At 71.0% G+C, this 55,898-nt stretch carries 53 protein-coding genes and 1 pseudogene (1 of these 54 running past the window's edge); 23 read left to right on the top strand and 31 right to left on the bottom strand.

All coding sequences use genetic code 11. The annotated features are described in order from the left end of the window. The 3 genes in view from AB0M27_RS04005 to AB0M27_RS03995 are tightly spaced (at most 2 nt apart) and all read right to left on the bottom strand, a layout consistent with a single transcriptional unit that may run on beyond the window. A protein-coding gene (locus tag AB0M27_RS04005; RefSeq protein ID WP_365717651.1) for an enoyl-CoA hydratase/isomerase family protein crosses the window boundary here: on the bottom strand, positions 1–562 show its 5' portion. Its footprint begins 215 nt before the window's first position; only the first 562 of its 777 coding nucleotides appear in the window; the start codon lies at positions 560–562; the stop codon falls past the left edge of the window. After that, entirely contained in the window at positions 559–969 is a 411-nt protein-coding gene (locus AB0M27_RS04000; RefSeq protein WP_365717649.1) for an OB-fold domain-containing protein, read from the bottom strand. The genes AB0M27_RS04005 and AB0M27_RS04000 overlap by 4 nt, the downstream gene beginning before the upstream one ends. A 2-nt stretch (positions 970–971) precedes the next feature. Beyond that, the gene (locus AB0M27_RS03995; protein ID WP_365717647.1) at positions 972–2,126 is read right to left on the bottom strand and encodes a lipid-transfer protein; all 1,155 of its coding nucleotides are present in this window, start codon (positions 2,124–2,126) and stop codon (positions 972–974) included. Between the two features lie 97 nt (positions 2,127–2,223). Between AB0M27_RS03995 and AB0M27_RS03990 the strand changes: the two genes are divergently transcribed. Then, positions 2,224–3,849 carry a FadD3 family acyl-CoA ligase gene (locus AB0M27_RS03990; protein ID WP_365717645.1) on the top strand — a complete coding sequence of 542 codons (1,626 nt, stop codon included), beginning with the start codon at positions 2,224–2,226 and terminating at the stop codon, positions 3,847–3,849. Positions 3,850–4,597: 748 nt separating this feature from the next. Here AB0M27_RS03990 and AB0M27_RS03985 read toward each other — a convergent pair. The 3 genes from AB0M27_RS03985 to AB0M27_RS03975 are packed head-to-tail and all read right to left on the bottom strand — an operon-like array spanning position 4,598 to position 6,650. Then, complete coding sequence (locus AB0M27_RS03985) at positions 4,598–5,557, bottom strand: hypothetical protein (protein ID WP_365717643.1); 960 nt, start codon at positions 5,555–5,557, stop codon at positions 4,598–4,600. A 57-nt stretch (positions 5,558–5,614) separates the two neighbouring features. Beyond that, the gene (locus AB0M27_RS03980; RefSeq protein ID WP_365717641.1) at positions 5,615–5,818 is read right to left on the bottom strand and encodes a DUF397 domain-containing protein; all 204 of its coding nucleotides are present in this window, start codon (positions 5,816–5,818) and stop codon (positions 5,615–5,617) included. Next, positions 5,799–6,650 (bottom strand): helix-turn-helix transcriptional regulator, encoded by an 852-nt coding sequence (locus tag AB0M27_RS03975; protein ID WP_365717639.1) that lies wholly within the window; start codon positions 6,648–6,650, stop codon positions 5,799–5,801. The genes AB0M27_RS03980 and AB0M27_RS03975 overlap by 20 nt, the downstream gene beginning before the upstream one ends. 120 nt (positions 6,651–6,770) lie before the next feature. On the opposite strand from AB0M27_RS03975, the gene AB0M27_RS03970 reads away from it, so the two are divergent. Continuing rightward, positions 6,771–7,388, top strand: coding sequence for an ATP-binding protein (locus tag AB0M27_RS03970; protein WP_365717637.1), 618 nt, complete (start codon positions 6,771–6,773; stop codon positions 7,386–7,388). A 103-nt stretch (positions 7,389–7,491) separates the two neighbouring features. Here the strand turns inward: AB0M27_RS03970 and AB0M27_RS03965 are convergent, their stop codons facing one another. Beyond that, positions 7,492–7,716 (bottom strand): hypothetical protein, encoded by a 225-nt coding sequence (locus AB0M27_RS03965; protein WP_365717635.1) that lies wholly within the window; start codon positions 7,714–7,716, stop codon positions 7,492–7,494. A 215-nt stretch (positions 7,717–7,931) separates the two neighbouring features. Then, the gene (locus tag AB0M27_RS03960; protein WP_365717633.1) at positions 7,932–10,907 is read right to left on the bottom strand and encodes a BTAD domain-containing putative transcriptional regulator; all 2,976 of its coding nucleotides are present in this window, start codon (positions 10,905–10,907) and stop codon (positions 7,932–7,934) included. A 192-nt stretch (positions 10,908–11,099) separates the two neighbouring features. Here AB0M27_RS03960 and AB0M27_RS03955 point away from each other — a divergent pair, with 192 nt between their 5' ends. The 6 genes from AB0M27_RS03955 to AB0M27_RS03930 all read left to right on the top strand — a co-directional run bounded on the left by AB0M27_RS03955 (position 11,100) and on the right by AB0M27_RS03930 (position 18,434). Beyond that, the gene (locus AB0M27_RS03955; RefSeq protein ID WP_365717631.1) at positions 11,100–12,323 is read left to right on the top strand and encodes an amidohydrolase family protein; all 1,224 of its coding nucleotides are present in this window, start codon (positions 11,100–11,102) and stop codon (positions 12,321–12,323) included. Further along, positions 12,314–13,246 carry an LLM class F420-dependent oxidoreductase gene (locus AB0M27_RS03950; RefSeq protein ID WP_365718174.1) on the top strand — a complete coding sequence of 311 codons (933 nt, stop codon included), beginning with the start codon at positions 12,314–12,316 and terminating at the stop codon, positions 13,244–13,246. The genes AB0M27_RS03955 and AB0M27_RS03950 overlap by 10 nt, the downstream gene beginning before the upstream one ends. A gap of 10 nt (positions 13,247–13,256) precedes the next feature. After that, positions 13,257–14,027, top strand: coding sequence for an SDR family oxidoreductase (locus AB0M27_RS03945; RefSeq protein ID WP_365717629.1), 771 nt, complete (start codon positions 13,257–13,259; stop codon positions 14,025–14,027). A gap of 99 nt (positions 14,028–14,126) precedes the next feature. Next, positions 14,127–15,245, top strand: coding sequence for an LLM class flavin-dependent oxidoreductase (locus tag AB0M27_RS03940; protein WP_365717627.1), 1,119 nt, complete (start codon positions 14,127–14,129; stop codon positions 15,243–15,245). 13 nt (positions 15,246–15,258) lie between these two features. Beyond that, positions 15,259–16,989, top strand: coding sequence for a D-aminoacylase (locus tag AB0M27_RS03935; RefSeq protein ID WP_365717624.1), 1,731 nt, complete (start codon positions 15,259–15,261; stop codon positions 16,987–16,989). Continuing rightward, positions 16,986–18,434, top strand: coding sequence for an aldehyde dehydrogenase family protein (locus AB0M27_RS03930; protein WP_365717622.1), 1,449 nt, complete (start codon positions 16,986–16,988; stop codon positions 18,432–18,434). Before AB0M27_RS03935 ends, AB0M27_RS03930 begins: the two co-directional genes overlap by 4 nt. Before the next feature lie 18 nt (positions 18,435–18,452). Here AB0M27_RS03930 and AB0M27_RS03925 read toward each other — a convergent pair whose 3' ends face one another. The 4 genes from AB0M27_RS03925 to AB0M27_RS03910 all read right to left on the bottom strand — a co-directional run bounded on the left by AB0M27_RS03925 (position 18,453) and on the right by AB0M27_RS03910 (position 19,858). Next, positions 18,453–18,773, bottom strand: coding sequence for a type II toxin-antitoxin system PemK/MazF family toxin (locus AB0M27_RS03925; RefSeq protein WP_365717620.1), 321 nt, complete (start codon positions 18,771–18,773; stop codon positions 18,453–18,455). Beyond that, positions 18,749–19,003, bottom strand: a complete 255-nt coding sequence (locus AB0M27_RS03920) for a hypothetical protein (protein WP_365717618.1) — start codon at positions 19,001–19,003, stop codon at positions 18,749–18,751. Before AB0M27_RS03920 ends, AB0M27_RS03925 begins: the two co-directional genes overlap by 25 nt. After that, the gene (locus tag AB0M27_RS03915) at positions 19,000–19,227 is read right to left on the bottom strand and encodes a hypothetical protein (protein ID WP_365717616.1); all 228 of its coding nucleotides are present in this window, start codon (positions 19,225–19,227) and stop codon (positions 19,000–19,002) included. The genes AB0M27_RS03920 and AB0M27_RS03915 overlap by 4 nt, the downstream gene beginning before the upstream one ends. Before the next feature lie 235 nt (positions 19,228–19,462). Beyond that, positions 19,463–19,858, bottom strand: a complete 396-nt coding sequence (locus AB0M27_RS03910; protein WP_365717614.1) for a nitroreductase/quinone reductase family protein — start codon at positions 19,856–19,858, stop codon at positions 19,463–19,465. A 146-nt stretch (positions 19,859–20,004) separates the two neighbouring features. Here AB0M27_RS03910 and AB0M27_RS03905 point away from each other — a divergent pair, with 146 nt between their 5' ends. From AB0M27_RS03905 to AB0M27_RS03890, 4 genes are read left to right on the top strand one after another with little or no spacing between them, the layout of a single operon-like run. Continuing rightward, complete coding sequence (locus AB0M27_RS03905) at positions 20,005–20,415, top strand: hypothetical protein (protein ID WP_365717612.1); 411 nt, start codon at positions 20,005–20,007, stop codon at positions 20,413–20,415. Positions 20,416–20,429: 14 nt separating this feature from the next. Then, positions 20,430–21,995 carry a peptidoglycan-binding protein gene (locus AB0M27_RS03900; RefSeq protein ID WP_365717610.1) on the top strand — a complete coding sequence of 522 codons (1,566 nt, stop codon included), beginning with the start codon at positions 20,430–20,432 and terminating at the stop codon, positions 21,993–21,995. Continuing rightward, positions 21,949–22,473 (top strand): protease inhibitor I42 family protein, encoded by a 525-nt coding sequence (locus AB0M27_RS03895; protein WP_365717608.1) that lies wholly within the window; start codon positions 21,949–21,951, stop codon positions 22,471–22,473. The genes AB0M27_RS03900 and AB0M27_RS03895 overlap by 47 nt, the downstream gene beginning before the upstream one ends. Positions 22,474–22,501: 28 nt before the next feature. Further along, a complete protein-coding gene (locus tag AB0M27_RS03890) occupies positions 22,502–22,918 on the top strand; it encodes a hypothetical protein (RefSeq protein WP_365717606.1) in 417 nt (138 codons plus the stop codon). Here the strand turns inward: AB0M27_RS03890 and AB0M27_RS03885 are convergent. The 3 genes and pseudogenes from AB0M27_RS03885 to AB0M27_RS03875 all read right to left on the bottom strand — a co-directional run. Further along, positions 22,878–23,123 (bottom strand): annotated as a pseudogene (locus AB0M27_RS03885) (hypothetical protein); the annotation flags it as partial. The gene AB0M27_RS03890 and the pseudogene AB0M27_RS03885 sit on opposite strands and share 41 nt — an antisense overlap. Before the next feature lie 197 nt (positions 23,124–23,320). After that, the gene (locus AB0M27_RS03880; protein WP_365717604.1) at positions 23,321–24,634 is read right to left on the bottom strand and encodes a carotenoid oxygenase family protein; all 1,314 of its coding nucleotides are present in this window, start codon (positions 24,632–24,634) and stop codon (positions 23,321–23,323) included. Further along, entirely contained in the window at positions 24,631–25,200 is a 570-nt protein-coding gene (locus AB0M27_RS03875) for a hypothetical protein (RefSeq protein ID WP_365717602.1), read from the bottom strand. Before AB0M27_RS03875 ends, AB0M27_RS03880 begins: the two co-directional genes overlap by 4 nt. Before the next feature lie 127 nt (positions 25,201–25,327). Here AB0M27_RS03875 and AB0M27_RS03870 point away from each other — a divergent pair, with 127 nt between their 5' ends. After that, positions 25,328–25,864, top strand: a complete 537-nt coding sequence (locus AB0M27_RS03870; RefSeq protein WP_365717600.1) for a PadR family transcriptional regulator — start codon at positions 25,328–25,330, stop codon at positions 25,862–25,864. On the opposite strand, the gene AB0M27_RS03865 is transcribed toward AB0M27_RS03870, so the two are convergent. Beyond that, positions 25,833–27,350 carry a CehA/McbA family metallohydrolase gene (locus AB0M27_RS03865; RefSeq protein ID WP_365717598.1) on the bottom strand — a complete coding sequence of 506 codons (1,518 nt, stop codon included), beginning with the start codon at positions 27,348–27,350 and terminating at the stop codon, positions 25,833–25,835. The genes AB0M27_RS03870 and AB0M27_RS03865 overlap by 32 nt on opposite strands. Before the next feature lie 153 nt (positions 27,351–27,503). Here AB0M27_RS03865 and AB0M27_RS03860 point away from each other — a divergent pair, with 153 nt between their 5' ends. The 3 genes from AB0M27_RS03860 to AB0M27_RS03850 all read left to right on the top strand — a co-directional run bounded on the left by AB0M27_RS03860 (position 27,504) and on the right by AB0M27_RS03850 (position 31,717). Then, on the top strand, positions 27,504–28,349 hold the full coding sequence (locus AB0M27_RS03860) for an LLM class F420-dependent oxidoreductase (protein ID WP_365717596.1): 846 nt from the start codon (positions 27,504–27,506) through the stop codon (positions 28,347–28,349). Positions 28,350–28,508: 159 nt separating this feature from the next. Next, a complete protein-coding gene (locus AB0M27_RS03855; RefSeq protein ID WP_365717594.1) occupies positions 28,509–31,094 on the top strand; it encodes a bifunctional FO biosynthesis protein CofGH in 2,586 nt (861 codons plus the stop codon). A 59-nt stretch (positions 31,095–31,153) separates the two neighbouring features. Beyond that, positions 31,154–31,717 carry a hypothetical protein gene (locus AB0M27_RS03850; RefSeq protein WP_365717591.1) on the top strand — a complete coding sequence of 188 codons (564 nt, stop codon included), beginning with the start codon at positions 31,154–31,156 and terminating at the stop codon, positions 31,715–31,717. Here the strand turns inward: AB0M27_RS03850 and AB0M27_RS03845 are convergent. Both AB0M27_RS03845 and AB0M27_RS03840 read right to left on the bottom strand, forming a co-directional pair. Then, entirely contained in the window at positions 31,710–32,219 is a 510-nt protein-coding gene (locus tag AB0M27_RS03845; protein ID WP_365717589.1) for a DUF2165 domain-containing protein, read from the bottom strand. The two genes, AB0M27_RS03850 and AB0M27_RS03845, sit on opposite strands and share 8 nt — an antisense overlap. Before the next feature lie 178 nt (positions 32,220–32,397). Then, complete coding sequence (locus tag AB0M27_RS03840; RefSeq protein ID WP_365717587.1) at positions 32,398–33,423, bottom strand: alpha/beta hydrolase; 1,026 nt, start codon at positions 33,421–33,423, stop codon at positions 32,398–32,400. A gap of 109 nt (positions 33,424–33,532) precedes the next feature. On the opposite strand from AB0M27_RS03840, the gene AB0M27_RS03835 reads away from it, so the two are divergent. Together AB0M27_RS03835 and AB0M27_RS03830 are read left to right on the top strand one after the other, a co-directional pair. After that, a complete protein-coding gene (locus AB0M27_RS03835) occupies positions 33,533–34,303 on the top strand; it encodes a TetR/AcrR family transcriptional regulator C-terminal domain-containing protein (RefSeq protein ID WP_365717585.1) in 771 nt (256 codons plus the stop codon). A gap of 107 nt (positions 34,304–34,410) precedes the next feature. Continuing rightward, positions 34,411–35,526 (top strand): ADP-ribosylglycohydrolase family protein, encoded by a 1,116-nt coding sequence (locus tag AB0M27_RS03830; RefSeq protein ID WP_365717583.1) that lies wholly within the window; start codon positions 34,411–34,413, stop codon positions 35,524–35,526. A 119-nt stretch (positions 35,527–35,645) separates the two neighbouring features. On the opposite strand, the gene AB0M27_RS03825 is transcribed toward AB0M27_RS03830, so the two are convergent. Together AB0M27_RS03825 and AB0M27_RS03820 are read right to left on the bottom strand one after the other, a co-directional pair. Continuing rightward, positions 35,646–37,211, bottom strand: coding sequence for a sodium:solute symporter family protein (locus AB0M27_RS03825; protein ID WP_365717581.1), 1,566 nt, complete (start codon positions 37,209–37,211; stop codon positions 35,646–35,648). 126 nt (positions 37,212–37,337) lie between these two features. Continuing rightward, positions 37,338–38,126 carry an SDR family oxidoreductase gene (locus AB0M27_RS03820; protein ID WP_365717579.1) on the bottom strand — a complete coding sequence of 263 codons (789 nt, stop codon included), beginning with the start codon at positions 38,124–38,126 and terminating at the stop codon, positions 37,338–37,340. A 74-nt stretch (positions 38,127–38,200) separates the two neighbouring features. On the opposite strand from AB0M27_RS03820, the gene AB0M27_RS03815 reads away from it, so the two are divergent. Then, the gene (locus AB0M27_RS03815; RefSeq protein ID WP_365717577.1) at positions 38,201–39,049 is read left to right on the top strand and encodes a hypothetical protein; all 849 of its coding nucleotides are present in this window, start codon (positions 38,201–38,203) and stop codon (positions 39,047–39,049) included. An 11-nt stretch (positions 39,050–39,060) separates the two neighbouring features. On the opposite strand, the gene AB0M27_RS03810 is transcribed toward AB0M27_RS03815, so the two are convergent. Next, complete coding sequence (locus AB0M27_RS03810; RefSeq protein WP_365717575.1) at positions 39,061–40,974, bottom strand: MFS transporter; 1,914 nt, start codon at positions 40,972–40,974, stop codon at positions 39,061–39,063. A gap of 222 nt (positions 40,975–41,196) precedes the next feature. Continuing rightward, on the bottom strand, positions 41,197–43,647 hold the full coding sequence (locus tag AB0M27_RS03805) for a D-alanyl-D-alanine carboxypeptidase (RefSeq protein WP_365717573.1): 2,451 nt from the start codon (positions 43,645–43,647) through the stop codon (positions 41,197–41,199). Positions 43,648–43,842: 195 nt separating this feature from the next. Here AB0M27_RS03805 and AB0M27_RS03800 point away from each other — a divergent pair, with 195 nt between their 5' ends. The 3 genes from AB0M27_RS03800 (at position 43,843) to AB0M27_RS03790 (ending at position 46,111) form a co-directional block, all read left to right on the top strand. Then, entirely contained in the window at positions 43,843–44,598 is a 756-nt protein-coding gene (locus AB0M27_RS03800; protein ID WP_365717571.1) for a GPP34 family phosphoprotein, read from the top strand. Positions 44,599–44,872: 274 nt separating this feature from the next. Next, positions 44,873–45,730 carry a helix-turn-helix transcriptional regulator gene (locus AB0M27_RS03795; RefSeq protein ID WP_228623226.1) on the top strand — a complete coding sequence of 286 codons (858 nt, stop codon included), beginning with the start codon at positions 44,873–44,875 and terminating at the stop codon, positions 45,728–45,730. Positions 45,731–45,919: 189 nt separating this feature from the next. Continuing rightward, positions 45,920–46,111, top strand: a complete 192-nt coding sequence (locus AB0M27_RS03790) for a DUF397 domain-containing protein (RefSeq protein WP_365717569.1) — start codon at positions 45,920–45,922, stop codon at positions 46,109–46,111. A 124-nt stretch (positions 46,112–46,235) separates the two neighbouring features. Here the strand turns inward: AB0M27_RS03790 and AB0M27_RS03785 are convergent, their stop codons facing one another. The 3 genes from AB0M27_RS03785 to AB0M27_RS03775 all read right to left on the bottom strand — a co-directional run bounded on the left by AB0M27_RS03785 (position 46,236) and on the right by AB0M27_RS03775 (position 48,730). Further along, positions 46,236–47,120, bottom strand: a complete 885-nt coding sequence (locus AB0M27_RS03785; RefSeq protein WP_365717567.1) for a MerR family transcriptional regulator — start codon at positions 47,118–47,120, stop codon at positions 46,236–46,238. Between the two features lie 66 nt (positions 47,121–47,186). Further along, a complete protein-coding gene (locus AB0M27_RS03780; RefSeq protein WP_365717564.1) occupies positions 47,187–47,675 on the bottom strand; it encodes a glutathione peroxidase in 489 nt (162 codons plus the stop codon). Next, positions 47,672–48,730, bottom strand: a complete 1,059-nt coding sequence (locus tag AB0M27_RS03775; protein WP_365718172.1) for a helix-turn-helix domain-containing protein — start codon at positions 48,728–48,730, stop codon at positions 47,672–47,674. The genes AB0M27_RS03780 and AB0M27_RS03775 overlap by 4 nt, the downstream gene beginning before the upstream one ends. Positions 48,731–48,815: 85 nt before the next feature. Between AB0M27_RS03775 and AB0M27_RS03770 the strand changes: the two genes are divergently transcribed. After that, positions 48,816–50,012 (top strand): MFS transporter, encoded by a 1,197-nt coding sequence (locus AB0M27_RS03770; protein ID WP_365717562.1) that lies wholly within the window; start codon positions 48,816–48,818, stop codon positions 50,010–50,012. Here the strand turns inward: AB0M27_RS03770 and AB0M27_RS03765 are convergent. The 6 genes from AB0M27_RS03765 to AB0M27_RS03740 form a co-directional block, all read right to left on the bottom strand. Further along, on the bottom strand, positions 49,951–50,784 hold the full coding sequence (locus AB0M27_RS03765) for a slipin family protein (protein WP_365717559.1): 834 nt from the start codon (positions 50,782–50,784) through the stop codon (positions 49,951–49,953). The two genes, AB0M27_RS03770 and AB0M27_RS03765, sit on opposite strands and share 62 nt — an antisense overlap. A 166-nt stretch (positions 50,785–50,950) precedes the next feature. After that, complete coding sequence (locus AB0M27_RS03760; protein WP_365717557.1) at positions 50,951–51,568, bottom strand: hypothetical protein; 618 nt, start codon at positions 51,566–51,568, stop codon at positions 50,951–50,953. Between the two features lie 170 nt (positions 51,569–51,738). Then, positions 51,739–52,533, bottom strand: a complete 795-nt coding sequence (locus AB0M27_RS03755; RefSeq protein WP_365717555.1) for a hypothetical protein — start codon at positions 52,531–52,533, stop codon at positions 51,739–51,741. Beyond that, positions 52,530–53,138 (bottom strand): RNA polymerase sigma factor, encoded by a 609-nt coding sequence (locus AB0M27_RS03750; RefSeq protein ID WP_365717553.1) that lies wholly within the window; start codon positions 53,136–53,138, stop codon positions 52,530–52,532. Before AB0M27_RS03750 ends, AB0M27_RS03755 begins: the two co-directional genes overlap by 4 nt. A 206-nt stretch (positions 53,139–53,344) precedes the next feature. Further along, positions 53,345–54,199 (bottom strand): hypothetical protein, encoded by an 855-nt coding sequence (locus AB0M27_RS03745; RefSeq protein WP_365717551.1) that lies wholly within the window; start codon positions 54,197–54,199, stop codon positions 53,345–53,347. A 404-nt stretch (positions 54,200–54,603) separates the two neighbouring features. Further along, complete coding sequence (locus AB0M27_RS03740) at positions 54,604–54,984, bottom strand: hypothetical protein (RefSeq protein WP_365717549.1); 381 nt, start codon at positions 54,982–54,984, stop codon at positions 54,604–54,606. Positions 54,985–55,898 lie beyond the last annotated feature (914 nt).

Genomic DNA, 55,898 nt, shown 5'->3' with positions numbered 1-55,898 from the left:
CCCCACCCTCCTCGGTGACTTCGGACACGAGCCCGATCTCACGGGCCCGCCGAGCGGAGATCCGCTCGGCCGTCCCCATGAGCGCCATCCGGGCCACCTCCCCGTACGGCATCCGCGCCGCCATCAGCATCGACTCGTAGGCGCTGACCATGCCGTACGTCGTATGCGGATCGAAGAAGACGGCCGTCGGATCGGCGACGACGAACTCGCACTCGCCCAGCAGATAGAAGGCACCCCCGCAGGCCGTCCCGCGCACGGCGGCGACCACCGGCTTCCACAGGTCATTGGCCTTCGGCCCGGCGGTCAGCAACGGATCGTCCTGCATGTACGGCGACGAGGGCTGCGGCACGACGACGTCCCGGTCGATCCCGGTACAGAACGCCCGCTCCCCGCTCCCGGTGAGCACGACGGCCCGCACGGAGTCGTCGAACCGCAACGCCCTCCAGGTCTCGGTGAGTTCGCGAGCCATGTCCAGGTCGATGGCGTTGAGCCGGTGCGGCCGGTCCAGGGTGACCACGGCGACCCCGCTGTCCTTGTCGGCCTCGACCCGTACGGCGCTCACGCGAGCACCCACTGCGGCAGCCCGCCCTCACCGAAGACGACGTGCACCCGGGCGCCGATCCTCGGCCCTTGCGAACCAAGGGAGTTGAGGGCCGATCCGGCATGGGCGACCAGATTCCCGACCAGCCGGATCCGGGGACAGTCCTCCAACTCCACCACGACGACGTTGTACGGCGCCTGTTCGGCGTAATCGGGGAGGAGGGGCGGGTGCGGCACGACGTACGACCAGATCCGTCCTCGTCCGCTGGTGAGCCGCCACTCGCTCGCGAACGACTGGCAGTGCGGGCAGCAGGGGCGGGGTGGGAAGCGGGGTTCGTGGCAGTCGGCGCAGGCCTGGACGCGCAGTTCGCCACGGGCGGCGTACTCCCAGAAGGGGGCGCCGTCGGTGTCGGTGACGGGGGTCAGCATGATCAGCTCCTGAGCAGGAGAGCGGAGGTGGGCACGCCCTCGCCGGCCGTGACCAGGCAGGTGGCGGCGCCGGGCACCTGGGCGGTACTGGTGCCGCGCAGTTGCTTCACCCCTTCGTTGATGAGGTTGAAGCCGTGGACGTAGGCCTCGGAGAGCCCGCCCCCGCTGGTGTTGAGGGGCAGCCGCCCGCCGATCTCCAGGGCGCCCTGTTCGGTGAAGGCGCCCCCTTCCCCTCGCCCGCAGAAGCCGTAGCCCTCCAGCGAGAGCGGGACGAGCGGGGTGAACGCGTCGTAGATCTGCGCCACGTCGACGTCGTCCGGGGTGAAGTCGGCGTGCTTCCACAGATGCCGGGCGGCGGTCCAGGCGGGCCCGGTGAGGGGGTCGTCGGTCCAGTAGTTGACCATGCCGTGGTGCTGGGCGGGCAGCCCCTGGGCGGTGGAGTGGACGTACACGGGCTTGGTACGACAGTCCCGGGCACGCTCTTCGGACACCAGGACACAGGCCAGGGCCCCGTCCGTCTCCAGGCAGTTGTCGAAGAGACAGAGCGGCTCGCTGATCCATCGCGAGGTCATGTACATCTCGCGGGTCAGCGGCCGTTCGTACATCACGGCGGCCGGATTCTGGTTGGCGCGGTTGCGGCAGGCGAGGGCGATGTTGAAGAGGTGATCGCGGGTGGCGCCGTACTCGTGCATGTAGCGGCGGGTGAGCATGGCGATCTCGTCGGCGGGGCGCAGCAGCCCGAAGGGCCGGGTCCACTGGGCCGGGGTGGGCAGCTGGACGCGGGTGTTGGTCCACGGCCGCGGCCCGGACCCGCGCTTCCGCGACCGCCAGGCGACGCCGACGGTGGCCTGCCCGGAGGCGATGGCGGCGGCCAGATGCGCGACGGTGGCACAGGAACCACCGCCGCCGTACGGGACCTTGCTGAAGAAGGTCAGATCCCCGAACCCCACGGCCTTGGCGAGCTCGACCTCGTCGGTCTCCTCCATGGTGTAGGAGGCGAGTCCGTCGACCTCGCCGGGCGCGATCCCCGCGTCGTCGAGCGCGGCGAGCACGGCCCGGCAGGCGAGCGTCTTCTCGTCCTCCGAAAGGTGCTTGGCGAACGGGGTCTGCCCGATCCCGACGATGGCGGTGGCGTCCTTGATGCCGGTGACTGCCATGGCGTCCCCCTCACACACGACGACCTGACAGTGCGTCAGATTACAGCTAATCTGACGGACAGTCAGTAGTTTGGCGGCGCTGTGCAGGGGGCCTGTGATGAGTGACTGGGACACCATCGACACCATCCCTGATCTGGTCCGGTGGTCGGCCGAGCAGTACGCGGACACCGAGGCGGTGGTCGAGGGCCGTACCAGGATCACGTACGCCGAACTCGGCGCCCGTGTCGAGCGCGCGGCGGCGGCCTGCCTGGCGAGCGGTGTGGAGGTGGGCGACCGGGTCGCGGTCTGGGCCCCCAACTCCCTGGACTGGATCACGGCCGCCCTGGGCGCGGTCACGGCGGGCGCGGTCCTCGTCCCGCTCAACACCCGCTTCAAGGGCGCGGAGGCGGCGGACGTACTGCGCCGCAGCGGCGCCCGGATGCTGTTCGTGACGGGCACTTTCCTGGGCGCGTCGTATGTGGCGAGCCTGCGCCGGGCGGCGGGGGAGGGGGAGGGGGTGCCGGACGGCCGGGGCGCCGGCGCCGGCCCGCTGCCCGGACTGCCCGGACTGCGGGAGGTGGTGGTCCTGTCGGAGGACGCGCCACCGGACTTCCGCACGTGGAAGGACTTCCTGGCGGGAGGGGAGGGGGTGAGCGCGACCGAAGTGGTCGGGCGACGAGCGGAGTTGGCCGGCTCGGCACTGTCGGACATCATCTACACGTCGGGTACGACGGGCCGCCCCAAGGGGGCGATGATCACGCACACCCAGACCCTCCGGGCGTACGAGATCTGGGCGGACCTGGCCGGCTTGCGGACGGGTGACCGCTACTTGATCATCAACCCCTTCTTCCACACCTTCGGCTACAAGGCCGGGGTGATCGCCTGCCTGATGCGCGGGGCGACGATGATTCCGCAGCCGGTGTTCAACGTGGAGACGGCACTGGCGAACATCGCGTCGGAACGCATCTCGGTCCTGCCCGGCCCGCCCACGCTCCACCAGTCGCTGCTGGACCACCCGTCCCGAGACGCCCACGACCTCTCGGCGCTGCGCTTGGTGGTGACAGGAGCGGCCGTGGTCCCCTTGCGCTTGGTGGAACGCCTGCGCGCCGAACTGGGCGTGGACACGGTCCTCACGGCGTACGGCCTCTCGGAGGCGAGCGGCATCGTCACGATGTGCCGGCGCGGCGACGCCCCGTCGGTCATCGCCTCCACCTCCGGCCGGGCGATCCCGGGGACGGAGATACGCCTGGTGGACGCGACGGGCACACCGGTACCGCCCGGTGAGGCGGGCGAGATCCTGGTCCGCGGCTTCAACGTCATGCGCGGCTACTACGACGACACGGCGGCGACGGCCGAGACGATCTCCCCGGACGGCTGGCTGCACACGGGCGACGTGGGCGTCCTGGACGAGACGGGCAACCTGCGCATCACGGACCGCATCAAGGACATGTTCATCGTCGGCGGCTTCAACGCGTACCCGGCGGAGATAGAGCAACTGCTGGGCACCCACCCGGATGTGGCCGACGTGGCGGTGATCGGCGTACCCGACGCCCGCCTGGGCGAGGTCGCCAAGGCCTTCGTGCTCCGCCGCCCCGGCTCGATCCTCACCTCGGACGACCTGATCGCGTGGTCCCGCCGCGAGATGGCCAACTACAAGGTGCCGAGGTCGGTGGAGTTCGTGCCGGAACTCCCGCGGAACGCGAGCGGGAAGGTGGTGAAGGGCGTTTTGCGGGGGCGGGGGTGAGAGGGAGGCTGGACCGAGCCGGCGTCGATGGGGTGCCGTGGGGCCGCCCGCTTCTCGGCCAGTGTCGTGCTTCCACGAGCTGCGTCGAGGGCGCTACGCGTCGGCTCCGCCGATGGCCCTCCGGGCCACCCTTGACCCACCTCGCTCCAGCACGTGTGAGAAGCGAGCGGGCAGCCCGGGGAAGCGGTCGACTTACCGGTACCGGCCCCTTGGGTCGGCTGCGTTCGCGTCGTCGGCGGAGGGTGCGCGGTCGCGCCTGGCCTCCACGCCGGGTGGGCTCGGCGGCTTGCGGTGGGTGGGTGGGCGCCAGGGGTGGTCGGGCTGCCCGGTGGTTTGGCGGCTGTCGGCCATGGGTGGGCGGCGCGCTGGCTGATCGGTCCGCAGGGCCGGGTGGCGGCGTGCGGGCGGCAGAGCCGCGGGATGATGAGCAATTGGCAGACTTGGGCCGGCCGGGAGGGCTGACTGCCGTAGGCAGAGGAAGAGGAAGGCGCCCAAAGAATCCAATTTCTGCAGGCCCCACCTTCGGGGCCCTCAGACGCCAGGAGATCCCGCGTCGCCAAGCCGACCTTCGTGGGGTTGGGATCTGCACCCACTCACGGCAAGCCGCCAACCTCACCCGGCGTGCAGGCGAGGCGCGGCCGCGCCCGCCGGCCCCGGCCCAGAACGCAGCCGACCCCACGCCGCAAACCCCGCCAGGTCACCCGCCTTCCGGGCCGCTCGCTTCTCACTCGTGGAAGCACGACACGGGCTAAGAAGCGGGCGGCCCCCACGGCCACAGGGAATCGCCGGCCAGGGCAGCCAAGGTGGCCCTGATCTCCTCGACCATGTGCTCAGGGCATTGGAAGACGTCCTCGGCGCTGAAGCGGAGGAGGCTACGGATCTCCGGACACCTCAGGATCTGGTTGAAGCGGGCAACGTCCCTTCGATGGGCGTCACGAGTTCCGTGGTAGGCGTACCCCTCGATCTCCACCCCTAGCCCTGCGGCCCGGAACAGGAAGTCGACGACGCGGCGACTGCCGTCCGGGGTTCGTAGCTCGGCCTGGCTCTCGGGGTGCAGGTCGGCGTCGTACATGCGCAGTCGGGCGACGGTCTCGGCGGGTGAACCGGCGAGGGGGTCGGTCAGGCGCAGCCAGTTCCGGGCCCGGGCCGACCCCTGTAGCGTCGTCTCAAGCGCGGCCTCGATCTCGTCGTACCTGGTGAGTGGTGCGCGACGGACCCGCCCGACCCTGCGGTACGTCAGCGCCGAGTCCACGGAGACGATCGCCTCGTCCCTCGGACCGCGCCGGAGCAGGTCGGCGAGCGTGCGGGTCGGGTTGGTGAGCCGCAGCCCCTGCCGTTCCACCACGTCCCTCGTGCTGAGCGGCATCCGGTGTACGCGCACGCCGTCGCTCACACCACGGAGGACGAGCTGCGGGTCGATGAACTCCAGTGGTGCCTTGCGGCCACCCCCGAGCATCTCGATCCGCCAGAGGGCGGCCGCTGAACCGTGGCTCACGATCAGACGGGGTTCGCGGAGCAGCACGGCGCGGAGGTGAGTGAGCAGGTCCGGGTCCCGTCCCGGCTCGGCCCAAGCGCCCTGCCGCAGCCGGGTCCAGCCCTCTGCCCGCAGCGCACGTGTGAGGCTGCGCCGGGGCCAGCCGGCCTCCACGGCACGTGAGGTGAGGAGGACGCCCCGGTCCGCCAGCGCCCTCAGGTCCGTCCGCTCCACCTGGGCAAGATCGCAGAAACCTCGTACTGCCGCTTGCCCTGTGGATAACCAGGCGCGTCAGTCCTTCAGCGAGTCGAGAAACGCACCCCAGGCGAGGGGCGGGAAGAGGAGTACAGGCCCTTCCTGGGCCTTCTTCGAGTCGCGGACGGGGACTGCGCCGGGGTGAGCGTAGGAGACTTCGACGCAGTCGCCACCGCTTCCGTTGCTGTAGCTGCTCTTGCGCCACACGACTGTGCTCAGGTCAATCCCGGTGCTTGCCATCTCGGTAGTCCTCTGCCGCTTGTTCGACCATGGCCAGGGACGCCTCTGGCGGGAGTGCCGCGGCCCTGAGCAGATCGTACGACCTGCGGTAGTCCTTCACGAGCGCCGGATAGTCGATGAGTTGGCCATTGTGGAGCCCCTCGGTGTAGGCGACCGGCGGGGCATCCGGGAAGGTCATCACCTTCATCATGCCCATCATGAACGGGTGGGTGCTCGCCGTTTCCGAGAGGATCTGCAGAACACCCTGTGTCGAGCGGATCACGTGAGCGATGTGGTCCAGCTGTTCCGCCATCTCCGTTGGGGGCAGAAGCGGCTTGCGGACGAGGGATTCGTGCAGCACCGCCCAGAACGAGGGGCGCTCTTCACGTTCCCAGATCTCCGCGCGCTGCAGCCGGGCGCGGACCTGCTTGTCGACGGTCTCCGGCGGCAGCCAGGGCAGCGACGTGTGTACGACGGCCTCGGCATACGCCTGAGTTTGGACCAGCCCTGGCACCAGCATCGGCGCCCACTCCTCGATCGTCTCCGCGTGCTGCTCCATCTCCGCCACATCCGCGAAGTACTCCGCATGCCCCGACTGCCGTGCCCGGCGGGCGTCTTCACAGCGTCGCTCGAAAAACCCGTCCGTCCCCAGCACCTTGTCGACATGGCGAGCCAGATCCACCGGCATGCGCCGCTCACCTCGCTCGATCTGGCTCAGGAAGGGGACGCCCCGGAAGCTTCCCTCGGCCAGTTGTTCCAGGGTGAGGCCCGCCAGTTCCCGTCGATAGCGCAACTCGGCGCCGTAGAAGGAGGGGACGTTCGCCGAGGCGTCAGGGTCTTTGCGTGGGGGCACAACTCATCACCGCCGTTTGCCACTTGCGCTTGCGCAGCCGAAACCTCTTCAAAAGGTACCGACGGAGGCGCCACCGTGTGACTGTTTCGTCACAGAGAGCACAGGAAGGCGTACGCAACCGTGTCGTCCTCGAATCCCCCCGCCGGCCGCCCCGTCAACTCCACCTTCGACACCACCCTCTGCGTGGAAGACCTGCGCGACGCCCTCTCCGACCATGGCATCACCCTGCCCTCCCTCCGGGTGGACCTTCCGAGCTTCGCGGGCAGGTACCAGCCCCAGGCCGGCCTGGTCGCGCTCGGCAACTGCAACACGGCGACGGCACGCAAGCTGGTGAGGGCGCTGCGGAGTGAGAGCCGTAAGCCTAGCCGGTTGCCTCTGGACGTCGAGCTCGTCGCCGTACCGAAGGCGCTCCAGGGCCTGCGGCGCACCGTCCGCCGTTATCTGGGCACTCCCTGCGCCGACGTTCAGCTCTGCGTCACCGAACTCGTCACGAATGTCATCCGGCATGTGGGGGAGGGGAGCGTGGTCCGTGTGCGGGTGGCCCGGACCGACGGCGATCGCGTCCGCGTCGAGGTCACGGACCCGGCCGGGCAGGCTCTTCCCGTGTGCCTGCCCAGCGCGCCCGACGACGAGGCGGGGCGCGGCCTGGCCCTGCTGGATGCGGTGGCGTTGCACTGGAGCGTGGAGCAGGGGGTGGAGGGCAAGACGGTGTGGTGCGAGCTGGCGGGGGCGGAGTGAGCGACGGTTCGTGGCAGCGGGTCAGGGCATCGGTCCCGGACACGCGTCGGCCGCGACGGCTCCCCCTCGGTGCCGTCGCGGCCGGTCCCCCGTCGGTCTTTGATCAGGCGGGCTCGGACGTGATGTGGGTGTTGTCCGGAGTCACCGTGCCGTCGGCGGCCACCGCCTCGGCGTCGGTGATGTGGGTGTTGAGCGGCGTGACGCCGGTGCCGGCCTCGGCGTCGGTGATGTGGGTGTTGAGCGGCTTGACCTCGGTGCCGGCCTTGGCGTCGGTGATGTGCGTGTTGTCCGGCGTGACGACCGGCTCGTCCTTGGTGATGTCGCTCATCAGGTGCTCCCCTTGGAGATTGCGTTGTAGCTGTGGCGGGCCCATCCGGACACTCCCCCGAGTGTGGCCGGATGGGCCGCTGGAGTCGCCCACTCTAGATCGAGAGTGTGGCGGTCTCACCGGCTGGTCCGTCTGCCCCCCGACACGGCGGCCCGGTATCCATGAGACTGCCGCGGGGCGATAAACGATCGATGAACGCCGGGACAGCGCCCAGGTCAGGGAGCGGCGGCCGGAGCCAGGAGAGCCTGGACCTCCGCCGCCTCCGGGGAGTTCAGCCGTTCGTAGATCTCCAGGGCCTCGCGCCAGCAGACCTGGGCCCGGCCCGTGTGTCCGATCCCGTTCAGCGCCTTCCCGAGTACGGTCAGCACGTTGCCGCGCCGCCACTCGCCGCCGATCTCCCTGAGCGGGGTCAGGGCCATCTCGGCGTTGGCGGCGGCCCTGGCCGGTTGCTGGGCGAGCAGGTCCACTTCGGCGAGCCGGAAGAGGGTCATGCCTTCCCACAGCCGCTGCCTGCTGGCGCGGAAGGCGACCAGGGCCTGGTTCAGATGGGAGCTGGCATCGGCCAGTTGGCCGCTCTTGCCGAGGGCCAGCCCCAGGGCGTAGTGGCCGTTGGCCGCCTTCAGGGAGTGCCCCAGCTCCTCGTACATCTCGGTGCCCTGCCGCGCGAGATGCACTGCGCTGTCGGCCCGGTCGGTCTGCAGGTGAAGGCGTGAGAGATTGCACAGCGCCGCTGCTGCGCCGGAGAGGTCGCCGCAGGCGCGGAAGTCCGCGATGGCACGCTCCAGGAATTCCTCACCCTCGGCGTAACGGCTCTGGTAGTACGCGAAGACTCCGAGGATGTTCGCGGCCCAGCAGCACGGCAGCGGATCGTCGGCGGCCTCCGACAGGGCGAGCGCCTGTCGTGCCTCCTCATAGGCCTGGGTGAACTGCCCCGACCAGTGGCGTGCGTTGGCCAGTACCAGCGTGGCGCGGCCCTCGGCCCGTATGTCGGACGCGGCGTGCGAGGCGTCGCGCAGGGCCGCGCCGGCCGCCTCGTACTCCTTGAAGTTCGCCCCCGACTCCGCGAGGTCCACCGCTGCCCACAGCAGGTCGACGGCGCGCCGGAGCGAAGCCCCATTGGAGGACTGCCGTACACAAGCCAGAAGCGGTACGGCCTCGGAGTAGAGCCAGTCCCAGGCCGCGCGGCGGTCGACGAAGACCAGTCCGGACACGCTGGTCTTCTCCAGGTGGTCCACAAGACGATCGCCGGGCCGCTCGATCGCAAAAACCTCCGCCGCCGTAGCCAGGTAGAAGTCCAGCAACCGCGACATCGCAGCCTCCCGCTCGCTCGGCGGCTGTTCGTCCCGCTCCGCGCAGGCACGCGCGTAGAGCCGGACCAGGTCGTGGAAGCGGTAGCGTCCCGGCGCCGCCGACTCCAGCAGCGACGTGTCCACGAGGGACTCCAGCAGGTCCTCGGTCTCCTCCACGGGCAGGTCGAGGACAGCGGCCGCGGCGGCCAGGGAGATGTCCGGGCCGTCGGCCAGGCCCAGCAGGCGGAACGCCCGGGCCTGGGCCGGCTCCAGCTGGCCGTAGCCCAGCTCGAAGGTGGCCTTCACCGCCAGGTCGCCGGCCTGCAGTTCGTCCAGGCGGCGGCGTTCGTCCGCGAGCTTCGCCGCCAGGACCGAGACCGTCCACGTACGCCGGGCGGCGAGCCGGGACGCCGCGATGCGGATCGCCAGCGGGAGGAAACCGCACGCCGCCACCACGTCCAGCGCCGCCTCCCGCTCCGCCGCCACCCGCTCCTCGCCCACGATCTTGGTGAAGAGAGCAAGAGCCTCGTCGGGGGACATCACGTCCAGGTCCACCAGATGTGCGCCCGCCAGGTCGACCATGCGGACGCGGGAGGTCACCAGGGCCGCGCAGCCCTCCGTACCGGGCAGGAGCGGGCGTACCTGTGCCGCGTCCTTCGCGTTGTCCAGCAGCACCAGGACCCGGCGGCCGTCCAGGACCGAGCGGTAGAGCGCCGCCCGTTCGTCCAGGGAGTCCGGGATAGCCGAGTCCGCCGTGCCCAGGGCGCGCAGGAACGAACCCAGTACCGTCTCCGGCTCCGCCGGGCGGGGCCCCGCGCCCTGCAGGTCGACGTACAGCTGGCCGTCCGGGAAGGCGCCCCGCGCCCGGTGGGCGACATGGACCGCAAGGGTCGTCTTGCCGACGCCGCCGATGCCGGCCAGTGCCGACACCGCCATCACCCGGTCCCCGGCGTCCCGGGACTCCGAGGCCGAGGACAGCACTTCGCTCAGTTCGGTCACGAAGGACGCGCGGCCCGTGAAGTCGGGGACGGAGGCGGGGAGTTGGGCCGGGCGGACCGGGACCGCCGCCGTCTCCGCCGCCGGGGACGACGGTTCCGCCAGGGCCGGGTCCGCCTGCAGGATGCGTTGCTGGAGCTCGCGCAGCCCGGGCCGCGGATCCACCCCCAGCTCCTCGGCCAGCAGGCGGCGGGTGTCGGCGTAGACCGCCAGGGCCTCGGCCTGCCGGCCGCTGCGGTACAGGGCCAGCATCAGCAGCTCGCGCAGCCGCTCACGCAAGGGGTACGCGGCCGTCAGCGCAGTCAGCTCCGAGACCGCCTCCGCGTGGCAGCCCTGCTCCAGGTCCATGTCCAGGCGGGATTCGAGGAGGCCCAGGCGCCACTCCTCCAGGCGGACCCGCTGGGTCTCGGCGTACGGGCCGGGGACGCCGGCCAGGACCTCGCCGTCCCAGAGGGAGAGGGCCCGGTTCAGCAGGTCCCGGGCTCGGCACAGGTCGCCGGCGAACCGTGCCTTCTCCGCCTCCGCCGTCAGGGTCTGCGCCACCGCCAGGTCCAGGGCGCCCTCGCCCGGCACCCGCACCGCGTAACCGCCGGACTCGCTGAGCAGCACGCCGGGGGGAAGGATCTTGCGCAGGCGGGACGCGTACGTGCGGACCGCCGCCAGTGCCTGCGACGGGGGCTCGGCACCCCACAGCGCGTCGATCAGCTCCGCCGCCGTCGCCGTACGGCCCTCGCGCAGCAACAGGGCGGCGAGCAGGGCGCGCTGCTGGGGCGAGCCCATGCCGATCTGCTCCTCGCCGCGCCAGGCCCGCACCGGACCGAGCACGCCGAACCGCAGCGCCTCCTGCTCCGTGACAGTCACGGAGCCGGGACGCCGCTGCTCAGGCACTCGCGGCCCACCGTCCATGCGTTCGTCCCCCTCGGCATCACGAACAACCCCGTCAGTTTGCCTTGTTCCGGGCGGTTGCGTCAGCCGTGGGAGACACCGATCACAGGGGGGCGCGGTGCGGCACACAAACCTCTCACACCCTCTTTGCAAGCACCGCCGGTCACTCACTACTAGCTGACGGACCGTCAGATAAGCGCTACCGTGAAGGCCATGGAGACCACACAGTTCCCGCTGATCATCTCCGTCGACGACCACACCGTCGAGCCCGCCGGCGTCTGGCAGGACCGGCTGCCGAGGAAATACCGGGAGGCCGGGCCCCGGATCGTGCGCGCCCCACTGAAGGAGATGACCTTCCTCGGCGGGCGTTTCAAGCCCGTCATGGGCGAACCCGGCAGCACCGATGGGCCGCTCGGCGACTGGTGGGTCTATGAAGATCTGCGGCGGCCCCTCACCCGGCTCGACACCGCCGTCGGGTACAGCAGGGACGAGGTCAAGCTCGAAGTCATCACGTACGAGCAGATGCGGGTCGGGTCGTACGACGTGGCCGCCCGGCTCGCCGACATGGACGTCAACCATGTGCAGTCCGCCCTGTGTTTCCCCACCTTCCCGCGCTTTTGCGGGCAGACCTTCACCGAGGCCGCCGACAAGGAACTCGCCCTGCTGTGCGTGCGCGCCTACAACGACTGGACGGTGGAGGAGTGGTGCGGGGCGCAGGCGCACGGGCGGCTCATCCCGCTCACCCTCATACCCCTGTGGGACGCCGAGCTGGCCGCCGCGGAAGTACGGCGCAACGCCCGAAGAGGGGTACGGGCCGTCGCCTTCTCCGAGATACCGCCGCACCTCGGGCTGCCGTCCGTCCACACCGACGACTGGGACCCCTTCCTCGCCGCCTGCGACGAGACCGGCACGGTCGTCGCGATGCACATCGGCTCCAGCAGCCGTATGCCCTCCACCTCCGCCGACGCCCCACCGGCCGTCGGCTCCACCATCACCTTCGCCAACTGCTGCTTCTCGATGGTCGACTGGCTGATGAGCGGCAAGTTCGAGCGGTTTTCGAACCTCAAGGTCATGTATGCCGAAGGGCAGATCGGGTGGATTCCCTACATCCTTGAGCGCGCCGATGTGGTGTGGGAGGAGAACCGGGGGTGGGGCGGGGTCGCCGACAAGGTCACCCGGCCGCCGTCCGAGCTGTTCGCCGAGCACGTCTACGGCTGCTTCTTCGACGACGCCTTCGGCCTGCGGAACCTGGACGCCATCGGGGTCGGCAACGTCCTGTACGAGACCGACTACCCGCACTCCGACTCCACCTGGCCCAAGTCCCGCGAGGTCGGTGAGGCCCAGATGGGGCATCTGCCGGCGGACGTGGTCGAGCGGATCGTGCGCGGCAACGCCATCGAGCTGCTGGGGCTCACCCCGGAAGGGCTCTGGCGGTGAGCGCCCTGGCGTACGGCATCCAGCTGCCCGTCCAGGCGCAGAGCACCCTGTTCGCGGAAGGCTGGGAGGCCGGGGCCGGGCCGGAGGACCTGGTGGCCGTCGCGCGCGCCGTGGACCGGGCCGGGTTCGACTATCTCGCCGCCTGCGATCACGTGGGCGTCCCGCGCCGGCTCGCCCCCGCCATGAGCACGGTCTGGTACGACCCGGTCGCCACCCTCGCCCACCTCGCCGCCGTGACCGAGCGGGTGCGCCTGCTCAGCCATGTGGCGGTCGTGGGGCTGCGGCACCCGCTGCTCACCGCCAAGCAGTACGCCACCCTCGACCACCTCTCCGGCGGCCGGCTGGTCCTCGGCGTCGGGGCCGGGCACGTCCGGGAGGAGTTCGAGGTGCTCGGGGTGGACTTCGAGCGGCGGGGGGCCGTGCTGGACGAGGTGATCGACGCGCTGCGGGCCGCCCTGGGGGCGGAGGAGTTCCCCGAGCATCACGGGAAGACCTACGACTTCGAGGGGCTGGGACAGCGGCCCCGGCCCGCGCAGCCGTACGTCCCCCTCTGGGTCGGCGGCTCCTCGCCCGCCGCCGTACGCCGGGCCGCGCTGAAGGGGGACGGCTGGCTGCCGCAGGGGGATTCGCGGGACCGGCTGCCCGCGCAGATCGCGAAGCTCGAGCGCCTACGGGCCGAAGCCGGCATCGAGGGGCCTTTCACCGTCGGCGCGATCGCCGAGCCGCTGTACGTCGGGCGGGCCGGCTGGGAGGTCGGGCGGCGGACGCTCACGGGGACGCCGGAGGAGATCGCCGAGTCGCTGCGGGCGTACCCGGCGATGGGCGTGGACCAGATCCAGGTGCGGTTCCGTAGCCGGAGCCGGGCCGAACTCATCGAGCAGATCGGACTGTTCGGGGCGGAGGTCGCACCCCGGCTGAACTGAGGAGGACGCCATGGGCAAGCTGGACGGGCGGGTCGTCATCGTCACCGGGGCGGCACGCGGACAGGGCGAGCAGGAGGCGCGGCTCTTCCGGGCGGAGGGGGCGCGGGTCGTCGTCGCCGATGTGCTGGACGACCGGGGGGAGGCCCTGGCCAAGGAGATAGGCGCGATGTACGTCCATCTCGACGTCGGCACCGAGGAGGGCTGGCGGGAGGCCGTCGGGCTGGTCAAGGAGGCGTACGGGCACATCGACGGGCTGGTGAACAACGCCGGGATCCTGCGCTTCAACGCGCTCGTGGACACCCCGCTGGACGAGTTCATGCAGGTCGTGCAGGTGAACCAGGTTGGCTGCTTCCTGGGCATGAAGGCGGTGGCGCCCGAGATGGCCGACGGGGGGACCATCGTCAACACCGCCTCCTACACGGGCATGACCGGCATGGCGGCCGTGGGGACGTACGCCGCCACCAAGCACGCCGTGCTGGGGCTGACCCGGGTGGCCGCGCTGGAGCTGGCGGGCCGGGGCATCCGGGTCAACGCGATCTGTCCGGGCGCCATCGACACCCCGATGTCCAACCCGGCACGGCTCGACCCGGACGCCGACCCGGAGGAGATGAGCCGGGCCCTGGACGAGCTGTACCACAAGCTGGTGCCGCTCGGACGGGTCGGGCAGCCGGAGGAGGTGGCGCGGCTCGCGCTCTTCCTCACCTCGGCGGACTCCTCGTACATCACCGGGCAGCCGTTCGTGATCGACGGCGGATGGCTGGCCGGCGTCTCCGTCATCTGACTGGCCATCAGCTATTGACGGTGCCGGGGCTCGGTGCGACAGTCGGCCAACAGGATCGATCTGACGGTTCGTCAGAAAACTCGGGGAAGGTGAACCGCCTTGGAATTCGGGCTCTTTGTACAGGGATACGTGGGCAAGCGCGCCGAGACCGACCCGCTGGCCGAGCACAAGGCGCTGATGGAGGAGACCGAGTACGTCATCCAGGCGGACAAGTCCGGCTTCAAGTACGCCTGGGCCTCCGAGCACCACTTCCTGGAGGAGTACTCGCACCTGTCCGCCAACGACGTCTTCCTGGGATATCTGGCGCACGCGACGGAGCGGATCCATCTGGGGTCGGGGATCTTCAACCCCCTCGCCCAGGTCAACCACCCCGTGAAGGTCGCCGAGAAGGTCGCCATGCTGGACCACCTCAGCGAGGGGCGCTTCGAGTTCGGCAGTGGGCGGGGCGCCGGCAGCCACGAGATCCTCGGGTTTCTGCCGGGGATCACCGATATGAACTACACCAAGGAGATCTGGGAAGAGACCATCGCCGAGTTCCCGAAGATGTGGCTCCAGGACGAGTACGTCGGCTTCCAGGGCAAGCACTGGCAGCTGCCGCCGCGGAAGGTCCTGCCGAAGCCGTACGGGAAGTCTCACCCGGCGATGTGGTACGCGGCCGGATCCCCGCCGTCGTACGCCATGGCCGCGAAGAAGGGGCTCGGCGTGCTCGGCTTCAGCATCCAGAAGGTGTCCGACATGGAGTGGGTGCTGGAGCAGTACAAGACCGCGGTCGTGAACGCCGAGCCGGTCGGGGATTTCGTCAACGACAACGTGATGGTGACGACCACCGCGATCTGCGCGCCGACGCACGCCGAGGCGATCGAGATCGCGGTGAACGGGGGGCTGCACTATCTGCCCTCGCTGGTGTTCCGGTACCACGACACGTTCCCCCGGCCGGAGGGGTTCCCTGTCTGGCCGGAGACGCTTCCCCAGTACACGCCGGAGTTCGTGGAGCTGCTCGTGGAGGAGGAGCTGCTCATCTGCGGTGACCCCGACGAGGTGCTGCGGCAGTGCAAGCGGTGGGAGCAGGCGGGCGCCGATCAGCTGAGCTTCGGGTTGCCGGTGGGGGTGCCGAAGGAGGAGACGCTGCAGACGATCCGGCTGATCGGGGAGCACGTGATTCCCAAGATCGACACGGATCCGGTTCATCGGACGTCCAGGTTCCGTCAGGCCGTCTGAGGGGGTTCCGGGCATGTTGGACCATCTCATCAAGGGCGCCACCGTCGTCGATGGCACGGGCGCGCCCGCGTTCACCGCCGACGTCGGCATACGCGACGGGCGGATCGCCGTCGTCGGCACCGCCACCGAGGAGGCCCGGACCACGGAGGACGCCGCCGGCCTCGTCCTCGCCCCCGGTTTCGTCGACCCCCACACCCACTACGACGCCCAGCTCTTCTGGGACCCGTACGCCACGCCCTCCCTCAACCACGGCGTGACGACCGTCGCCGCCGGGAACTGCGGGTTCACCCTCGCCCCCCTGAACCCCGCTCGCCCCGAGGACGCCGACTACACGCGCCGGATGATGTCCAAGGTGGAGGGGATGTCCCTGGTGGCGTTGGAGGAGGGAGCGCCCTGGAGCTGGCATTCCTTCGGGGAGTACCTGGATGCCCTCGACGGCCGGATCGCCGTCAACACGGGGTTCATGGTGGGGCACTGCGCGGTGCGACGGCACGTCATGGGGCCGGCGGCGGTCGGGGGGCAGCCGAGCGAGGAGCAGCTCGCTGCGATGCTGCGGCTGCTGCACGAGGCCATGGACGCGGGGGCCTGGGGGCTGTCCACCACGCAGTCCGGTACGCACTCGGACGGGGACGGGCAGCCGGTCGCGTCCCGGCATGCGAGGCCGGCGGAGCTGCTGGCGCTGTCGAAGGCCGTCGGCGAGCACGAGGGGACGCAGATCGAGGCGATCGTCGCCGGCTGTCTGGATCAGTTCAGCGACGACGAGATCGATCTGCTGGTGGAGATGAGCGCGGTCGCCGGGCGGCCCCTCAACTGGAACGTGCTCACCGTCGACGCGGCCGTTCCGGAGCGGGTGCCACGGCAGCTGAGCGCGAGCGAGCGGGCCCGGAAGGCGGGTGGGCGGGTGGTGGCGCTCACCATGCCGATCCTCACCCCGATGAACATGTCCCTGGGCACGTTCTGCGCGCTCAACCTCATCCCGGGCTGGGGGCCGATTCTCGGGCTGCCCGTGCCGGAGCGGATCGCCAGGCTCCGGGACCCCGCCGTCCGGGCGGAGATGCTGCGGCGGGCCCGGTCGAAGGAGGCGGGCGTCTTCCGGCGGCTGGCGAACTTCGGGCGGTACGTCATCGGGGACACCTACAGCGAGGCCAACCGGGGGCTCCCGGGAAGGGTCGTACGGGACATCGCCGAGGAGCGGGGGCAGGACCCGTTCGCCTGCCTGGTGGAGATCTGCGCCGAGGACGAACTGCGTACGGTGCTGTGGCCGATGCCGACCGACAACGACCCCGCCTCCTGGGCGCTGCGCGCGGAAACCTGGCAGCACGAGGACGTGCTGCTCGGCGGCTCCGACGCGGGCGCGCATCTGGACCGGATGTGCGGGGCGCCGTACACCACCCGGTTCCTCGGGGACTGTCTGCGCGGCCGCGGGCTGGTCGGGCTGGAGCAGGCCGTGAAGATGCTGACCGACGACCCGGCCCGGCTCTTCGGGCTGCGGGAGCGGGGACAGGTGCGGGAGGGCTGGCATGCGGACCTCGTCCTCTTCGACCCGGAGCGCATCGACGCCGGCCAGGCCCGCCTGGTGCACGACCTGCCGGGTGACAGTCCTCGCCTGGACTCCCGGGCGATCGGGGTGCGGGCCGTGTGGGTCAACGGGGTCGAGGCGATCCGGGACGACGTGGTGACCGGGGCCGTACCGGGGAAGGTGCTGCGGTCCGGCACCGACACGCGGACGGTGAGTACGCGGTGAAGGGGCAGCGGCTGTTCGTCGGCGGGGAGTGGGTGGAGCCGGACGGCGGACACTACCCGGTGATCGACCCGGCCACCGAGGAGACCGTGGGCTGGGCGCCGGAGGCCTCGCCGGAGCAGGTGCGGGCGGCCTGCGCGGCGGCCCGGGAGGCGTTCGGGGCGTGGTCGCGGACCCGGCCGGAGGAGCGGGCGGCGGTGCTGGGCCGGGCGGCCGGCGTGATCCGTGACCGGATGGAGCCGTACACCGAGCTGGCCCGCGCGGAGACCGGCGCGACCACGGGGACCGCCCGGGCGATGCAGGTCGGAGTGGCCGCCGCCCGGTTCCGGCGGTACGCGAGCGTGGAGTGCGCCGAGTGGGCGATCGCACCGCAGATCAACGAGGCCGGGCCGATGGGGCGGGCCGCGGTGATGGGGGCCTTGGCGGTACGGCAGCCCGTCGGGGTCGTCACCTGCATCACCTCCTACAACAACCCGTGGGCCAACCCGGCCGGCAAGGTCGCGCCGGCGCTGGCCATGGGCAACACGGTGGTCGTGAAGCCGGCCCCGCAGGATCCGCTGTCCGTCTACCGGATGGCCGAGGCCCTGGAGGCGGCCGGAGCTCCGCCGGGGGTGGTGAACGTCGTGTCCGGGCGTTCCACGGACGTGGGTGAGGCCGCCGTGGCGTCCCCCGACGTCGACATGGTCAGCTTCACCGGCTCCACGGCCGTCGGCCGGCGGATCGCCGAGGTGTGCGGGCGGGACATGAAACGCCAGCTCATGGAGCTGGGCGGGAAAGGCGCGGCGGTCGTCTTCGACGACGCGGACGTGGGCTCCGCCGTCGCCGGTATCGGTACCACCTTCTCCTTCTACAGCGGGCAGATCTGCACGGCACCGACCCGGGTGCTGGCCCAGCGCGGGGTGTACGAGCGGCTGGTAGAGCAACTTGCCGGTTACGCACGGCGGTTGAAGGTCGGAGATCCACGGGAGGCGGACACGGTCGTCGGGCCGGTGATCTCGGCGGAGCACCGGGCGCGGGTCGAGTCGTACGTCGAACTCGGGCGGAAGGAGGGCGCGTCGGTGGTCGTGGGCGGCGAACGGAAGCCGCTGGAGCGCGGTTTCTACGTCCGGCCCACCCTCCTCGCCGACTGCGCCAACGACATGCGGGTGGCCCGGGAGGAGATCTTCGGGCCGGTCGTCGTGGTCGTCCCGTTCGACGACGAGGAGGAGGGGATCGCCCTTGCCAACGACTCCGAGTACGGGCTCGTCGACTACGTCTGGTCCGGCGACGTGGCCCGGGCCTTCCGGGTGGCCCGGCAGCTGCGGGCCGGCGGGGTCGGCATCAACACCGTCGGCCGCAACATGGAGGCCCCGTTCGGGGGCTTCAAGAAGAGCGGGGTGGGCCGGGACGTCGGCACCTACGCGCTGCACGCGTACAGCGAGGTGCAGGCGATCGTGTGGCCGGGGTGAGGTTACGGTTCCGGGTGCCTACAGATCGAACACGGCTCTGAGCCCGATCTCGACGGCTTCCAAGACGCGCTCGTCCACCGGCCCCAGGTCCTGGGCGAAGCGGGGCTCGGGCAGCGTGCGGAACTCGCCGAGGACGATGGTGCCGGTCGAGGGCGCGGTGACGGGGATGTCGACGAGGGTGGGCTCGCGCACTTGCTGCGGGTAGATCAGCACGCAGGTGGCGCACTTGTTCTGCGTGTTCAGACCGTCGGACGAGATCACCAGGACGTGCGCGGGGCCACCAGTGACCGTCACTTCGTAGACGTGACCGCGCTTCACCGGCCCGCCATCCGTGCCCACCGCTGCAGGGTCTCCTCCTCGCTCTCACCCGGCTCGGCGACCGTCGTCACGATCCCAGCCTCAGCGCGTAGTTGCGCGGACCGTTCCAGTTCCTCGGCGAGCATCTGGCGGCGCAGTATCCGAGTGGTGTAGGCGGACGCGTTGCCCTTGGCCTTTACGAAGGCGGCCACGTCGTCCGGCAGGCTCATCGTCATGTTGACCGTCATGCCCCTCATCATACTCGCGATCATGCCAGCAGTGTGAAGGGCTGCTCCGGCGAGTGGGTCTGTGACCTCGGCGGCCAGAACAGCCGGCAGGCCTGACCCCAGCCTTCCGGGTGCGGCTGGTCGTGCCGGTCGGGGCACCACAGGAGCTGGACGAGGTCTGTGCCGTCGGGGAAACGGATCTCCGGGAAGTCCCGGGCGTTCAGCTGGGCCACCGCGACCATCCGTACGGTGTACGGCCGGCCGCCCACGTGCTTGTGGTCGGCGCACTCCGGGCCACGGCTCGGCGGCCGGCCGGCACAGGGGGCCGCCGATGTGGCTGTCGCGCGGGCCGGGAGTGCGGCGGCGCGGACGGAGCCGGACGGCCGTGCGGGCGTGGGGCAGCAACTCCGGGAAGCCACAGGCGGGTTCGATGACGGAGGGGGCGGCGGTGAGCTTCACGCCCGCAATCTCCCCTGTGCTCCCCGCCCACGGTCGGCTCGGTTCTCACGCCTCCAGGTCCACCCGGACCGTCAGCAAGTCCGTGCCGAACGCCCGGACCGCCGTGCTGTTGAAGAAGGGCAGGGCGCGCAGGCGGGCCACCGGGTCGTCGTCGGGGAGGAGGTGGGCGGTGCCGTGGTGCCAGCGGCCGGCGAGGCGGACGCGGACCCTCGGGTCGGCCTGGATGTTGCGGACGTACTGGGACTTGTAGCCGAACTCAGAGACCAGCCAGAAGGAGTCGCCGACCTTGCGGCCGCCCACCGGGGTCTGCCGGGGCAGGCCGGAACTGCGGCCCGTCGTCTCCAGGAGGGTCTGGAACGGCAGCCTCCGGTTGAGCGGGTTGGCGATGCGCCGTTGGAAGGCGGTCACCACGCGGTGCTTGCGGTCTGCGGGGGCTGACATAGGGGTCGCTCTCCTGGTCCGACGGCACGGTGCCGTGGCGGGGATGGTGTGTCGGCTCGGTGCGGGGCGTGTGATCCCCGAACGTTTCGCCGGTTGTCGCGTGTTAGCCTCCCGCGCAGTTGTGATCATTTCAACGGGGGAGCCTGATGGGCGCGTCTTCGGACGGCTACACGGTCAAGTCCGGGATGTCCGGACAGGCGAAGGATCTGGACGCCGCGGGCGACGACGCGGGCAAGATCCGCGAGGCGATCCAGCCCGGCATGTGCTACGTGGACGACGCGCTCGGCGGCCCGGACGCCGCCGCGGCGTTCAACGCGTACGCCGCCGCCTGGGAGGCGGAGGTCAAGGCCCTGGAATCGGCGCTGCACGAACTGGCCGACAAGGTACGGCTGTCGAAGGGGGCGTACGCCGGCAGCGACGGCCTGGTCGACACCAGCGTCCGCAGCGTGCGGGTCGGCGACGGCTCCCTCAGCACCCTGCCCGCCCCGGCCGGTGACGGCTACGTCTCCACCATGCCCGCCCGCGGCACCCGCCCGTCGGCGCTGGCCGACTACTGAGGGAGCGGCGCGCGATGACGGAGTCCACGGGTGACCGCCGCACGCGGCTCGGCGACCTGTGCCACAACATTTCCACGGCCGACAGCAAGAACGACCTGATCGACGCCATCAACGACGCGCTCGCCGTCTCCGCCCCGGTCGGCGACACGGCGACGCTGGAGTTCCTGGGCAAGCTGTACCAGAAGCAGGACCTCCAGGACCTCTGCAAGCGCATCGACGGGGTGGCCAAGAAGGGCCTGCCGGACGTCTGGGCCGGGAACACGAGTGTCCTCGCCTCGGACGCGGTGGCCGCCGCCGGGCGGGCCGCCGGGGCGGTGGGCCGGGCCTTCTACGGCGGCGGACAGGCGCTGCTCACGTTCACCGACGCCCTTAAGGACGCCCAGAGCCAGGACGGCGACGGACGGGAGACGCTGCACGAGGCACTCCGGATGCTCGGCAGCAAGGACGGCTGGTTCGACGACCTCATCGAGGACGACGACGAGAAGGCCGTCCGGCTGAACGCCCGTTCCCTCGCCTCCCTCGGCGTCGGCGACATGCACAAGGCCGCGATCACCGCCGACGACGCCGCCCACGCCGTCGCCAGGGACCTGAACAAGTGGGTCTCCGAGGCGCGCCTCCGCAAGCTGGGCACGGGCAACCTGACCGCCGTCGACAAGCTGATGCTGGCCGAGACCAGTGCCGTCGACGGCGACCCTGTGCTGAACGAGATCCTCACCGCGCACGACCTGGAGCGCGCCGGCCGGCGCATGAACCAGCTGAGCGCCGCCGACCAGGCCGCCATGGACCAGATGCTGGCCGGGTCGGACAGCCCGCAGGAGCGGGCCTATCTGATGAAGGCCCTGGCCGCCGGGCACAGCGTGGCGGAGATCGAGCAGTTCCAGGGCAAGATCCGCGGGCACGACCCCGAGTGGCTGCGCAGGCATCTCACGCCGGTCGTCACCGCCGTGGACAGCATGGACGACGAGGGCCTGGCCCCCGACGGCTCCAACAACAACAAGGACTACGTCACCTTCGACGGGCAGCGCTGGATCCAGGGCGGCGACGGCTCGGAGGGCACCTGCGTGGCCTCGTCCACCGTCACCGCCCGCGCCATGGTCGACCCCCTCTACGCCCTCGACCTCACCGGCGGCCGCAGCGGACAGGAGGACGACCCCGAGGCCTTCAAGCGGCGGCTGGTGGCCGAGCAGCACCGGTTGCACACGGAGGGCGACGGCGGTGACCACTGGGACGGCATGGGTCCCGACGGGCAGGAGCACATCGCCGACACCACCATCGGCGCCGCCACCGGCGACGACTACCAGCGCCACGACCTGGACGGCGCCGCCGACCGCAGGGCGGTGCTGACCGATGTCGAGAAGGCGGTCGCGGACGGCCGCCCGGTCCCCGTCGACGTCAAGGGCAAGGACGGCGCCCACGCGATGACCATCATCGGCCAGGAGGGCGACAAGCTGCAGATCTACAACCCCTGGGGCTCGACGACGTGGGTCAGCGAGAACGACTTCATCAACGGACACATGAGCAAGGCAGCGGACAGTGGACTCAACGACGCGTACAGCGTGTACCTCCCGACGGCGAAGTAGGCGGAGCCTGAGGCGCCGGGGCAGGGCGGCGGGCGGCGTCGTCGCGGCGGTCGCGCTGCTGACGCTCGTCGCGGGCTGCGGGTCGGGCACCGGCGAGCCCGCCCCCGTCGCGCATCCCACCGACGAACCCCGCATCACCGCGAAGGTCGGGGAGCGCTTCACGCTCACCGTCCATCAGAACGCCTCCACCCGTGAGCACTGGTACCTGTCCGACCCCGGGCCCGACGCCCACGTGGTCCGCGAGCGCGGGCGGCACAGCACCTCGGACTCCGGCGACAAGCACCTGGCCGGCGCCGGCAGCAGCCTCACCTTCACCTTCGAGGCCACCGGCAAGGGCAGCACCCGGATCGTGCTGACCCACTGCACGTTCGCCACCACCTGCGACGAGGACGGCGGCGGCACCCCGGCCCCGGCGTCGACCGCACCGTACCGGCAGTCCGCGCCGAAGCGCGTCACCTACACCGTCACCGTCCGCTGAGCCGGCCGACACCACCGACACCGGAAACATGAACCCCGTATCGAACCCCGCCCCGCATCCCCCGGACCGCACCGACGACGAGCTGGCCCGGCTCGACATCCCCGTCCTGCTCCGCTACGGCCTCACAGCACCGCCCGGCCCCCGACGCACCGCCCTGTTCGGCGACGGCGTCGTGGGCGCGGCCGTGCGGCTCGACCGCCTCGGCACCCAGCCGCGCTCGGTGGCCTTCCTCGCCGACATCGTCCGGTCCGGTGGCCTCGCCTACGCCGCCGGGCTCGCCGAGCCGCTGCCGCGCCCGGAGGCGGCGGCTGTCATACGCGACTGGCTGGCCGCCGGCACCGAGCTCGCGGCCGGTGTCGCCGCCGACGACACCGCCGCCCGCTGGCTGCGTGCCGTCGCGACGGTCATCGAACTGCGGCAGCTGACGAGGACCGCACGGAGCTGACCGGCCGCGTGGGCCATGCCCCGCCGACCGCCCCGAGGAAGTAACCCGGATCGGTGAACACGGCCGGCGCCCCCGGCACCGGCCCGGCCGCCGTCTCGTGCCGCAACTCGGCGCGCACATACGTCGCGTCGGAAGGCGCCGTACGCCACTCGGCCGTGCCCGAGCCCGACGCCGGCAGCGGATCGCTGGTGTACAGCACACCTTGGGTCGGTGACGCCACGGGCAGCCGCTCGCCGATGCCCGTGGCGGGCCTGGCTCCCGGCCATGGGCAGCAGCGACGCCCACCGCGACCCGGACACGGTCGGCTCGCCCCAGACGGAAGGCCCGCGCGGCTCGCCGGCTGGTCGCGGTCGCGGTCGCCGAGATCATCGCTCTGCGCCGGGCCACGCGCGAAGGCACCGCCTAGGCATCGCTGTCCGCCAGCCAGTTGCCGTGGAAACCGAACGGCACCCGGGCCGGCAGGTGGATCGTGGCGACCGGGGCCGCGGTGAGGTCGTCGGCGTCCAGGACGGCCAGGTCACTGCGGTCGGTGGCGGCGTCGTACACGTACGTCATGAGCCAGCCGGGGCCGCCGGGCGTGTCGTCGGCGGGGGCGAAGGCCGCCTCGCCGGGGGTGCGGCCGGGCCCGAAGTCGTGCGCGGTGACGGCCCCGGAGGACAGGTCGTAGCGGACCAGGCAGGTGCCGCTCGTCATGTGGCCGTGTCCGGCGGCGAGTCCGGTGAGCCGGTCGTCGACGCGCGGGAACTCGCCCGCCCGGTCGTCGATCTGCTCCTCGCGGACCGTCCCGGCGACCGTGTCGATGGTCCATTTCCACAGCACGGCCCGCTCCTTGCGCGTGCCGCCGTCCGCGTCGCGCCGCCACATCTGCGGGTAGCGCATCACGTGCAGCACGACGGTGCCGTCCGGCGCGTCGTAGGCGTTGAGAGCGTGGAAGACGTAGCAGGGATCGACGGCGAACCAGCGGACCTCGCCGTACGGGTCGGCGCGGCGCAGCACGCCGAGCCGGGCGCCGTACCCGTCGTCCCAGCTGTACGGCATCGTGCCGCCGGCCAGGGCGAGTTCGACGTCGAAGACGACGGGCAGGTCCATGAAGACGACGTGCCCGGCGGTGAGCGCGAAGTCGTGCAGCATGGTCGGCCCGGGCACCTCGATCGGTCTGCTGAGCACCAGCTCGCCGGTGGCGTCGGCCCGGTGGTAGGTGAGGTGGGTGGGCTCCAGCATGCCGCAGCCGAAGAAGTGCAGTTCGCCGGTGGCCGGGCAGGTCTTCGGGTGGGCCGTCATCGCGGTGGTGAGGCGGCCGTCGAAGTCGTACGGCCCCTTGGTGCCCAGGTCGCGGGTCAGTTCGTAGGGCAGGGTGGTCTCGACCAGGGCGAGGGTGCGGCCCGCGTGCCGGACGACATGGGTGTTGGCCGGTCCCGCGGTGAGGTCGCGGCGGCCCCGGTCGTCATAGAGCAGTGCGCCGTCGGTGAGTTGGCCGGTGCGGACCCAGCGGTTGCGGTAGGAGACGGCCCGTCCGCCCTCCAGGCGCATCCCGTGGACCATGCCGTCGCCGAAGAACCAGTGGCCGGAGGCGGTGTCGGCCGGGTTCGGGCCGTTGCGCAGGTACCAGCCGGTCAGCTCGGGCGGGATCGTGCCGGTCACCGGCAGGTCGTGCGCGGTGAGTTCCTCGGTGACCGGGGCGTAGTTGCCGGACAGGTGCTTCGGGGTGGCGGTCACCGGGCCACCTGCCCGGCGGCCTGGGCCTTCGCCTGGACGTGGGCGACATAGCGGACGGTGAAGAGCATCGGGACGACGAAGCCGGCGATCTGGACGACGGTCGCGGGCGTCGAGTGGGCGCTGCCGGAGTGGGCCAGCACAGCGAGGACGACGGCGGTCACGACGAAGGCGGCGGTCCACACGGACGTGATGACGACGTTGACCCGGATGAAGGGCTTCAGGTCCCAGAGCTCGCGCGGGGTGGTGCGCTTGGCGATGCCCAGGGTGAAGGGCCGGCCGAAGGCCAGCGAGAGGCCGGCGATGACGGCGAGGGTGCCGGAGGAGAGGGCGGCGGAGTAGTCGTGCACGCCCGAATGCGGGTCGGCGAAGGCGATGGCGGCGAGGACCGCGAAGAAGACCGCCGAGCCGGCCTCGATGACGAGGGCGTCGAAGCCGGCGCCGGAGCGCTTCTCCTGGGCGATGATGCCCACGGCCACCACCAGGGCGGCCAGGGCGCCCCACTGCCAGTCCCCCGAGGGGATGACGGCGAAGACGATCCACGGCAGGAACGTGCGCAGGTACGACATGGGATTCCCCCGACAGGTCCGTAGGTCTGTAGGCCCGAGTTTTGGAGTTCCACCTCTTCCACTCGCGACATGTCAAAAGTAGAAGGTCGGTCTTCGACATGTCAACAGTGGAATGTAGGATGGCGGCATGAGTCTCAGACACGCCCTGCTCGGCCTGCTGTCGGACCGTCGCGCCAGTGGCTACGACCTGCTGAAGACGTTCGAGACCTCGCTGGCCAACGTCTGGCCCGCGACCCAGAGCCAGATCTACACCGAACTGACCAAACTGGCGGGCTCCGGGCTGATCACGGTGGCCGCCGAGGGTCCGCGCGGCCGCAAGGAGTACGAGATCACCGACGCGGGCATGGCGGAGCTGCGCCACTGGCTGACCGAGGTCCCTCCCCAGCGGGTCATCCGCAGCGACATCCTGCTGCGCGTCTTCTTCCTCGGTGTGCTCAGCCCCGAGCAGGCCCGCGCCTACCTGACCGAGCTGACCGCCATGTCCCAGGCCGGACACGACCAGCTGCGGCAGCTCGCCGACTCCATCGACTGGGACGAGGGCAACCTCTCGGTGTACGGCCGCATCGCGCTGGAGTACGGTCTGCGCTTCAACGCGATGCGGCGCGAGTGGGCCGAGTGGGCGACCGAGCAGATCAAACAGCCCCGAGGAAGATCGGGTTGGTGAAGGCGGCCAGCGCGCCCGGCACCGGCCCCGCCGCCGCCTCGTGCCGGAGCTCGGCGCGTACGTACGCGGCGTAGGCGGGCGTCGTACGCCACTCCGCCGTGCCCGAGCCGGACACCGGCAGCGGATCGCTGGTGTACAGCACACCCTGGTCGGTCACGAAACGGATCGAGCAGCGCGGGGCGCCCGAGACCTCCAGCCGGACGGTCACGGGGGTGTCGGCGGCCACGGACAGCCGCTCGCCGATGCCCGCCTGCTGTCCGCGCCCGCCCGTCACCGTGAAGGCGAGGGTCACGTTCTTCGACTCGGCCACGTACGAGCGTCCCGCGCGGATGCCTTCCTGGATCGCCTCCCGGGTCAGGTCGTCGGCGAGGACGACCGTCTGGGGACTGCCGACCGCGTCGGGGTCGCGGTGGGCGTCGCTGTTGCCCATGGCCGGAAGCCAGGGCCGCCCCTGCCGCACGGAGGCGACCAGCTGGTTGTCCCAGTCGGCCAGCGTCACCTCGTCGTCCGGGGTGTAGGGGCCGTTCCACACCTCCACGGCGTCCGCCTCACCGAAGCCGAACTTCCAGCCGCAGCCGACGCAGGTGGCGTGCGGGTGGGCGGGGACGACCAGGCCGCCGGCGCGGCGGATGTCCCGCGCGAAGCGGGCCCAGCGGTTGTCCCGGGCCCGGTAGCGCCAGTCCACGAACGTGCCGGGATCGGTGCCGAGCGCCACCACGTGGCCGTTGCGGGTGGTGATCTCCTCGCCGAGCATGATCAGCAGGTCTTCGCCGGCCTGGTCCGCCCAATGCGGGTGCGCCGAGTGGGTGTTGTGGTCCGAGGAGTTGATGAAGTCCAGGCCCGCCGCCCGCGCGAGGGCCGCGATCTCGGCCGGGGTGCGGCGGCCGTCGGAGTACCAGGAGTGCAGATGGCAGTCGCCCCGGTACCAGGCCCGCCCCCGGCCCTTGGCCCGGGAGGGCGGATACACCGGACGCGGGGTCTCGCCCGCCTCGCCGTAGGTCAGCGTGATCGTCAGCTCGTAGTTCAGCCCCTGCGGCGCCACCGTGTAGGGGCCCAGCGCGACGTACCAGGTGCCCTCGCGCACCGGGCCGGGGATGTAGCCCGGAGTGGCGTCGTCGGCGCGGACGAAGAACTCCGTGCGGGCGCCGCCCGACCAGCCCCTGAAGCCCCGGCCGCCCAGCTCGGTGCCGCGTTCGTCGAAGAGGCCGATGTCGAGGGCGTTGCCCTGGGTGCCGGCCGGGACCGAGGGCCTGTCGTAGGTGTAGGAGACCTTGATCTGCCGTACGCCGGCGGGGACTTCGACCGGTACGTACACGAAGTCGGGGGAGCCGGGCGGCAGGGTGCCGCGAACCGACCGGGTTTCCTGCTGCTGACCGTCCGCCGCTGCGAAGCTCACGCTTCCCAACGTAAGGGCAGCTGCGGCGCCCGTCACGAACAGCGCGCGTCTGCCGATGCCATGAGTGTGACCGTGCGTGTCTTCAGCCATGGCGGTCACTCTCGCGTCCGCGCGTTAACGCCTGTGAACGAGCGGGCGAGTGGCGTCCGACGGGTGTCATGCACGCGGCTTCACGACCGTCGGCGCGGACAGTGCCGACCAGTCGGTATGGACAGTGGAGGCCCGGGCCGGTACAGATGGGCCATGCGTATCGCCGTCACCATCTTCCTCACCGACGAGACCATCGCGCCGGTACGGCTCGCCCGCGAACTGGAACACCGCGGTTACGCCGGCCTCTACCTCCCCGAACACACCCACATACCCGTGGAGCGGACGACGCCGTACCCCGCCGGCGGCGACCTGCCCCGCGAGTACACCCGCACCCTCGACCCCTTCGTCGCCCTCGGCCAGGCCGCGGCCGTCACCGAGCGCCTCGGCCTCGGCACCGGCATCACCCTCCTCGCCCAGCACGACCCCATCGCCCTGGCCAAGCAGATCGCCACCCTGGACCACCTGTCCGGCGGCCGTTTCACCCTCGGCCTCGGCTACGGCTGGAACGTCGAGGAGGCCGCCGACCACGGCGTGCAGTGGCGCACCCGCCGGGAACTGGTCCGGGACCGGGTGCGGCTGATGCAGGCGCTGTGGTCCGGGGAACCGACCTCCTACGACGGCGAGTTCGCCGCAGTCCGGGCCAGTCACGCCCACCCCAAGCCGGTGGGCAAGCCGCGCGGCCGGGTCGTCGGGCCGCGCACGCTCGTCGGCGGGGCGGCCGGGCCGAAACTGTTCGCGCACATCGCCGAGTACGCCGACGGCTGGCTGCCGATCGGCGGCCGGGGCCTCACCGAGTCCCTGCCGGTGCTGCGTTCGGTCTGGGCGGACGCGGGCCGCGACCCGGCCGCCCTCCAGGTCGTCCCGTACGCGGTCCAGCCCACCCCGGGCAAGCTGGCTCACTACGCCGAGTTGGGTATTGAGGAGACGGTGGTGCAACTGCCTCCGGCGGGAGAGGCGGAGGTGCTGCGGGCGCTGGACGAATGCGCCGAGTACTTGTAGGCGAAGGGCGGCGCAGCTGACCCAGGGGCGCGGGGCTGTACCGACATACGGCTCCGCCGCGTGGGCGCGAGTGACCACGACGAACCCGCACCGACAAACGCACCGCACCCCCAAAGCCCAACCCGCTGAACCGGCGGAGCCCGAACGTATGCTCAAGGGATGACGACTTCCGCGACCTCCGGAACCGGACCGACCGAGAACTCCATGCGTCGCGCCCTCAAACGCGCCCGGGACGGCGTCGCCCTCGACGTCCGCGAGGCGGCGGTGCTGCTCCAGGCCCGCGGCGAGGCCCTGACCGACCTCGCCGCGTCCGCCGCCCGGGTGCGCGACGCGGGTCTCGAACAGGCGGGCCGTCCCGGCGTCATCACGTACTCGAAGAGCGTCTTCATCCCCCTCACCCGGCTGTGCCGGGACAAGTGCCACTACTGCACCTTCGTCACCGTCCCCGGCAAGCTGCGCCGGGCCGGCCACGGAATGTTCATGTCCCCGGACGAGGTGCTGGACATCGCCCGCAAGGGCGCCGCCCTCGGCTGCAAGGAAGCCCTGATCACCCTCGGCGACAAGCCGGAGGACCGGTGGCCTCAGGCGCGCGAGTGGCTCGACGCGCACGGCTACGACGACACCATCGCCTACGTCCGCGCCATCTCCATCCGCATCCTGGAGGAGACGGGCCTGCTGCCCCACCTCAACCCCGGCGTGATGACCTGGACGGACTTCCAGCGCCTCAAGCCGGTCGCCCCCTCCATGGGCATGATGCTGGAGACGACCGCGACCCGGCTGTGGTCCGAGCCCGGCGGCCCCCACTACGGCTCCCCGGACAAGGAGCCCGCCGTACGCCTGCGCGTCCTGGAGGACGCGGGCCGCTCCTCCGTGCCCTTCACCTCCGGCCTGCTCATCGGCATCGGGGAGACGTACGAGGAGCGCGCTGAGTCCCTCTTCGCGCTGCGCAAGGTCTCCCGGGCCTATCACGGCATCCAGGAACTGATCATCCAGAACTTCCGCGCCAAACCGGACACGGCGATGCGCGGCATGCCGGACGCCGAACTGGACGACCTGGTGGCCACGGTGGCCGTGGCCCGCCACATCATGGGCCCGTCCGCCTGCCTGCAGGCCCCGCCGAACCTGGTCGACTCCGAGTACGAGCGGCTGATCGGCGCCGGTATCGACGACTGGGGCGGGGTGTCGCCCCTGACCATCGACCACGTCAATCCGGAACGACCCTGGCCGCAGATCGAGGAACTCACCGAACGCTCCAGGGAGGCCGGTTTCGAACTCCGCGAACGCCTCTGCGTCTACCCGGAGTTCGTGCGCCGTGGCGAGCCCTGGCTGGACCCGCGGCTGCGCCCGCACGTGAGCGCGCTGGCCGACCCGGAGACGGGCCTGGCCCTCCCGGACGCGACCGTCGAGGGGCACCCGTGGCAGGAGCCGGAGGAGGCCTTCGTCCCGACCGGCCGCACGGACCTGCACCGCACGATCGACACCGAGGGCCGCGGCGCGGACCGGCGCGACGACTTCGACGAGGTGTACGGCGACTGGGAGGCGCTGCGCGAGGCGGCCGCCCCCGGCATGGCGCCGGAGCGCATCGACACGGACGTACGGCAGGCGCTGGCGACGGCGGCCGACGACCCGACGAGGCTGACCGACGCCGAGGCCCTGGCCCTGCTGCACGCGGACGGCCCGGCGCTGGACGCGTTGTGCCGGGTGGCCGACGACGTGCGCAGGTCGGCCGTCGGGGACGACGTGACGTACATCGTCACCCGCAACATCAACTTCACCAACGTCTGCTACACCGGCTGCCGCTTCTGCGCCTTCGCCCAGCGCCGCACGGACGCCGACGCGTACACGCTGTCGCTGGAGCAGGTCGCGGACCGCGCCCAGCAGGCCTGGGACGTGGGCGCGGTGGAGGTCTGCATGCAGGGCGGCATCCACCCGGACCTGCCGGGGACGGCGTACTTCGACATCGCGAAGGCGGTGAAGTCCCGCGTCCCGGGCATGCACGTGCACGCCTTCTCCCCGATGGAGGTGGTGAACGGCGCGACCAGGACGGGCATGTCGATCCGGGAGTGGCTGACGGCCGCCAAGGAGTCCGGCCTGGACACCATCCCCGGCACGGCGGCGGAGATCCTGGACGACGAGGTCCGCTGGGTGCTGACCAAGGGCAAGCTGCCGGCGGCCACCTGGATCGAGGTGGTGAGGACGGCCCACGAGCTGGGCATCCGCTCCTCCTCCACGATGATGTACGGCCACGTCGACCAGCCCCGCCACTGGCTGGGCCACCTGCGCACGCTGGCGCGGATCCAGCGGGAGACGGGCGGCTTCACGGAGTTCGTCACCCTCCCCTTCATCCACACGAACGCACCGGTGTACCTCGCGGGCATCGCGCGCCCCGGCCCTTCCACCCGTGACAACCGCGCGGTGACGGCGATGGCACGTCTCCTCCTCCACCCCTGGATCCCGAACATCCAGACAAGCTGGGTGAAACTGGGCACCGATGGTGCGGCGGAGATGCTCCGCTCGGGAGCGAACGACCTGGGCGGAACCCTGATGGAGGAGACGATCTCCCGCATGGCGGGCTCGTCGTACGGCTCGTACAAGTCGGTCCGCGACCTGGTCGCCGTGGCCGAGGCGGCCGGTCGCCCGGCGAAACCGCGCACCACGCTCTACGGCGAGGTGCCGCGGGAGCGGCAGCGGGCGGCCGAGGCCTCCGACGGCCACCTGCCGGAATTGTTGCCGGTCCTGGACTGAGTACGATGATCCGACCCCCGACCTGAGGCGGGGCCCCGTAGCGGAGGAGATGCGTACCCGTGGCTGCCCGACTGCCCTCCTGGGCCTGGGTCACCGGCCTGACGGCAGGCGCGACCGCGGCCGTCGTCGCCCTCGCCGTACAGGCGGACCACGGGCCGCGTCCCATGGCCGCCGTGGCCAAGCCGAGCCCGTCGGCGTCGGCGAGCGCCCACGGCTCCGCCGCGCCGCACTCCCCGGCCCCGCCCGCGCTGCCGGACGCGTCGGGCGAGGGCCGCCGGATCGTGTACTCGCTCGGCGACAAGCGGGTGTGGCTGGTCGACGCGACGGGCAAGGAGTTCCGGACGTTCACGGTGTGGCGGGGTTCGGTGAGCCCGCAGCCCGGCCGCTACTCGATCACTCTGCGCACCCCGTCCCTGAGGGGCTCGGACGGGGTGGAGATCGAGCACGTCATGTACTTCACCAAGGTGCAGGGCGTGAACATAGCCTTCTCCAACGCCCTGGACGGCTCCTCGCCGCCTCCGGCGGACGGCAAGAAGCTGGGCGGCATCCGCATGCACAAGGAGGACGGAGCCGCGCTGTGGTCCTTCGGTGACCAGGGCACCAGGGTGGCGGTCGTCAAGTAGTGGCTTCCCGGCGGGCGGGCAGCTGGTTGACGATCAGGGCGATTCCGCTCAGCAGGAACACCCGGGTAGCGGCGTCCAGCCCGTTCCAGGTCTTGGACTGCCACATCGCGAACCACTCACCGCCGATCGCGATGAACCCGGCGCCGAAGAGCAGTACCAGCATCAGCAGCCCGTAGGTGGAGATGCGTCGCGCGAAGTCGTCGTCCCTGCGCCGCGCCCAGAGACAGGTCCCCCAGACCAGCACCAGCGCCGCCACCGTCTCCCACACGATGATGAGGACGTACGCGGTGTCCTGAAGGCCGGTGCTGGTGACGGCCCGCCACATGAGGTCGTCGTCCTTGAACGTCGTGTCCATCGCCAGCACATGCCGCACGAACTGCTGGTTCGTCCCGAAGTCGGTGATGTTCCCGAGGGCGACCAGGGCGATGTAGAGGGCGAGTATGCCGGTGAGCACACCGGCGGCCAGGCAGAGACCGGTGTGACGTGGGGGGTTGGTGGTCATGGCTGAATTCTCCTCTGTCCGGGCCCGGTTATCGCGTGGTCATTGCGCCAGAATGAGAGGGCGGGCTGCGGGAGGGGCTGATGCCGGGCGGAGGTGCACGCAGACTCGGCGCGGACGCCCGCGAGTTCCACGTCTCGGGCGACCGGAACCCGCTTCTCCACGACCCGGCCTTTCGTCCTCAGCGCCCTACCGCCTCCCCCGTCACCACCGGCCGCACCTTGGTCAGCATCAGGTCCAGGAACTGGTCGGGGTGCCGGAAGGACCCGAAGTGGCTCGCGCCACGGATCAGGGCGAAGTCCTTCACCGGGGCGGTGACTTCGTCGTAGAAGCGGCGGGCCGGCTGCGGTGGGGTGAGGACGTCGCTTTCGCCCTGGAAGACGAAGAAGGGGAGCTGGAAGGCGGTGCCCTCGGCATACTCGTCGATCGTCATCGCCTGGGGGCCCAGAGGCTCGGAGAAGGTCTGGGCCTTCAGATACGTGCGCAGCTCGCGCAGGGTGTGGAGAGGTGAGAACCAGAGGGAGCGGATCACAACCGTCTTCATCGTGTCGTAGGTCAACGGGTCGGTCGTGACCACCGTCTTCGCGTACTCCGCCCACTCGTGCGGCGACCAGGCCGACTGGTCGGGGCCGATGGCGGCCATCCTCGCCAGCTGCTTCTTCTTGCCCGCCTTCGCCAGCCGGGCCAGCAGCGCCTCGTAGGCAGAGGGGTCACGACCGCCCTCGACGACGTTCTGGTCGGTGCCGACGTACGCCGAGTACAGCTCGGGGTGGTTGCGGGCCAGACGGAGGCCGGTGACCGTGCCGAAGCTGTTGGCGAGGAGGAGGACCTTGTCCACCGCGAGGCGGGTGCGGATGTGGGCCGTCACCTCCAGGGCGTCCTCGTAGAGGCGGTCGAGGGTCAGCTCGCCCTGGCCCTCGGGGCCGCCGGCCGCGAAGGTCTTGCCGGCGCCCCGCAGGTCCCAGCGCACGATCGTGAAGTGCCGCTCCCAGGCGCGGGTGCGCGGGATGAAGACCAGGTTGGAGGCGCCGGGGCCGCCGTGGATCTCCAGGATCACGGGGTTCGTCCGGTCCTCGCCGCGGACCGAGATCCACTGGTCGATGCCGCCGATGCGGACGTACGAGGACTCGTCGATGCCGTTCGGGGTGGTGATCGCCAGCCTCTTGGCGAGGGCGCGGCGCTTCAGGGCGCGGTAGGTCAGCAGCATGGCTTTCCCCCTAAACAGTTTATGCCGTCAGCTGTTCCGTTGGGTTTACGGTATATAGAGTTACTGGGGGAGTCAACGGGCTTCGCCGAAGTCGAGCAGGAGGGGCCTCGTGACCGGACGGGACGGACAGAGCGGACGGAACGCCGGGAGCGGCAAGGGGCAGCAGGAGACGCCGCGCGACCCGCGGGCAGCTCTCGCGCTGCTGTGGGGAGAACAGGTGCAGCCCACGCGCGGGCCCAAGCCGACGCTGTCCCCGCAGCGCATCGCCGCGGCCGCCGTCGAACTGGCCGATGCGCAGGGGCTGGACGCGGTCTCGATGAGCAAGGTCGCCGCCGGGTTCGGCGTCTCGGCGATGGCGCTCTACCGCTATGTGCTGGGCAAGGGGGAGCTGGTCGAGCTGATGATCGAGTCGATCCTCGCCGAGGTCCCCGACCTCTCCGTCGCCCAGGGCGACTGGCGCGCCGGGACACGGCTGTGGGCCCGCCGCTGCCTGGACCTCTACCGGGCCCATCCCTGGGCGCTCGCCGCCACCGCGATGCGCCGCCAGGTCATGGGCCCCCACCAGCTCGGCTGGCTGGACGCGGCGCACGCCGCCCTGGAGCCGACCGGCCTGTCGGCGGCCCAGCGGCACCAGGTCTTCGTCCTGGTCGTCGGCCTGGTGCGCAGCCTCGCCCAGCAGACGGCCGACTTCGACGCGGACGAGGACCGGGAGTGGAACCGCCTCACCGGCGAGGTGCTCGAACGCCACGCGGACCGGTTCCCGGCCCTGACCCGGGCCATCGCCGACGGCGCCTTCGACCCGACCGGCATCGACCCGCTCGACTTCGGGCTCGACCGGATCCTCGACGGGGTCGAAGCGCTCATGGCCGGGCGGGAATGACGCGGGAATGACCCCCTGGGGGATGATTTGCCCCTGTGAACGAACCCTTCCCCGTCGATTACAGTGCTGAGCGTCGTACGGACGGACGGTGCCGTGAGGAGGTCTGAGTGAGTGCGACAGCCGGCGCGGTCTGGGGCCGATCCGAGCAGCAGGACTTCCGCAGCAGGGTGCGCGGCACCCTGCTCGGGGGCGCCGTGGGCGACGCGCTCGGCGGGCCCGCCGATCCGCTTTCCCTGGAGGAGATCCGGGCCACGTACGGCCCCGAGGGTCTGCTCGACCTGGCCTTCGGGCACGGGCGGCGCGGCACGGTCACCCATCACACCCAGCTCACCCTGTTCAGCGTGGACGGGCTGATCAGGGCCCAGGTCCGGCGGGACACCGGGGCGTGGCATCCGCCGACCGATCTGCACCGGGCGTATCTGCGCTGGGCGGCCACCCAGCGGGACTGGGGGCCCGACGAGCGCCGCAAGGACGACGGCTGGCTGGCCCGTGAGGAGTGGCTGTACGCCCGCCGGGATCCGAGCCGGGCGCTGCTCGTCGGGTTCGGCGACGACACCATGGGCACGCTGGAGTCACCGAAGAACCCCGGAGAGCTGGGGCCGGAGGCGGTCGCCCGGTCCGCGCCCTTCGGGCTGCTGGTCGGCTGGGAGCCGCAGCTCGTCGCGCAGCTGGCGGTGGAGTGCGCCGCGCAGAGCCACGGGCATCCCCTCGCCTATCTGTCGGCGGGCGCGTACGCCGTGATCGTGCACGCGCTGGCCCGGGGCGAGAGCCTGGACGGCGCCGTGCAGCGGGCCCTCGCCCTGCTCGCCGCCCGGCCCGGCCACCAGCCCGTCTCGGACGCCCTGCAGCATGCCCTCGGCGCGGTACGGCAGGGCATCCCGAGCCCGACGCGGGTGGAGGAACTGGCCGGCGACGGTACGGCGGACGGGCTGCTGGCGGCGGCGGTGTACTGCGCGCTGGTGGGGGAGGACGTCCGGCACGGCCTGTGTCTGGCGGTGAACCAGGGTGGCCCCTCGGCGGCGGCCGGCGCCCTCACGGGCGGCCTCCTCGGCGCCCTCCACGGCGAAACGGCCCTCCCCCCGGCCTGGGTGGCGGAGTTGGAGGGCCGTCCGACGGTGCTGGAACTCGCCGACGACTTCGCGATGGAGATGACCCAGGGCCCGGCGCTGCACGGCCCGGCGGGCTCTGCACCGGGGTGGCTGGCCCGGTATCCGCGGGCCTGAGTCGCGAAGCCGACGTCGGCTGCAACTCCCCAGGGGCGCGGGACTGTATCGATATGCGGCTCCGCCGCGTGGGCGCGAGCGACCACGACGGACCCGCACCCGAATCCCGGCAGCAACCCCTACGGCGCTCCGACCACGTCGTCCCCCGCCCCCGCCGGCGCCGGCGTGGCCGGCGCGGCGTTCCCGTCCCCGTCGGTGTTGAGTTTCTCGATGATGGCGAGGCGCTCGGGCGTCTCCTCGGGCTTCACATACCCGATGACGATGTACAGCACCAGGGACACCGCCAGCGGGATCGAGACCTGGTACTGGAGCGGGACTCCGCCGGAGACGTTCCAGTTGATGGGGTAGTTCACCAGCCAGAACGCCAGCAGACCCGCCGCCCAGCTGGTGAGCGCCGCCGTCGGGCCGGAGCGGCGGAACGGGCGGAGCAGACCCAGCATCATCGGGATCGCGATCGGGCCCATCAGACCGGCCACCCACTTGATGACGACCGTGATGATGTCCTTGAACGTGGGGGAGTTGACCTGCGTCGCCACCGCCATGGACAGGCCGAGGAAGACCAGAGTCGTCACGCGGGCCGCGACCAGGCCGGAGCGCTCGCCCCAGGCCCGGGCACGGGAGGAGAGCACCGGGGCCACGTCACGGGTGAACACCGCCGCGATCGCGTTCGCGTCCGAGGAGCACATGGCCATCGTGTGGGAGAAGAAGCCCACGATGACCAGGCCCAACAGCCCGTGCGGCAGCAGCTGTTCGGTCATCAGGCCGTAGGAGTCGGAGCCGTCCGGCTTCTGCGCGTGGACCAGGAGCGGGGACATCCACATCGGGAAGAACAGCACCACCGGCCAGATCAGCCACAGCACGGACGACAGCCGGGCCGACCGCTCGGCCTCGTGCGCGCTGCCCGTCGCCATGTACCGCTGGGCCTGGTTGAGCATGCCGCCGTTGTACTCGAAGAGCTTGATGAACAGGAAGGCGAGGAGGAACACCGTGCCGTAGGGGCCGACCAGCGGCTTGCCGTGACCGTGCAGCGCCGGCTGGTTCCAGGCGTCGAAGAAGCCGATGTGCCTGTCGTTCAGCTTCAGTACGACGGCCACGAACATCGAGACACCGGCGAGCAACTGGATGACGAACTGGCCGAGTTCGGTCAGCGCGTCCGCCCACAGGCCGCCGATCGTGCAGTACACGGCGGTGATCGCACCGGTGATGAGGATGCCCTGGTTCAGGGTGACCCCGGTGAACACCGACAACAGGGTGGCGATCGCCGCCCACTTGGCGCCCACGTCCACGATCTTCAGCAGCATGCCGGACCAGGCGAGTGCCTGCTGGGTGGACAGGTTGTAACGGTTCTTCAGGTACTCCAGCGGGGAGGCCACATGGAGCCGGGAGCGCAGTCGGTTGATGCGGGGCGCGAACAGCTTCGACCCGATGGCGATGCCGAGCGCGATGGGGAAGGACCAGGTGACGAAGGAGGTGACGCCGTAGGTGTAGGCGATGCCCGCGTACCCGGTGAACATGACCGCGCTGTAGCCCGACATGTGGTGCGAGATGCCGGACAGCCACCAGGGCATCTTGCCGCCGGCCGTGAAGAAGTCGGAAACGTTGTCCACGCGCTTGTGCGACCAGACGCCGATCGCGACCATCACACCGAAGTAGCCGATGAGTACGGCCCAGTCGAGACTGTTCATGTGCTCGATCGTGGGTGCGGTCACATGAACACGACAAGCAACAGTAAGGTCAAGTCAAAGTAAAAATGTTCGATTTGATGATTCATGTTCACCTACATGAACAGCCCGGCGAGGGCGCGAGGTGCCTTAACGCATCAGCTCCCCCGCGTTGACCAGCAGCGACTGCCCGGTGATGGCCCGCGCCCGGTCCGAGGACAGGAACACCGCCGCGTCCGCCACGTCCCCGTCCGTCGCGAGGTCCGGCAGTGCCATCCGCTCCGCCAGCCGGGCCAGGACCTCCGCCTCCGGCACCCCTTGCGTCTGTGCGGTGAACCGGACGTACGCCTGTACCGGCGGGCCCCACATCCAGCCCGGCAGGACGGTGTTGACCCTGATCCGATACGGCCCGAGCTCGCGCGCCAGGGAGTACATCGCGCTGGTCAGCGCCCCCTTGGAGGCGGCGTAGGCCGCCTGCTTCACCTGCGAGGGCGCGGCGACCGCCGACTGCGTCCCGATGAAGACCACGGAACCGCCTCCGCCCGCCTTCAGTCCCGCCAGACTGGCCCGCGTCATCCGCAGGGTGCCCAGCAGGTTCACGTCGACGACCGACTGCCAGGTCGCGAAGTCCGCGTCCTCCAGCCCACCGAAGCAGGAGTCCCAGGCCGCGACATGGACCACCGCGTCGATGCCGCCGAACCGCTCCCGCGCCAGCTCCGCCAGCGCCGCGCACTGGTCCTCGTCGGTGATGTCGGTCGCCCGGTACGCCGTGCGCGTGCCGTCCGGATCGATCTCCGCCGCGCTCTTGGCGAGGTTCGCCTCGGTGCGCGCCCCGAGCACCGCGTTCCCGCCGTCCCGTACGACGGCCGCGGCGACCTGGTGGCCGAGCCCGGCGCCCACTCCCGATACGACCACTGTCTTGCCTGCGAGCAGGGACATCGGTGCCTCCCGCGGTATGGCGCTTTATCTGACGGAGCGTCAGAGTATGGGGCACGGCAGGAAAGGGGAACCGTATGAGCGACGAGACCCGCAGCGAGCAGTACGCCGAACTCGCCGCCGTAGGACCGTACGGCGTCCGGCCCGGTCACGCCCTGATCACCATGGTCGAGCCGCACCCCGGTCACGAGTACGCCTACAACCGCTGGTACGAGGACGACCACTACTACGCCGGCGCGATGGCCATGCCCTGGATGTACGCGGGCCGCCGCTGGGTCGCGACCCGGGATCTGCAACTCCTGAGGTACCCCGAGAAGTCGGCCGTCGCCCAGCCCGTCACGGCCGGCTGCTACCTCTCCACCTACTGGATCACCGACGGCCGCTACGACGATCACATGAAGTGGACCGTCGCCATCAACAAGCGCCTCAACCGCGACGCCCGCGTCTACCACGACCGCACCCACGTCTTCACGGCCTTCCAGGACCACGAGACGACGGTCTACCGCGACGGCGCCGCGGGCCCGCGCGACTTCCACGCCCTCGACCATCCGTACGCCGGGCTGGTCCTGGAGGTGATCGACAGCGAGTCGCCGCAGCAGCGGGCCGGACTGGTGGAGTGGCTGCGCACCCGGCACCTGCCCCGCCGCCTCGTCGGCTCCCCGGCGGCCATGGTCACGGTCTTCCGGCCGACCCCCCTGCCGGGCGACCGCATGACCTACGTCAAGCAGGTCGAGGGCGTGGACACCCGGGTGACGCTGCTGTGGTTCCTGGAGGCGGATCCGAGGGAGTGCTGGGAGGGCGGCCTCACCGGGCTGGACACGGATGTCTCCGGCTCGGGGCTGGGGCGGGTGGAGCTGGTGGCGCCGTTCATCCCGACGATTCCCGGCACCGATGCCCACGTCGCCGAACTACGCGGCGCGGTGTAGGCCCGGCACGGTCACTTCAGCTCGTCCGGGCAGGGGGTGCCGCGCGGCAGCTGGTACGGCGCGGCCAACCGGTACGTGCCGGCCCGCGGGGCGATCAGCATCGTCCACTTGTCCCCGTTCGCGTCCTCCGGCGTCTCCGTCAGACATCCGTTGACGTTCCGGTACTTCTTCGGCGGACCGGAGGAGACCACCTGCGGCGGCTTCAGGCTCTTGCCGTCCTCGTCGACGATGCTCAGCCACGGAGAGTAGGGGATCCTGATCAGGATCCGCCCGGCCTTGCGCACCTGAAGCGTCATCTCACCCTGCTCGGCGCGGTCCACCACCGCGTCGGGCTCGGCGAGCGGCGTCGGATCGGTCACCCGGAACAACTGCCAGTTGGCGTCGCCCCAGACCTGCCGCAGATACGGCATCCCGCGCCGCAGCAGTTCCCGCTCGCGCTCGCCGCCGTCGCCGTCCGGGTTGTCCTTCGGCAGGACGACGAAGTGCACGGCCCAGCGCTGCAGCCACTCGTGGTAGTTCGCCGAGTTGAGGGTGTCGTCGTAGAAGAGCGGGTTGCGCTCCATGTCGGCCTGCCGGTTCCAGCCGCGCGCCAGGTTGACGTACGGCGCGAGCGCGGACGCCTCCCGGTGCGAGCGGGCCGGGACCACCTCGACGCGCCCCTTCTCGGCACCGGCCTTCTGCAGCTGGTGCACGAGCGGGGCGAGTTCCCGGGCCCAGGACGCGGCCGGGGTCGTGTGGACGATGTCGTCCACCGACTTGAAGCCGATCCAGCCGGCGAAGCCGAGGAGCGCCAGCACGGTCGCGTACCACTGGCGTGACTTCGGCACCGTGAACGGCAGCGCGGCCACCAGCGTCGCACCCGCGAACAGCATCGGCAGCCGGGAGATGTTCGACCCGATCTGCGAGTTGATCAGCCACACCAGGACCACGCCGACGCTGTAGACGGCGGCCGTCAGCCGGACCGTCACCCACTCCTTGGGGACGAGGAACAGGCACAGCAGGCCGTACAGCAGGGGCAGGATGACCGAGCCGATCGTCATCGGCTGGGTGCCGGAGAACGGGAAGAGGAAGTACGAGGCGAGGACCACCACCGTCGGGGCGAGCCCCAGCGCCCAGGCGCCGGGCCGCCGCTTCTGCAGGAACAGCGCGACCGCGACGAGCCCGACGAACAGGCCCGAGACGGGCGAGGCCATCGTGGAGAGCCCGGCCAGCGGGGCGGCCACCGCCGCCTTCGCCCAGCGTTTGTACCGCCACCGGTACGGCCAGCAGAAGACGGCCGCGACGGCGCCGAGCGCGAACATCGTGCCGAGCCCGAAGGTCACCCGGCCCGAGATCGCGTTGCACAGCAGCGCGACGACCCCGGCGAGCGACGCCCACAGCGGGTTCTTCACCGCCCGGCTGCGGATCAGGACCAGCGTCAGCAGGCCCGCCGACACGGTCCCGGCGATCATCATCGTCGTACGGACGCCGAGGACGGCCATCAGATACGGCGACACCACGCTGTACGACACCGGGTGCATGCCGCCGTACCAGGCGAGGTTGTACGCCGAGTCCGGGTGCCGGCCGACGAACTCCGCCCAGGCGTCCTGCGCCGCGAGATCGCCACCACTGTTCGCGAACGTGAAGAACCAGACGATGTGCAGGACCCCCGCGAGGGTCGTCATGGACAGCACGGGGTGCGTGAGCAGCCGCTGCCGCAGGGGTTCCGCGGCGGTGAGGAGACGCGCGAGCCGGTTCGGGGGTCCGTCGGGGCCGTCCGGGCGTGTGTCGGGGCGTCCGCCGGGGCGGTCGGGACGATCACTGTCGGTAGGGCGGGCCGCGTGGTCGGTGCGACCCTTCGGATCAGCCGCGGACACGCGTATTCGCGGGCCGGATCCCGGGCCCGGATCGGCGTCGTCGGCGCGTATCGGCTCCGCTGTGGCCACCTGAAGGCACTCCCCGTGTCCCGTCTTTTGTTCTCGGCCGTGTTCCACGGTGTTCCCGGCCGCTTCCCGTCCAGTTCGCGGCCGTGTCCCGTGACCGGCGGCCTGCCCCGATTCGTGACGCTAGCACGCACCCCGCCGAGAGGCTCCCGGGTGGGGCGCCGTCGACGGGGTGCGCGGGCGGGGCGGACGGGTGGTGCCGGCGGCCGGGACGGCTGCCGGATGTCAGCCCAGACGGGTCAGCTTGGCGCCGAAACCGGGCTCCGCCAGAGCCTTCTGCAGGGCCACCGGCACCTTGACGGCACCGGCCGAACCGTCACCCACGGTGAGCGAGCCGACCTGGGTGCCGGCCTTCGCGGTGTGCGGCACCGTGCCGGAGGTGAAGGACAGCTTCACCTTCAGTCCCGCCCAGCCGGCCGCCGTGACGTCCTTCGTCGCCACGATCGGGGTACGGCCGCCGACGCCGTCGTCGACGTACCCGACCACATCGTCCTTCTTCAGGATCGTCACCGACTTCAGGGCGCCCTGCGCGGACCGGATCAGCTTGTCGCCCGCGTCCAGGACCCCGCTGATGATCGTGTTGTCGAAGCCGCCGGCGGGCTGGCGCAGCACGGCACCGATGATGGTCCGCGTCTCGCCGCCGACCTGCTGCTTCGCCGCGAAGACGAGGTTGCCGAGGGCGGCGGGCGTGGTGCCGGTCTTGATGCCGACGACGTTGTTGTGGCCGACCAGGCGGTTGTAATTGGAGTGGTTGACGCCCTTGTAGTCGTCGTACGACATCATCGCCGCGACCTCGCGGAAGACGGGCTGCTGCATCGCCGCCCGGGCGAGCTTCACCTGGTCCACCGCCGTGCTGACCGTGGAGGCGGTCAGGCCCGAGGGGTCGGTGTACTTGGTGTTGCTCATGCCGAGGCCCTTGGCGGCGGCGTTCATCTTCGCCGTGAACGCCTGCTCCGAACCGGAGTCCCAGCGGGCGAGCAGCCGGGCCACGTTGTTGGCGGAGGGCAGGAGGATGGCCTCCAGGGCCTCGCGCTCCGAGATCCGGTCACCCGCCGTGACGCGGACGGTGGACTCCTGGCCCGCGTCCGACTGGTCCTCGGCGGCCTTGTCGATCTCGATCTTCGGGCCGTCCTGGCCGCTCTTGAGCGGGTGGTCGCGCAGGATGAGGTACGCCGTCATCACCTTCGCGACGCTCGCGATCGGTACGGGCTTCTGGTCGCCGGAGGAGCCGAACGTGCCGATGCCCTGGACGTCGAGCGCGGCCTGACCGGTGGCCGGCCACGGGATGTCGACCTTGCCGCCGTCGAAGGTGTAGGTGTCCTTCGCGGTGAGGTCGAGGGTGGGGTCGGGGAGCGGGCGGAGGGTCTGTACGACCGCGAAGACGATCGCCAGGAGCAGGACCAGGGGGGTCCAGATCTTGACCCGGCGCACGATCGTGCGGACCGCGGTCTCCGGAGGCGGGGGCGTGTTCGTCAGCTCCGCCAGGAGGTCCAGCGGGGGCTTCGGGGGGAGGGGCTGCTGGGTGGTGCGCTCGGGACCGACCTGGGGGACAGTGGTGGTGACGTCCGGCTTGGCAGCCGGCGCCATGTCGTTCTTGAGCGCGACGAACTTGCTGGTGCGCTCGGACTCGGCCTCCGGGGACTTGGGCCTGCCGCCCAGCTTGAGCATGGTCGTGGGCTGATCGACCTGCGGCTTGGGGGTGGCGGCCTTGAAGACGGTGGTGGGCTGGTCGACAGCGTCCGCTTCCGGCGTGGGGGTCGGGTCGTCGCTCGCCTTGGCTTCGCCTTCGGTGTCCGTGTCGTTGCCACCCGCACGACCTGTGCGGCTCTCGTCGTCGGCTGCGTCCGCTTCCGGCGTGGGGGTCGGGTCGTCGCTCGCCTTGGCTTCGCCTTCGGTGTCCGTGTCGTTGCCACCCGGACCACCTGTGCGGCTCTCGTCGTCGGCTGCGGGTGGCCCCTGTGGGGTGTCCTCGCCGTCGGCGTCCTCGGGCCCGTCCTCGGCCTCCGCCGCCTCGGCTTCGCCTTCGGTCTTTGCCTTCGCATCGCCATCCACGTCAGCCTCAGCGTCAGCCCCGGCGTCGGCGTCACGGTCAGCGTCGGCCTCAGCGTCAGCCCCGGTGCTGCCGTCCGGGTCAGCCTTCGCGTCCGCGTCGGCGTCACGGTGAGCGTTCGCCTCCGACTCCGCGACCGCGTTGGCCTCCGCCTCGGAGCTTGCCGCGGCCTTCGCTTCCGTGTCTGCCTGCTCGCCGGCCTTCGGGTCGGTCTCGGTGTCCGCCTTGCTCTCTGCCTCCGTGGCCGTGGCCGCGTCAGAGGCCGCGTCAGCGTCCGTCTCCGTATCCGCGTTCGCCTTCGCGTCGGCGTCCGTGGCCTCGGTCTCCTCGGCCTCCGGCCCATCCGTGGGCGGCTGCTGGGGACTTGCGGGGGCGGCGCCGCGGATCCAGGTCGAGACCGCCTCGCGGAGGGCGGTGTCCTCCGGCGAGGCTTCCGTGGTGCGGGGCTTCACGTCGCGGACGGACAGGATCGTCGTCGCGGTGTCCACGCCGCCGGGCGCGGAATCCTTTTCCCGCGAGACGGCGAGGCGCGGATCGAGTGCCTCGGGAACCGGACCCGCGCTCCCCGACGTCCGTTCTGCCGACGACTCGCGCTGCTTCGACCTGTCGGGGGACTCGCCCGCCACCGATGCCTCCTCGTGCGCCGCACGCCCACGCGCGCGCCCTGTCCGAACCATGTACCAGTGTCCTGTGTGAGGGCTTGGCCCCTGCAGTAGACGAGAACGACATACCTACCGGTTCCCTCACGAACCGGTCACGCACCCTCGACAGACCAATGTGAGAGGGGTCACCCTGTCATTCATCCACGCGGGGAGGCATGGATGGGCAGGAGCCGCAGAACACTTCCGGAGGAGCTTCTGTTGCTCGCACTGGACCCGACCACGGGTACCACTGCGCAGCCGCAGTCGCTCGACCTCGGTCTGGCCGGAGCACAGCTAGTGGAGCTGGCGCTGGCCGGACGGATAGCCCCAGACGGGGATCGTATCGCCGTGGTGGTGCCACGGCCGACAGGAGATCCGACTCTGGACTGCGCGTTGGAGTTGCTGCGAAGGCGTGGCGCTCCCGTGCGTGCCGTCCATTGGATCGGCGGGCCCCGGCTGGGGCTCCGTCAGACGTATCTCTCGCATCTGGAGCGGTGCGGCATGGTGCATGCCGTGGCCGGTCAGATGTGCGGGGTGCTGCCGACGACTCGCTATCAGGCGACGGACAACGAGATCAGCCGGGAGATCAGGGCCCGGCTGGATTCCGCGATCCGCACCGGCGTACCGCCGGACCCGCGGACCGCGGCGCTCGCCGCCCTGGCGCACGCCGTCGGACTCGGCAAGCACCTGTATCCGGGGAACGAGGGACGGTCGTCCCGCTCCCGGCTGCGGGATCTGATCCGGCACGACCCCATGGGTGGTCTTGTCGCGCATGCCGTGATGGACGTGCAGAACGGGGCTGCCGCGCAGCCCCGCCGGGCAACGGCCGCCACCGGGCGGCAGGGCGCGGCCGGCGCCAGGACCGCGGCGGAACCCGCTCGGGGGGTTCCGATGCAGCCGCACCGCGGATCCATGGCACGCGCCGTGGCCCACTGAGCCGTAACCCCGGTTCTGGGCCGTAGCCCCGGCTCGCACAGACCGGTTCGGGAGCCGCTGGTCGGAGCGGGGCGGTGAGATCCTTCCCCGGGATCTCGCCGTCCCGCTCGACTGCGTCCGGGCACACCATCGGGTGGCGAGCCGTGGCGAACTGACGCGTACGCGCCGCATATCCACCATTTCCCAGCGGCAGAAAGCACCTTGGTGGCAGTCTGCTCAGCAGCAGATACGGAAAGTGTTAAGCAACAGGCAGGCAGCCGGAGGTGCACGTCCCGTGGCGTCCAATGTCAACCCCACCGTCAGGCGGCGCCGGCTGGGCCAGGAGCTGCGCAGGCTCCGGGAGCTCAAAGGCATGACGGCCGAGGAAGTGGCCGAGCGTCTGCTCGTGTCCCAGTCGAAGATCAGTCGGCTGGAGAACGGCCGGAGAAGCATCAGCCAGCGCGATGTGCGCGACCTGTGCGGGGTGTACGAGGTCGAGGACCAGCGGATCGTCGATTCGTTGATGGAGATGGCCCGGGACTCCCGGCAGCAGGGGTGGTGGCACACCTTCGGGGACATCCCGTACAGCGTGTACATCGGTCTGGAGACCGACGCCGAGTCGCTGCGGGTGTACGAACCCCAGCTGGTGACCGGTCTGTTGCAGACCCGCGCCTACGCGGAGGCCCTGGTGCAGGGCGCGTTGCCGGAGACGTCGACCGCCGAGATCGAGAAGCGTGTGCAGGTGCGCATGCGCCGACAGGAACGTATCACCGCCGAGAACAACCCGCTCCGGCTGTGGGTGGTGCTCGACGAGGCGGCGCTGAAGCGCGTCGTGGGCAGCAGGCTGGTGATGCGGGAGCAGCTGGACCATCTGATCGAGATGTCCCAGCTGCCGCACGTCACCGTGCAGGTGCTGCCGTTCGAGGTGGGCGCGCATCCGGGGCTCAACGGCCAGTACGCGATCCTGGAGTTCGCCGACGCGGCCGACTCCAGCGTGGTGTACCTGGAGGGCGTCACCAGCGACCTGTACCTGGAGAAGGCCCAGGACGTGCAGAAGTACGCCGTGATGTACGAGCATCTGCGGGCACAGTCCCTCAATGTGGAGCAATCCCGGCAGTTCATTGCAAAGGTGGCCAAGCAGTACGCCGAATGAACTGCTGTCACACAGGGCGCCGGATCGTACACCGTTGGTCCGCTCCAGTGGAAGGCTCCTCTGGAATATGCCATCCGGTTGAGTGAACGACTACTCCTACGAGGGCAGTTGCCCGGTAGCGTCGATCACGCCAATCAGTCGACAAGGTTGGCGTGAACCGCACTATCGCAACTCGCAACAGGAGTGGACATGGCACTGATTCAGGGCGCTTCGGAGACGTGGATGAAGTCCTCCTATTCCGCGGGCAACGGCGCCTGCGTCGAGGTCAAGTCGCCCACCGACGCCGAACTCGCCGTCCGTGACTCCAAGGTCCCCGAGGGCCCGATCCTGGCCTTCCCGGCCGGCGCGTGGAACGCCTTCGTGACCTCGGTCAAGGCCTAGGGGGCCCTCTGACCTTCGTCAGTAAGGACCCTCCGAGGAAAACAACTTCACAAGCACCACCAGAAGAGCCCTCTCGACCAGTCGCCGTCCTTGCCGAGAGGGCACCTTCTGTTTCGGGGCACGGTCAGGCGGCTTGCCTGGATCGCAGTACCGGGAACGCCACGTCGCACACCGGGTCCTCGGGGCCGGACGCGTCCCAGTCCGCCCAGTAGATCTCGCGGCAGGGACCGGCCATCTCCAGCCCCTCGCCCGCCATCCACTGCTCCACCGCCTCGAAGGCGGCCAGGATCTGCGGATGCGCCACCTGGGCCTTGGTGATCCGGGTGAAGGCCAGCCGGGCCGCCGGCTCCACCCGTACCGCCGTCTCCCAGGCGCGCCCCCGCTCGGCGGCCCACGCCCGGGCCGCCGCCTCGTCGGCCACCGGTACACAGGACTCCGCCGGGCCGTCGCTCTCCATCGACACCTCGGAGTGGTAGATCACGAACGGCGCGCCCGTCATGCCCCCGCACTCCCGCGCCGCCGCCTCCAGCCGGCCCAGCGACGCGCCGATCCACGTCGGCAGCTCGTCCGCCAGCGTGTGCCGCGACTCGGTGATCACCACCTGCGCCGGCACGTCCACGGTCTCGATCACGAACTTCTCGTACATCTCGGTGCTCCTCCCGGACAGTCGTCCACGGAGGTACTCGGCGAGCGTCCGCTGCCCGGCGACCCGGGCCTCCACGTCCGCCCAGTAGGCGGCGAGCCGGTCGGCGGCCTCGGGGCCCTCGGCGCCGAGCACCTCGGCGATCCGGGCCAGCGGCATGTCCAGCTGCCGCAGCAGGGCCACGAGACGGGCGCGTTCGGCCTGGCCGGCGCGGTAGTGGCGGTAGCCGGTCGTCTCGTCGACGTGCGCGGGCGTCAGCAGGCCGAGGCGGTCGTACAGGCGCAGCGCCTTGGCCGACAGCCGGGCCCGCGCGGCGAACGCGCCGATGGTGAGCAGGTCGTCGTCCACCGTGTCATCCTCCGTCACCGGGCGGATCCGCCGCCCGGTGACAGGGACGCTCGGCCCTGCCCCAGGGGCAAGGTCAAGCCGTGCTCAGCCGAGCTGGGCCTCGATGGCGGTCACGATCGCGTCCGACTCCGGTTCGGTCTGCGGCGAGAACCGGGCGACGACCGTGCCGTCCCGGCCGATCAGGAACTTCTCGAAGTTCCAGCGGATGTCGCCGCTGTGCCCCTCGGCGTCGGCGACGTCCACCAGACGCTCGTACAGCGGGTGCCGGCCCTCGCCGTTCACCTCGACCTTCTCGGTGAGCGGGAAGGTCACGCCGTACGTCGCCGAGCAGAACTCCGCGATCTCCTCGGCGGTGCCGGGCTCCTGGCCGAGGAACTGGTTGCAGGGCACGCCCAGCACGGTGAAGCCGCGGTCGGCGTACCGCTCCTGGAGCTGCTCCAGGCCCGTGTACTGGGGGGTGAGGCCGCACTTGGAGGCCACGTTGACGATGAGGACCGCCTTGCCGGCGTACTGGGCCAGGTTGGCGGAGCCGCCCTTCAGGGCGTCGATTTCGACATTCAGCACGTTGGTCATGCCTGGATGCTATGCGCCCACCGGGGTACCGGGCCGGGCCGCCCGGCGGCTGCGGGTCCGGCGTGATCACTCGCGCACTTCCCCGCGCCCCTTTGGGGTGCCTCCACCAGGACATCCCCGACAGGTGTCCGTGCGTACAGCACGGATCGTCCTGCCCTGCGCCGCTCCACCAGCCCCGCCTCCCGCAGCACCTTCAGATGGCGCCCCACCGAGCCCAGCCCCTGTCCCGTCACCGCCGTCAGCTGGGTGGTGCTCATGGGCGAGGCGAGCAGGAGGAGGATCTCGGCCCGGGCGGCGCCGAGGAGCGCGCCCAGAGCGGACGGGACGGGTCTGGTGCCGACGTCGGCGAGGGCACCGGCGCAGGGGTAGACCGCCGCGTAGCGCACCCCGTCGTCCCAGGCCACCCAGCCCGCCCGCTGCACGGACACCGGTACGAAGATCAGCTCCGCCCCGGAGATCTCGCGGGGCGGGTACTCGTGCAGGTTGATCTGGAGCCGGTTCTCGCCGAGCCAGCGGGTGCGTCCGGGCCGCAGCGCGTCCAGCACGCTCACCCAGCCGCCCCGGCTGACCTGTGCGGTCCGCGCGACCACGTCCGCCTCCAGCACCCGCCGGCGCCGCTCCCAGGACGGCCGTACGGTCGCCTCCCACACCCACTCCAGCAGGGCGGCCGCCCGCTCGGGCAGGTCGTCCCGGTCCAGCTCGGCGGGAAGCGGGCCGGCGAGCGCGGTGCGCAGATGGGCGCGGGCCGCGTCGGGTGCCGTCGAGCGGACCCGGGCGACCTCGTCCGCGAACGCCTCCCCGCCGCGGGGCGCCGGGGTGAGGAAGTCGGCGATCCAGTCCCGCCCGAGCCCGGCCCGTACCAGCCGTGCCGTCACCGGGTCCGCCGCCAGTAGGGCGCGGTAGGCGGGCAGATGGGTGCGCAGCCACTCCTGCTCACCGGGATGCGCGCCGTCCGTCGCGTGCAGCAGCTTCAGACAGGCGAAGGTCTCGGCGAGCGGCGAGACGACGAATCGGCTGCGGACCAGCGTGTCCGCGTTGAGCTGCCACCAGCCCACTTCGGCACCCCCCACGGCCGTACGACCTTTCGCGCTGCGGCGAAACAATAACGGGCACGTCCGCGACCGGCCGAGACTCCCCGGCATGTCCAGCTACCGATCCCTGCTCCGCACCCCGGAGTTCACCCCGCTCTTTCTCGGCTCGGCCGCGCAGACCGCCGCGCAGACCGTCGGCGGGCTGGCCCTGGGCACGCTCGTGTACCAGGCCACCGGCTCGCCGCTGCTGTCGGCGGTGAGCATGTTCGGCCCGTCGCTGGCCCAGGTGCTGGGCGCGACCTTCCTGCTGTCCGGCGCCGACCGGCTGCCCCCGCGTACGGCGCTGTCCGTGATCGCGCTGGCCTTCGCGGCCGGTACGGCGGTGCAGGCGGCGCCCGGGCTGCCGGTCGGCGCGGTCTTCGGCGTCGTCCTGGTGCTGGGGCTCGTGGCCTCCCTCGGCGGCGGGGTCCGCTGGGGCCTGCTGAACGAGATCCTCACGAAGGACGGTTATCTGCCGGGGCGCTCGCTGTTCAACATGATGAGCGGGCTGATGCAGATCGCCGGTTTCGCCACCGGCGGCGCCCTGCTCGGCATGCTCTCCTCGCGCGTCTGCCTGCTGCTGTCGGCGGCGCTGTACCTGCTGGCCGCGCTGGCGCTGCGGCTCGGCCTGACCGCCCGGCCGCCGAGGACGGTCGGACGTACGTCCCCTGCGGCCACCTGGCGCACCAACGCCCTGCTGTGGTCGTCCCGCCCGCGCCGCCTCACCTACCTGGGCCTGTGGCTGCCCAACGGCCTGGTCGTCGGCTGCGAGTCCCTGTACGTGTCGTACGCGCCGCACGCCGCCGGCACCCTGTTCGCCTGCGGGGCGTTCGGCATGTTCGCCGGCGATGTGACGGTGGGCCGGCTGCTGCCGCCGGCGATACGGCGCCGCCTGGCCACGCCCCTGTTGCTGTTGCTGGCGACGCCGTACCTGGTGTTCTGCGCGCACCCGCCGCTGCCGCTGGCGGCGGTGTGCGTGACGGTCGCCTCCGTGGGCTTCGGCGCGAGTCTCGTCCAACAGGAGCGGCTGATGGACCTGACACCGGGGGAGCTCGCCGGACAGGCCCTGGGACTGCACTCGTCCGGCATGCTGACCATGCAGGGGGTGAGCGCCGCGCTGGCCGGCGCGGTGGCCCAACTCACCTCGCCCGCCGCCGGGATGACGGTGATGGCGGCGGGCTCGGTGTGTGTGACGCTGGCGTTGGCTACGGCTGCTCGGCGCTCTCCGGAGCCGGGGCGGGAGCCGGCTGCTGCCGAGGCACACTGAGGTCGGCGTCGATCTTCTGCACGGCCCGGTCGAAGTAGCGCAGCAGCTCGACCGGGAACGGCATCACGAGGGTCGAGTTCTTCTCGGCGGCGACCTCGACGACCGTCTGGAGGAGCCGCAGCTGCATGGCCTCCGGCGTGTCGGCCATGATCCTGGAGGCGTTGGCGAGCTGCTGTGCGGCCTGGAACTCACCGTCGGCGGTGATGACCCGGGCCCGCCGCTCCCGCTCGGCCTCGGCCTGCCGGGACATGGACCGCTTCAGCGACTCGGGCAGCTGTACGTCCTTGATCTCGACCCGGTCGATGTGAATCCCCCACCCGGCGGCGGGGCTGTCGATCATCAGGGCCAGCCCTTCGTGCAGCCGCTCCCGGTCACTCAACAGGTCGTCCAGATCGCTCTTGCCGATGATGGACCGCAGCGAGGACTGGGCGACCTGCCCGACGGCGAAGACGTAGTCCTGGACCTCGATGGCCGCGCGCACCGGATCGGTCACCCGGAAGTAGACGACGGCGTCGACCTTCACCGACACGTTGTCCTTGGTGATGCCCTCCTGGGTGGGCACGGGCATGGTCACGATCTGCACGTTCACCTTGCGCATACGGTCGGCGAAGGGGATCAGGAAGGTGACGCCGGGCGACCGGTGTTCCGGCAGGGCCTTGCCCCACCGGAACACGACCCCGCGTTCCACCTGGTTGACCACCCGCATACCGCTCTTCAGCACCAGCAGCGCCAACAGCGCTACCGCGACGACCGCCACCACGGTGCCTTCCATCGCACTCCATTCCTCGCAACGGCACGGACACCGGGAAGGACACCTGTGGTGGCGGGATGGATGCGGCCACCCGCGTCATGAGTACGTCAAGAATCCGTTGAGGAGTCGGTCCGCAGAGCCACCGGCCCGTGAACCCTCCGGCCCGTGGACCCACCGGGCGGAGCTGTCACCACCACCCGTCGTCGCAGACCACCCGGAAGCTGCCCACGGCGCCGTCGTCACCGAAATTGAACAGGCTCCTGTGGGAGGTACTGGTCACCACACCGCTGGTCTGGCCGTGGGGACCCACGACGGCGACCGGAGCGCCGTTGTCACAGTTGAAGCCCCGGAAGATCTCGATGGTCTTCCGGCTGTCGTTGAACACGCTGAAGCTGTTGGAGCCCAGTCCGCTGGCCGCGGTGATGCAGCCCTCGGCGGCGGCGGAGTACGTACGTTCGTTGAAGTAGATCCTCCCGTAGTCCCCTCTGCCGGGGCCGGGGCCGGGGCCGGGGCCGGGGCCGGGGCCGGGGCCGCCGCCGTCGCGTCCTCCGTTCCCGGCACGGCCTTCGCTCTTCTGTCCGCTTGCTTTCGTGTCGTTCGAGGAAGCCGCGGTAGGGGCAGCTCGTCGGACGGGCCGGGCCACCGGGTGGGCAGGATGGGCCGCCGGGTGGGCAGCATGGGCCGCCCGGTGGACAGGCGGGGACGCCGGGGTGGATTCGACGGTCGAGGCGTAGGTGATGCCGGCGGCTGCGAGGACGGTCGCGCCTACTCCGGCGCCGATCGCAGCAAAAGTACGCGGGGCCATGTCACTTCTCTCTGTCTCACGGACGTCGGCCCGGACGACCGACCTTCGTTGAACGTACCGACAGCTCTTATGACTGGCATTCCGGATATGTCCGAGGGTGTGAAGTCGTGAGCCCAGCCGGGTGGAAGTCCGGAGGAACGCCGTTCGTTGTGCGGCGACCTATGGGCTGGTTATGGCTGGTTGTCGGAGGACCCGGACCCCTTGGACGGCTTGGCCTCGGCGCTCGGCCTCCCCTGGCCCTTCCCCGCCTTGTCGGCGTTCTTCGTCTTGCCGGTCTTCTTGGCCTTGTCCGTCTTCGTCGGCGTCGGGGGCGCGTCGTCCGCAGCCCCGGTCAACTGAGCGCAGTATCCCGGCACTTGTCGTTCACCGCCCGCAGCGCGGACAAGGCGTTGCCATGCCGTGGCGTCCAGGGCATGGCCACGGCCCTTGATCCGCTCGTAGGCACGGCAGTGGGCCTGGATGTCCTTTGCGGTGGCGGGGCGTGAAGGAAACGCGGTAGGTGCCGTCCCGGCTCCGGTGGACGGGGAGCCCTGTTCGCCAGGGGTGGATGTGGCCGGCCGACGCGTGCTGTGGCTGGTGACTGCCTCGGGAGCGTGGTGGTGCCGTGCGCCGTCGACCACGCCGACGGAGGCGACGGCGACACCGCCCAGCAGGGTGCCGGCCGCGAGGACAAGGGCGCCGCCGCGCGCCCAACGCTGCGTTCGCGTCCTCGGACGCCAGTCGTCCCGGCGCCGGGTACGCACGGCCTTGTCGTTCGCCGTGCGTGCGGTGCGGAAGGCGGCGAGGGCGGCCTGTTCCGCACTGCCGTCCACGGGCTGCCGACGCAGCGCCTCACCGATCCGCTCGGCGATGACGTCCAGGCCGGACGGGGCGTCGCGTTCGGTTGTGGTGCCGAGGCGTCGGGCGTCCTCGGGCCGGTGACCCTCGCCGCTCAACCGTTCGTCTCCGTTTCGGTGGGTACTCATCCCGGTTCCCCCGGCGTCCGCGCGACATCGCGTGTCACCTCGGTGGTGTCCAGCAGTCGGGCGAGGCTCCTCAGGCCACGACGGGCCAGGACCCGTACGACGAGGACGGGCCTGCCCATGACCCGGGCGACCGCCGGCTCGTCGAGGCGTACGACATGGCGAAGCAGAACCGCCTCGGCCTGGGCGCGGGGCAGCCGGGCGACCAGGGCCTGGACCGTCCCGGCGGACAGAACGGCTCCGGGCGGGGAGTGGTTGGTGTGGTCTGCGGTCGGGGGCGTGCTGGTGCTGGCCGGGCGGGGTGGTGTGCCGCGACGCAGGAGGCGGCCGCGCGCATGGCGCCGGGCGATGCTCGCCGTCCAGCCGCGGAATCCGTGTCCGTCGCCACGAAACCGCGGCAACTCGCGGGCGATGTCCCGCCAGACAGCGGCGGCGACGTCCTCGGCACCTTCACCCAGGAGCCCACGCAGGTAACCGTGCAGGCCGGGCTGGACCGCTCGGTACACCACCGAGAAGGCCGCCTCGTCACCGTCCTGGGCCCGCGCAAGCGCCGTGCTCAGCGCGAGATCATCGGCCGACAGGCGCTGAACACGCCCTTCGTTTCGCACGATCGATCCGTCCCCCACTGGCCGAGCAACGCCCCCGGAGCGTACGGCACGTCACACCGGCCGCCCAAATAATCCGTGGCCACTGCACACAACGATCCCGCGCAAACACGTCCGTGCCCGCGCGTAAGGACGAACTCCTTACGGGGTACGGCCTTCAGCGCGCGACGCGAGCGACAGGGCACGCCCGCCGCCGGGCGCAGGCGTGGTCAGCCGAGGCACAACGCGAGCAGGCAGACCTCCGTCGGCGATGTGGACGCCCGTGAGGGGCTGGTCCGGGACATGCCCGGCTTCGTGCTGTCGCCTGACGCGGGCGCCGGCCGCTGTTCCGCCGTCGTACCGGAGGGGGAGGGGGCCTTGTCGCCGGCCGCCGGGGCGGTGCTCCGCGGCTGGGGGGCCGGCGTCGCGGCCGGGCGGGCAGCAGTCACGGTGTCCGGCCGGGCGATCGGTGGTGGAGTGCGGGGCGATGCCGCGAGGGACTGCTGCCGCGGTGTGTTGGTCGCCGTCGGCGGCTGCGGCCGGGAAGGGGCGTGCGAGGGCCGGTGAGTGTGCTGGGCGGTCGCCGGTGCGGCGGCCGGACGGTTCTGCTCGGGCGTCTGCTCCTGCACGGCGCCCGTCCTGCGGTCGTCCGGCGCCACAGCCGCCGGAGCCCGGTCGGCGGGGTGCCGGTCCACCATGGCGATGGTCAGGCCGCCTCCGACGAGTGCGACAACGCTCGCGACCGCCGCCCGGCGTCTGTTGTTCCTCCAGCGGGCCGGCCGGCGACGGCGTGCCGCACGCCCCCGCCGCGCGGGCGGCGGGTCCTCGACACCGGCGGTGACGTGCGGGACCACGTCCGCGGCAGCGCTCGACTCCGCCTCGCCGTCCAGAAGGCTGTCGTGCCATGTGCCGGAGCCCGCGGGGTCCCGGTGAGCCGTTGTGGCCGGTGCGGCGCTTGTCATCGCCGGGGCCGGCCCGCTGCGGCCGTCGGCGGCGCGCGGGGCGATGTCCGGGGCGTAGGCGCCGCAACCGGGGCACACCAGGGCCCCGTTGAGGTGCCGACGGCATGTGGAGCAGTAATCCATCTGCGGTTTCCGGTCTTCCTGGTTCGACGTGCCGCCGGCCCACCTGGGCCACGGCCTGGTCCTTGGGTCAGGACGGGACACACGGACGTATCCGCGCCGAGTCCGTCCACGGCAGCGAGTCCGCCTAGGGCGCCGCCCCGCGCCACTCCGGCTGACCGGCCGCGGCGGCTCCGCCGCGGTAATCCCGGTGAGGAGCTTGCTGACCCGCACCCCGCCCGGTCAGCAATTCCGCTGCCTGGTGCTGCGTGTGTTGCGCGGCGAGTTGAGCTGCGGCGACGACGTCACCGCGTTCTCGTATCAGGTCCGCATAGATCGGAGTGTGATCGTTTTCGGTTGAGCTGTGTGTCATGGTCGGCCCAGTTTCATGGCGATCAATAAAGATCAGTTATGCGGCCGGTCCACTGTCAGGCTCGGTTGAGCCGGGCAGCGATCCCGTGCCCGATCAGCAAATAAATGACGGCCGGGAGGCCGTAATTAAGGACAACGCGTAGACCCTCTGTGTCCATCGTGAAAATGTCCTGTGACCACCAGGACAGCCAGTCCGCCGTGCCCCGCACGAATTCGACGAACACATTGGCGCGGTTCGCGTCGAGCAGGAACAACAGGATCCACAGGCCCAGCAGAGCCGCCGCCGTGTCCGCGATCGTGCAGATGGTGATGGTCGTACGCCGCGTGGTGGCCCGACGGCGCACAGCGCGGTCCGGCCCCGAGGGCTCGTTGTATGCCTGGTATCCGGGAACCGGGTCGATGTTGCTCACGGGAAATCCGATCTGACGTAGTGCCATGTCTGCGTGCTCATGCCGGGGCGCCGGAATTCAACCGAGTCGGCACCCCGCTTCTCCCTGCTTCTGCGTTCCGCGTGCACTACGGCGTTACACCGCCGTCTGTGATGCCCCAAATATGGTGGCCTATACAGCCACTTGCCCAAATGTGCATGTGCCAGGGCACTTTTCCGGACCGAATGGAGGGAGTGATTCGGGTGCCGCGAAAGTCCTCGGCCTCCGGTGTTTGCATAATTCATGACCAGGTTATGAAGGAGATCGGTGCTTCTCTTCATGGAGATGTGGGTCCAGAAACCATCTCCGTCTCCCCGTGACACTCCTGACGTGCGGTTCGCTGTGAGAAGTGACCCCGGGCGGGGTCATGGCGCCCGTCCTCCGGGGGGAGGCTTTGGAGGCGCCGACGTGCAGGGGCAGGCCCGGTTCCCCCCGTATCCGGGCCTGCCCCCGCTCTCCCGGCTCGTAGAGCCGTGTGGCGGTGGGTGCCGCAGGGGTGTGACGGCCCGGCACTCCAGTGCGCTGTACGAGTGGGCCCAGGATCCCAAGGACCCAGGCCCCCGGGGCCCTCAGGGACCCCAAAGGCCCCGCGGCACCCGCTCGCCCCCGATTCCGAGCGGGTGGTCGCGCAATGAGGGGCAGGCAGGCGAGTCCCCCGTCGCCTGCCTGCCCCATGCGCATCCCTCGGGAGGCGCCCGGTCCGAGAGGGAGTGCGCGTCGACCCGGGCGACCGGAACCCGAATGACCGCGAACCACAACCGTCGGGCATGGGGGGAACTACGAGCAACGCGACGATCCGGTGATCGGGGTGGGTGTGCAGGGTCTGCCGGCGGACCGCTACGAGTTGCAGGAGCTGCTGGGGCGCGGCGCGATGGGCGAGGTGTGGCGGGCCCGCGACCACCTCCTCGGGCGGCCCGTGGCGG

It is taken from the genome of Streptomyces sp. NPDC052107 (assembly GCF_040680215.1).
Taxonomy (GTDB): Bacteria; Actinomycetota; Actinomycetes; order Streptomycetales; family Streptomycetaceae; genus Streptomyces.
This window is presented reverse-complemented; position numbering and strand designations above follow the sequence as displayed.

Bases quoted from the DNA above. Each gene is read 5' to 3' on its own strand.
- AB0M27_RS03890 (WP_365717606.1), top strand. From the start codon at position 22,502: ATGAACCCCGTATCGAACCCCGCCCCGCATCCCCCGGACCGCACCGAC.
- AB0M27_RS03900 (WP_365717610.1), top strand. From the start codon at position 20,430: ATGACGGAGTCCACGGGTGACCGCCGCACGCGGCTCGGCGACCTGTGC.
- AB0M27_RS03765 (WP_365717559.1), bottom strand. From the start codon at position 50,784: ATGGAAGGCACCGTGGTGGCGGTCGTCGCGGTAGCGCTGTTGGCGCTG.
- AB0M27_RS03935 (WP_365717624.1), top strand. From the start codon at position 15,259: ATGTTGGACCATCTCATCAAGGGCGCCACCGTCGTCGATGGCACGGGC.
- AB0M27_RS03780 (WP_365717564.1), bottom strand. From the start codon at position 47,675: ATGACCAACGTGCTGAATGTCGAAATCGACGCCCTGAAGGGCGGCTCC.
- AB0M27_RS03845 (WP_365717589.1), bottom strand. From the start codon at position 32,219: ATGACCACCAACCCCCCACGTCACACCGGTCTCTGCCTGGCCGCCGGT.
- AB0M27_RS03740 (WP_365717549.1), bottom strand. From the start codon at position 54,984: ATGGCACTACGTCAGATCGGATTTCCCGTGAGCAACATCGACCCGGTT.
- AB0M27_RS03865 (WP_365717598.1), bottom strand. From the start codon at position 27,350: ATGGCTGAAGACACGCACGGTCACACTCATGGCATCGGCAGACGCGCG.
- AB0M27_RS03990 (WP_365717645.1), top strand. From the start codon at position 2,224: ATGAGTGACTGGGACACCATCGACACCATCCCTGATCTGGTCCGGTGG.
- AB0M27_RS03905 (WP_365717612.1), top strand. From the start codon at position 20,005: ATGGGCGCGTCTTCGGACGGCTACACGGTCAAGTCCGGGATGTCCGGA.
- AB0M27_RS03960 (WP_365717633.1), bottom strand. From the start codon at position 10,907: ATGGACGGTGGGCCGCGAGTGCCTGAGCAGCGGCGTCCCGGCTCCGTG.
- AB0M27_RS03840 (WP_365717587.1), bottom strand. From the start codon at position 33,423: ATGCTGCTGACCTACCGCGCCCTGAAGCGCCGCGCCCTCGCCAAGAGG.
- AB0M27_RS03945 (WP_365717629.1), top strand. From the start codon at position 13,257: ATGGGCAAGCTGGACGGGCGGGTCGTCATCGTCACCGGGGCGGCACGC.
- AB0M27_RS03745 (WP_365717551.1), bottom strand. From the start codon at position 54,199: ATGGATTACTGCTCCACATGCCGTCGGCACCTCAACGGGGCCCTGGTG.
- AB0M27_RS03770 (WP_365717562.1), top strand. From the start codon at position 48,816: ATGTCCAGCTACCGATCCCTGCTCCGCACCCCGGAGTTCACCCCGCTC.
- AB0M27_RS03790 (WP_365717569.1), top strand. From the start codon at position 45,920: ATGGCACTGATTCAGGGCGCTTCGGAGACGTGGATGAAGTCCTCCTAT.
- AB0M27_RS03760 (WP_365717557.1), bottom strand. From the start codon at position 51,568: ATGGCCCCGCGTACTTTTGCTGCGATCGGCGCCGGAGTAGGCGCGACC.
- AB0M27_RS03825 (WP_365717581.1), bottom strand. From the start codon at position 37,211: ATGAACAGTCTCGACTGGGCCGTACTCATCGGCTACTTCGGTGTGATG.
- AB0M27_RS03800 (WP_365717571.1), top strand. From the start codon at position 43,843: ATGGGCAGGAGCCGCAGAACACTTCCGGAGGAGCTTCTGTTGCTCGCA.
- AB0M27_RS03855 (WP_365717594.1), top strand. From the start codon at position 28,509: ATGACGACTTCCGCGACCTCCGGAACCGGACCGACCGAGAACTCCATG.
- AB0M27_RS03980 (WP_365717641.1), bottom strand. From the start codon at position 5,818: ATGGCAAGCACCGGGATTGACCTGAGCACAGTCGTGTGGCGCAAGAGC.
- AB0M27_RS03965 (WP_365717635.1), bottom strand. From the start codon at position 7,716: ATGAGCGACATCACCAAGGACGAGCCGGTCGTCACGCCGGACAACACG.
- AB0M27_RS03870 (WP_365717600.1), top strand. From the start codon at position 25,328: ATGAGTCTCAGACACGCCCTGCTCGGCCTGCTGTCGGACCGTCGCGCC.
- AB0M27_RS03920 (WP_365717618.1), bottom strand. From the start codon at position 19,003: ATGATCGCGAGTATGATGAGGGGCATGACGGTCAACATGACGATGAGC.
- AB0M27_RS03860 (WP_365717596.1), top strand. From the start codon at position 27,504: ATGCGTATCGCCGTCACCATCTTCCTCACCGACGAGACCATCGCGCCG.
- AB0M27_RS03875 (WP_365717602.1), bottom strand. From the start codon at position 25,200: ATGTCGTACCTGCGCACGTTCCTGCCGTGGATCGTCTTCGCCGTCATC.
- AB0M27_RS04000 (WP_365717649.1), bottom strand. From the start codon at position 969: ATGCTGACCCCCGTCACCGACACCGACGGCGCCCCCTTCTGGGAGTAC.
- AB0M27_RS03995 (WP_365717647.1), bottom strand. From the start codon at position 2,126: ATGGCAGTCACCGGCATCAAGGACGCCACCGCCATCGTCGGGATCGGG.
- AB0M27_RS03910 (WP_365717614.1), bottom strand. From the start codon at position 19,858: ATGTCAGCCCCCGCAGACCGCAAGCACCGCGTGGTGACCGCCTTCCAA.
- AB0M27_RS03820 (WP_365717579.1), bottom strand. From the start codon at position 38,126: ATGTCCCTGCTCGCAGGCAAGACAGTGGTCGTATCGGGAGTGGGCGCC.
- AB0M27_RS03955 (WP_365717631.1), top strand. From the start codon at position 11,100: ATGGAGACCACACAGTTCCCGCTGATCATCTCCGTCGACGACCACACC.
- AB0M27_RS03815 (WP_365717577.1), top strand. From the start codon at position 38,201: ATGAGCGACGAGACCCGCAGCGAGCAGTACGCCGAACTCGCCGCCGTA.
- AB0M27_RS03755 (WP_365717555.1), bottom strand. From the start codon at position 52,533: ATGAGTACCCACCGAAACGGAGACGAACGGTTGAGCGGCGAGGGTCAC.